Origin of the sequence: Mucilaginibacter sp. NFR10 (assembly GCF_900100445.1) — a bacterium.
In the GTDB taxonomy this organism is placed as follows: domain Bacteria; phylum Bacteroidota; class Bacteroidia; order Sphingobacteriales; family Sphingobacteriaceae; genus Mucilaginibacter; species Mucilaginibacter rubeus.
The window spans coordinates 401,015-458,685 of sequence record NZ_FMTV01000005.1 but is presented as its reverse complement, the minus strand read 5'-3'; the positions used below and the strand labels follow the sequence as shown (position 1 = coordinate 458,685).

The following is a 57,671-nucleotide window of genomic DNA, read 5'->3' as shown; positions in this document are numbered from 1 at the left end:
TTAGCAGGGCTGATTGTTATGACTGGGCAAACTCGCAGTTTTCGAGCGATAAAATGGTGAAGGATTATTGGGAGTTGTATAATAGGGTATTGGATTAAAAGCAAAAACTGCCGCGGCAGACAGGTATAAAAGAACAAAAGCGCCAAATGGCGCTTTTGTTCTTTTATGAAGAATTTATCTTAATTCAATTTATCCAACTCTGCTTTAACAAACTCAGCCAGTTCTTTTACATAGGCCGCGCTGAAGTCAAACTTGATCCCTGCCGTTTCATAAATCTCTTTAATAGTTTTAGTATAACCGAGTTTAAGGGCATCTAAATATTGTTGCAAACCCTTTTCAGGATTTTCTTTGTAGTTTTTCCATATAGCGATAGCGCCTAACTGGGCCATGCCGTATTCGATATAGTAAAATGGCACCTCGAAGATGTGTAGCTGTTTTTGCCAAAGATTTGCTAATGCTTCGCGATGTTCGCTCCAATCGGCAAAACCCGCGCCGAATGGTTCAAAGATCTCGATCCAGGCGGTTGTACGGTCGGCATCGGTATGGTCGGGGTTGGTATAGATCCAGTGCTGAAACTGATCGACAACGGCCACCCAGGGCAGGGTTTTCAATACGTCAACTAACTGATCGCGTTTAGCGCGTTTAAGATCTTCCTCGTTATCAAAATACACATTCCAGTTATCCATCGAGATCAGCTCCATCGACATGGAGGCTAATTCGGCAACTTCGGATGGGCAATGTTTAAAATCATTCAGTTCCAGATCGGCAGTAAGGAAAGTGTGTACCGCGTGACCGCCCTCATGTACCATAGTGGTTAAATCGCGAAAGGTATTGGCCGAATTCATAAAAATGAAAGGTGCGCCGGTTTCGGCCAAGGGATAGTTGTAACCACCCGGGGCTTTGCCTTTACGGCTTTCCACATCAAACAGACCATTATCTTTCATGATCTCCAAACGTTCGCCTAAATAGCGATTGATGTTGCTGAAGCACTGGATAGATTTCTCGATCAGGTCTTCGCCATTTTGGAATGGTTTAAGGGCTGGTTTGCCAGAAATATCCACATCCATATCCCATGGCTTAAGCGTAGGTAAGTGCAAAGCCTCGCGGCGCTTTTCGGCCTGGGTTTTTAGAATAGGTACTATTTCGGTTTCGATAGCTGCATGAAAAGCATAACAATCCTGCGGGGTATAATCAAAACGGCCTAAAGCCTGGAACATATAATCGCGGAAGTTTTCAAAATTGGCGTTTGTTGCCACTGTGTGACGAAGCTTACGCAAATGGTCGAAAAGTTCATCGAGTTTGTCTTTATCCTGTAAACGGCGGCTGGTGATCTTTTCCCAAACTTCCTGGCGTTTAGCACGATCAGTGCCTTTTAAAAATACGGAAGCTTGTTCTAAAGTAAATTCCTTATCATCAACATGAACAGACATGGAACCGGTTATAGATTGGTACTTCTGCTGTTCCACCTGGATTTCGGTTTGTACCGGGATATTTTCCTCGCGGAAAAGTTCCAATGCTTTTTTTACGGCCCGTAAAAAAATAAAATATTTTTCGCCATCCAGTTTATCAACAAACGCGCTGGCAACCAGCTTTTTGTTCAGTTCGTTACTATATGGAGCAATTTTGGGCTCAACTTCGGTAGCAAAGTACTGGAACTTTTGAAGCAAGTCTTCGCTGGTGGTATCGCAGGTCATGCGGATATAGCGCCATGCGAAATCTTCTTCCAAAGCTGCTTCCAGCTCACTTTTATCGCGCAGCCATTTCTCCAGTTCTTCAACTGAGTGGATTGGACGATCTAATAATTCTTTATAAAAAGGCTCAAGGGTTTCCCATTTAATATCAAGGGAAGCCGGGATATATGTTCTTGTTTTTTTGTGGATCATGATTTTTAGATGTGCAGATATGCAAATATGCGTATTTAGTCCGTAAGTCCGCAAGTCGGAAAAGTCCGTAAGTTGGAATTAAAAAGAAGATATTCCTATTAAAAAAGCCCGAAAGTTACATCTTGACTTCGGACTTGCTGACATCGGACTTGCCGACAAAAAAACAACTTTCGGACTTTCGGACTCACCCTTTATGAAGCGTTTTCGATATCTCAGTTATCGCATCCTCGTAGCTTGTTGGTTTAAAGTTGAACGCTTTCTCAAATTTGCTGCTATCGAAAATATAATCGTGATCGTACTGGTAATACATCTCCACTGTACCCATTACCACCTTTTTAAATAAACCGAACAGCCACAGCATAACTTTATTAACGCGTGTATATTTTGGCTCAACTTTATAAACCCCGGCGGCAATATCCAAAAACTGTTTACCGGTGATGGCCGGCGGGGTAGGGAGGTGCCAGATCTGGTTGCCGCTATTGGGGTCTTGACCAAGCAAAAACATGGCTTTACCAGCATCGGGCACATAAATAAAATTGTGTTTACAATCCGGATTGCCTATCCATTGCGCGTTTTGTTTTTTGGCGTAATTGCTAAGCACCATCATATCAATAAAGCTGTTGACCGGGGCGCCATAAAAATCAGGTGCGCGGGCTATGGTTGCGTTGATATTGCCGGCTTTAACTTCATTCATGAGCATTTCGGCGATGCCCGCTCTTATTTCGCCTTTAACGCTGCTTGGTTTATATGGGGTATCTTCGGTCATGGAGCTGTTAACCAGTCCGTACATGTAAACGTTATCAAAAAATATTAAACGGGCACCGGTGGCTTTGGTAACATTGATCACATTTTGCATGATCACCGGCCATTGCGCCCGCCAGATGTCTTTATCATAAACCAGGCCGGCAACGAGATAAATTACTGTCGATCCTTTTGCTGCCGACAGTACTTCATCGTAATTGAGCAAGTCGGCTTTTTGCCAGGTTACTTTATAATTATTATTGGTGTTAACCGGTTTGCGGCTAACTAAACGAATGGTTTCGTTATGGTTGATTAATTCTTTGGTGAGGATGTTTGCTACCGGACCGCCGGCTCCTAATATAGTATGCATGATCTTTTTTCGTTTTGTGTATTACAAAGGTAGGCCGCCTTTGTAAATCAAAACGTTAACAAAAGATAAGGAATTTCACCTCTCCTAAATCCTCTCCAAAGGAGAGGACTTTAAAATGTATGCTTTTTCTCCCTCTCCTTTGGAGAGGGTTGGAGTGAGGTTTAAGCGCTTATCTTCATGATCCTTCTCCTGATCCGCGAGAGCGAAACCGGAGTGATCCCTAAATAGTTGGCAATATAATGCTGGGGGATGCGGTACAAGGCTTCGCCACCTGTTTGTAAAAGATCGGCATAACGTTCTTCGGGCGATTGAGTGATAAAGGAAGTAATACGTTCTTCGTAACAGATGAGATAGTGTTCGGCTGTTAATCTCCCAAAACGCTCCATCTTAAAACCAAGAAGCTCATTCATGCACGCTTGTTGTAAGTTTTTGTGGCTTAAATTTACGATTACCGAATCTTCAAGTGCCTGGATATAGTTTGCAGCCGGGGTGCGGGTAAGGAAACTTTTGTATGAGCTTAGCATTTCATCCTCAAAGCTGAAATAGCCGGTTATTTCCTCGCCGTCTTTAACATGATAATAGCGTACGGATCCTTTTACTACCAGGCCGATGTGATCGCACACTTTACCGGCCTCTACATAAAACCTTTTCTTTTTTAAGGCATCTACCGTTAGGTATTGCGATAAAGCCTGCCACTCGTCGTCGGTAAGCGGAACATATCTCTCAAAATACTCCCGAAACTTGTTAATGGCCTTTAGTGAATCCATATCCTGTCGAGCAAAAACAATACAGCAAATACTACGCTGGCGATGCCATTGGTAGTCATAAAAGCAAAGTTAACGCGGCTCAGGTCGTTTGGTTTTACAAGCAGGTGCTGGTAAACAAGCATGGCGCAAAAGAACGCGATACCAATGTAGTACAGGAAGCCTACCTGAGTTTCAAATGCGGGCATCATGATAAAAACAGCCGAAAGCACATGTAAAAAGGTAGATAGTCTTAAGGCGTTCACTTTACCTAAATACGCCGGGATAGAGTGCAGGTTTTGGCTTCGGTCAAAATCTTCATCCTGCAGGGCGTAAATAATATCAAAGCCGCTTACCCAGCAAAGTACGGATAGTGAAAAGAATATGGGTGTAATAGCAAACTGACCGGTAACCACTAAGTAAGCACCGATAGGAGCAAGCGATAAACCCAATCCTAATACCAGATGGCAGAGCGCGGTAAAACGTTTGGTTGCGCTGTAGCCCATTACCACAAATAAAGCTACCGGCGATAAAAAGAAACAAAGCCTGTTGATGAACCAGGTAGCTGTAATAAACAGCAGGCAGTTGATAATAACAAATGTTAAAGCAGCTTTTGGGCTGATCCGGCCGGCTGGGATATCGCGCTGTTTGGTACGTGGGTTTTGAATGTCAATATCCCTGTCAAGGTAGCGGTTAAAGGCCATTGCCGAATTACGGGCAAATACCATACATAAAACCATCAAAACCAGCTTTAGCCAGTCGAAATGATATTGGGTGGTAGTTACTGCCAAAAAGAAGCCGATAAATGCAAACGGCATGGCAAAAATGGTATGAGCGAATGTTACTAAGGATAAGTATTTTTTCATGATATTCGGCTCCCCTCTTGAAAGGGGTAAGAGGTGTGATCCACTTCGTTGTTTTTAAATTTCTCTATATGTTGCTCAATTGTTCTTAAAACGTTGAACATGTCTTTTCTTACTTCCAGTTATCAAATTTAGTTCGAAACAATAGAAATCTACAATATAATTTAACAGAGGCTTTTGGCGATGGAAATCATATCCATAACCTTGTTTGCCTTTTAACTCTTTCCAGAGTAATATTTCGCCAATTGTACTGTCATTCCTTAATTTCCGGGCCAGCTCTTTTAACCGGGGATTGTATGGAATGATTGTGCGGGGCATATTGCTCAATATTAAAAATAATTAAAAGGCCCTGTGCGATTCCCCTCTTGAGAGGGGTGTAGGGGTGTGTTGCGTCGTATGCTTAGCAGACGTATTGCTTGTCGCTTGTTAACACACCCCTGCCATCGCGCTATTCTTCGCGCCCCCTCTCAAGAGGGGAACCAAGAAATACCGGCACTTCAAAATTTTGATTTACTGCATCGATAAACTCAAGTATCTCTTCGCGGCCTTGCTGTGTTTCTGATGATGTGATGAAAAACTGCGGCATTTCATCAAATGTAGCCAGCAGGGCTTTCCTGAATTTGGCAATGCTTTGGTCTGTTTTAATGCTCGATTGTTTATCGGCCTTGGTAAATACCAGCACAAATGAAAGGCCTTTTTCGCCCAGCCAGTTGCAAAATTCAAGGTCGATTTTTTGCGGCTCGAGGCGACTGTCAATCAGCACCATTACGCATTGCAGGCTTTCGCGTTTGTCCAGGTAAGTATGGATGAACTTATCCCATTTGGCTTTTTCCGTTTTTGATGCGCGGGCATAGCCATAACCGGGTAAATCAACAATGTACCAGCTCTCGTTGATCAGGAAATGATTGATCAGCTGCGTTTTGCCGGGAGTTTGCGACGTTTTGGCAAGACCCTTTTTACCGGTTAATGTATTGATAAGGGATGATTTGCCCACATTTGAGCGCCCGATGAAAGCGTACTCCGCTTTAACGGGTGGAGGTAACTTGCTTACCTGGCTGTTGCTGCAAATAAATTCGGCCGATTTTACGATCATTCTGCAAAGGTAGTATTTTTACTTAATGCGTTCATTGTGGTAATAGTATGGAGTAAATAGCCATTGCTTGTTTATAGGCTTGTTTTACAATAGAAAAACAAAAAGTAGCGCAATAATAATTAAATTTGATGTTTAAACATGTAATTATATGAACGATTATGAAATACCCGCCCAAACCCGCATTGGTCACGTACATTTAAAGGTAAGTGATCTGCAAAAATCTCTTGATTTTTATTGTGGGTTGCTGGGTTTTGAAAAAATGGTAATGTACAGCGACCAGGCCGCCTTTATATCTGCAGGTGGTTATCACCATCATATTGGCTTAAATACCTGGCATAGCAAAGGCGCTTCACCAGCCCCGGAATACGCACCGGGCTTATACCATACTGCCATCTTATATCCCGAAAGAAAAGACCTGGCCATTATACTTAAAAGGTTGATTGATGCCCGTTACAATATTACAGGAGCATCTGACCATGGTGTATCTGAAGCCATCTATCTTAACGATCCCGATCAAAACGGGGTTGAGCTCTACTGGGATCGCCCCAAAGAACAATGGCCTGTAGATCAGGAAGGGAATTTGACCATGTTTACCCGCAGGTTGGATATAGAAAATTTACTGCAACTGGCTAATTAACAGATAAAAAGCAAACAAAAAAACTCATTGTGGGTTATATATTCAACGGGGGGATCAAAAGATAATCAATCTTTCCCGGTCATTGGGAGGCGGAACGGCGAAGCAGTCCTCTGCCGGCGATATTGCATGGTTGCCTGCTGTTAAGGATTGCTTCGTACCCCCAATGAGTTTTTTGATAAAGATAAAACTGTTGCGCGAAGGTACGAAGCAAAAAATTATAAATTTTATAATTCCTTTATTTTAATGCTCCTGAAATAAGCTTTATGCCCGTGGTCCTGCAGTGCAATTAAGCCGGTTTTGGCGTTGCCATAGTCGGGGTAATCTTTCCATTTACCTTCGGCTTTTTTCCTTTTCCAGTCGCTGGTCCATGCTTCAAAAGCTAAAATCTTTTTACCGTTGAGCCAGTGTTCAACATGTCCGTTGTTGAAAATAATTTTACTGGTGTTCCAGGTGCCAACCGGGGCTACTTTTTTTGAGGCGTTTGGCAGGTACATGGCATAATCACAGCCTGTTTTTTGCCAGTCTTCCAGTTTTTCGGGCCAGCCGGCATCGTCAATGATCTGGTATTCGGGGCCGGTTTCATAAGGGCCGTGGTATTTCGGATCTTCAACCACATGGTATATTACACCGCTGTTACTGCCTTTTTCTATCTTCCATTCCCATGAAAGCTCAAAATTGGTATAAGCTTTATCGGTTACTATATCTCCGCCGGTATCACCCTGCGCTGCACCAAGACAAACCAGGGCACCGTCAACAATGGTCCAGTTTTTTACCGGACCCTTTTTGTTGAAGCCATGCCAGCCTTTTAACGTTTTGCCATCAAATAAATTTATCCAGGTACCTTTTGCAGGAGTAGCCTGTTTAGGACGTTTAGCGTTATGAACCGGAATCCCTGACGTTTGTACGCAAACTAAGCCTGCAGCAGCCAGTGCCAAACCCAATTTTTTAAACTGTTGTTTCATAATAAGGTATTTGCTGTGATCTGTTATTTTTTGACAACCTGCATTTTTTCCGGATCCCAGAACATGGGGCTGTTATTGTAATAGCTGTCATTACACAGCAGGGCAGGGGCTGCCGCACGATAGCCAAATATCGCATCTTCAGTTACCTTGCCTTTATTGCGGATAGCCGTAAAAAAGTTCACCATATGATCATATGGCCCACCTTTGTATCCTTTTTCGGCATCATACGTGATCTCTTCGGGCGGTAGCATTTTTTTGCGTTCGGCATAACCGCTGCCTGCTTTTTTGAGTTTATCAAGATAGAATGGATCATCAGAGTCCATCACTTTATTGCGTTTAAGCGTCACTTTATCCCATGTTATATCCATTGAGCCTTCGCTGCCTACCAGTTTAAGATAAGTGGTACCGCTGGTGCCATCCACGAAGTTGCAACGTAAGGAAAGATTAAAGGCTGGATGAGCCTGCGTTTTGCCGTAATCAAAAGTGCCTAAAAGTACATCAGGTACTTCGCGGCCATCATTCCAGAAACGTAAGCCGCCGGATGCATAAATTTTATTAGGGCCAACTGAATCGGTTATAAAATGCAGGCTTGAAAAAAGGTGAACAAAAAGGTCGCCCGCCATGCCGGTGCCATAGTCGGTATAGTTTCTCCAGCGGAAAAAGCGTTTTTCATCAAACGGACGCTTTTTAGTATTGCTGATATAAGTTTCCCAATCAACAGTTTGAGGTGAGGCATCTTCAGGGATCGGGTATTGCCAAACCTCAAGCGGCGCCCGGCGGGCCCAGAAACCTTCGGCATAGTTTAATTCGCCAATAGCGCCGCTTTTTAACAGCTCGTGTGCTTTTTCATTGCCTAATGATGATACCCCCTGGCTGCCTACCTGGAAGATCATTCCTGTTTCTTTTTGCGCTTTGATCACCGCCGGCCCTTCGGTAATAGCATGCACCATTGGTTTTTCGCAATACACATGTTTACCGGCGTGCATCGCATCAACAGAAATTTGCTGGTGCCAGTGATCAGGCGTAGCAATGATTACAGCGTCAATGTCTTTACGGTTCAGGATCTCTTTGTAAACCCGGGTAGTAAAAATGTCGGCTCCCCAGCGGGTTTTAGCATCTTTTAAGCGACCGTCATACAAATCGCATACGGCTACCAGTTTAACACCGGGCACCTGCAGGGCGGTGATGGTATCCTGGGTACCCATACCACCGGCGCCAATGAGGGCGATGTTTACCTGGTCGTTAGGACTGTTGCCGATGAGGCGTTTTTGGATGGAAAAAGATTTGGCCTGGCTTTGGCTGGCTAAGAGGCCCGATCCGGCAGCTACGGCCGCGGTTGCAGTGGTTAGTTTTTTAATAAAACTGCGGCGCGAGGATTCTTGTTCGTCTTTCATAAGGATAAGGAAACAAATTTTAAATGTGATTTGCCGGAGTGTGCCGGCTGAAATTGGTTTTTAAAAATAATGAATTGACTTAACATTTTCATAATTGTAGTAATATAAAATCGGTTTAGTTACAGCGTAACGCATAGGTGGTCCATTTGGCCTGTGCTGCGTTGGGCCACCATCCTCTATCCTTCGGATAAAGAGGGTAAGAAAATATATAAATTAAAATCCCCTCTTTGCGAAGCATAGAGGGGTGGCGAGCGTAGCGAAGTCGGGGTGAGTTAACTTGTCAGCCCTGTTTCAGTATTCGTTTTTCACCCGTGTTAGTGTTAATGCATTCGGTATACAATCATTATCTTTGCCCGCGATGAGCAAAACCATAACACCGTACCATGACGAGCAGGCTACCAAAAAAGAACAGGTGGCAGATATGTTCAACAATATATCAAAAACCTATGATTTCCTTAACCATTTCATGTCGCTTGGTATTGATATCATCTGGCGTAAAAAGGCCATTAACGAATTAAAGAAGGATAAACCCAAACTGATACTTGATGTTGCTACCGGTACCGGCGATTTTGCTTTTGAGGCTTTATCTATCCTGAAACCTGAAAAAATTATTGGTGTAGATATTTCAAGGGGGATGCTTGACATCGCGGAGCAAAAAATAGCAAAACGGGGTTTAAGCGATAAATTTGCTGTAAAACTTGGCGATTCGGAAAAACTGCCGTTTGAGGGCGCGGAGTTTGACGCTGTTACGGTTGCCTACGGTGTACGTAATTTTGAAAACCTGGAAAAAGGCCTTGCTGATATAATCCGGGTGCTAAAACCCGGAGGGAAGGTGGTGGTGCTTGAGTTTTCAAAGCCTAAAGTATTCCCGGTAAAGCAGTTGTATAATTTTTACTTCAGCTATATTACCCCGGGGATTGGTAAATTGTTTAGCAAAGATGCAAGGGCGTACAGCTATTTGCCCGAGTCGGTAGCTGCTTTTCCTGATGGGCGGGCTTTTGTGGGTTTGATGGATAAAGTAGGCTTTAAGAATACCAAATGCCGGCCTTTAACGTTTGGTATCTGTTCAATATACACCGGTATTAAATGATTATAAACCGTTACCTGCTTGTAGTTGTACTTATTTTTAGCAGCAATTTATTGTTTGCTCAGCATGTACCTGCATGGGGTGGCGGTGCCGATCAGCAGGATCTGAGCTTTGGCTTCAGTTTCACGTATGTAAGCACCGATTTTAAGATCGTCAATCAACCCAATTTTCGCAACGCGTTTTTAGATGAGAACGGTGTGCAGGTTAAAGGGCCGCTTAACAGCATCAGCTCAAAAAGTTCACCGGCTTTCGGAGTAGGTTTTTTGACCCGGTACAGGATCACTGAGCACCTTGAGGTACGCACCACACCTTCATTAATTTTTGCCGACAGGGTTTTGCATTATTCTTATGTCGATCCCTCGGAAGATGTGGATAAAAAAATACAAACCACTTCGGTTGACATTCCCCTGCAATTGAAATTAAAATCAGATAGGCTGGGCGATTTCAGGGCTTATGTTGTAGGCGGTCTGAAATATACCCAGGCCATAGGCTCTAAGAAAAACGCGGATGCCAACCTTGACCTTTCGGAGAAGCTGGTTAAAAACGTAGGTGGCTTTGCCTCGTATGAGGCGGGCGTGGGTTGTGATATTTATTTTGAATTTTTTAAGCTTTCGCCCGAGATTAAGATCTCCAATTCGTTAGGCAATGTGCTGATGCGCGAGTATAACCCCTACTCGGCGCCCCTCAGCAGGTTGGGTTTACATACGATTATGTTTAGTTTGATTTTTGAGTAAGGAAGATACTTAAACATATTAAAAAACGGTGTCATGCTGAGTGTTTAAATCCGGTGGCCTCTGAAGGTAAAATGACATCTGCGTCACATGATTGCTGTAAGGAATGAAGCAATCCCCGACAGGCTGGTAACGGGCTTCATTAGTATTTGACTTACATCGTCGCGCTCCTGACCGCGCGGGGCCAGTTACTTTTGTCGCCACAAAAGTAACCAAAAAGGCTTGCAGCAGAGAGGCTTCTTTGCGCACAACCTGGCCCCATAGCCATCGGCGCGGCCTTCACCCTGCAAAACGAACAGAACCACGGCTGCAATTATTTTGCCCCGATTCGTACGCAATGCCTCTGCTTCTGCAAAAACTTGCTATGCCCCTGCAGCCGCACCGCCCAGCATCGTTCTACTCGTTTTCACCCGAAGCTGATCTGCTGCGAAAAACCGCATTTTTTATCTTGTCATGGGTAGTGATTAAATCCATGGACTCTGAAGCTCAGGATGACGGGGCCTCCTAAATCTCGCGCTCATTTATAATGAGTGCGAAAAATGGGTTTGCGTTTTCAACGCAATGATGGGGTGAGTAAAATCCTTCCTTCAAAAACATCCTTACTCCCAACCGACAATATTTTAAACTAAAAAACATAATTTCGCTGTTTATAGTTATCAATACCTATGAGTAAGATTGCCTTAATTACAGGAGCTACCGCCGGCATTGGCGAGGCATGTGCGCACGTTTTTGCCCGTGAGGGATATAATTTGGTATTGACCGGTCGCCGGTTAGAAAGGTTGGAAAAGTTGGCCAAAAACCTGAATGATAAATATAATGTTGAGGTTGCGGTTTCTTCATTTGATGTGCGCAACCGGGAGGATACCATCAACAGCCTGGAAGCTTTGCCGGCCGAATGGAAGAAAGTGACGGTATTGGTTAACAATGCCGGTTTAAGCCAGGGGCTTGACCCCATTCAAAAAGGCAGTATCGATGATTGGGAAACCATGATTGATACCAATATTAAGGGCCTGCTGTATGTAAGCCGGGTGGTATCAAACTGGATGATAGAAAATGGTAAGGGGCACATTATAAACCTTGGGTCGATTGCCGGTAAGGAAGTTTATGCCAACGGAAATGTATATTGCGCTACCAAACATGCAGTTGATGCTTTAAATAAAGGTATGCGGATTGACCTTTTACCCCATGGCATTAAGGTAACGGCGATACATCCGGGGGCTGTGGAAACCGAGTTTTCGGAGGTGCGCTTTAAGGGTGATAAGGAAAGGGCCAAAAAAGTTTATGATGGTTTTAAACCATTGGTGGCCGAAGATGTGGCCGAAACCATCTGGTTCATTGCATCACGACCGGCTCATGTTAATATTAACGACCTCGTGATCATGCCTACAGCACAAGCTAACGCAGGTACGATATTTAGGGGGTAGAGGGGAAGTCTGAAGTCGGAAAGTCAGTAAAGTCCGAAAGTAAGACAAGGCTGCTTTATTAACCAAACAAATCCTTCGGACTTTCGGACATCGGATTTCCGGACTAAAACGAAAAACTTCCGGACTTTCCGACATCGGACTTCCGGACTAACATAAAACATATGTCATTAATTACACAAATAGACCAGGACATTAAACTGGCCATGCTTGCCAAGCAGGCAGATCGTTTACAGGGGTTGCGTGCCATCAAATCGGCATTGCTTTTGGCTAAAACCGAAAAAGGCGCTGCCGATGAACTAACCGAGGATGCTGAAATTAAAGTATTGCAAAAGCTGGTAAAACAGCGTAAGGAATCGGCCGATATTTATAAGGAGCAAAACCGCGACGACCTGTACCAGGTGGAAATAGCCGAAATGCTGGTTATTGAAGAATACCTTCCGCAACAAATGAGCAAGTTTGAAATTGAAGGCTACCTTGAAGAGCTTATTGGCAGGTTAGGTGCTACATCCGTAAAAGATATGGGCCGCGTAATGGGTATGGCCAGTAAAGAGCTTGCAGGCAAGGCCGATGGTAAAACAATATCAGAGGTGGTTAAACAGTTATTGGGTTAAGTTTTTACCATTTAATTAATACAGCGCTTTTTTGCGTAATGTTGTGTTAATGTTAATCTTGTTTAATAAAAGCTTAACATTACTACATTGGTAAATAATTACTATACTTGCTAAATGTCGTTCGTAATAAACTAATTTTACAGCGGAATAACAGGAATTTGTACTGAAAGCGATTTTGGTATAAGATAAGTTTGAAAAATTAATTTTTAATATTTTATATGGAGTTCGTGCTTAAAGAGGAACACGGTTTTAGTTACATCGATGAGGGCGAAGGAGAGGTGCTGTTACTGCTGCATGGTTTAATGGGGGCGTTGAGCAATTGGGATGGTGTTATTAATGAGTTTAAATCAAAATACAGGGTTATTATCCCCATGCTGCCTGTTTATGACATGCCGCTGATCAGTACCGGGGTAAAAAGTTTATCGAAATTTGTACATAAGTTTATAAAGTTTAAAAAGCTTAGCAATATTACCTTATTGGGTAACTCGCTTGGCGGGCATGTGGCATTAGTTTATTTAACCACGCATCCCGAAAACATCAGGGCCCTTGTTTTAACCGGTAGCTCGGGCTTATATGAAAATGCTTTCGGCGGCTCTTTCCCGCGCAGGGAGAGTATAGATTTTGTGCGCGAAAAAGTGCAATTTACATTTTACGATCCGGCTATTGCCACCGATGAGTTGGTGCTTGATGTTTTTCAGACCATTAACGACAGGCATAAGGTGATCCGCTTGCTGGCCATGGCAAAATCAGCCATCAGGCATAATATGAAAAAAGATCTGCATAAGATCACTATCCCGGTATCTTTGATATGGGGACGAAATGACAAGATCACCCCGCCCGAGGTAGCTGTTGAATTTCATGAACTGCTGCCCGATTCGGAACTTCATTGGATTGATAAATGCGGACACGCCCCTATGATGGAGCACCCTGAAGAATTTAATACTTTACTTAAACAGTTTTTAGCTAAATTAGAAACCAAAGTAAATGCATAGATGATAGCACTTGACCTGATAGCTGACTCAATACCGCCGGTACACACTTCTGACACCATTCAGAAAGTGCTTGACCGTATGATTGAGTTTCGCCTCAGGCATTTGCCTATTGTAAATGAAGAGCAGTTTTTAGGTTTGCTTGCCGAGGATGACCTGATAGCCGAAAGTGATTATCAAACACCCATAGGTGCGCTGGCCCTTTCGTTGGTTAATCCCTACGTGCTGGAAGATCAGCATATTTATGATGTTATCCGCCTGTTTTATGAGCAGCAGCTTACCATTGTACCGGTGCTTGACGCAAAAAGCAACTATCTTGGGTTGATATCTATTAACGCCATTACAGAATATTTCGCAAAAATAACTTCAGTATCGCAACCGGGAGGCATTATTGTACTGGAGATCAATAATAAAAATAATTCGCTTGCGCACATGGCGCAGATAGTTGAGTCAGACAACGCGCAGATCCTGAGCTCCTATGTTCAGTCCTTTCCCGATTCAACCCGGATGGAAGTTACCCTTAAGGTTAACAAGCAGGATATTTCGGCCATAACTGCCAGCTTTCTTCGGTATGAGTATGATATCAAAGCTACCTTTAATCATACCGATATCAACGATACCACCCGCGATAGGTATGATTCGCTCATGAATTACCTTAATTTGTAGTCTTAAGTCGGAAGTTTTAAGTCCTGGGCCTAAAGTCTTAAGTCGATATCGTGGATTATTTTACCAAATATTGAGACTTAAAACTTAAGACTACTGACTTAAAACTTAAACCAAATTATAAGCCTGCGCAAACATCACTGCATCATAATTATTTTTCAGGTGCAGTTTGTTCTTGATGTTTTTACGGTGCGTTTCGGCCGTAGCCGGGGCAATGAACAGCTTCGCGCTGATCTCCGCCGAGCTCATTCCCATGGCAATATATTTCAGAATTTCTTTTTCGCGCCGTGTAAGTGTTAAAAATAACAGGTTATTATGGCGTAAAAAAGCGATCTCATTCATAAGCCGATTTACCTTGGTGGTGATATGATGCACAGGATCAAGCCTGCTGGCTATAGTTAGCATGTATGTAGCATCGCCTGCTTCATTGCGTGCAAAAACCTTGGTATTGCTCACAAACAATTGCCACTCCGGGTTATCAGGTACACGTACCTGCTGAAAGTAGGATACCTGCTCCTGTGTTTTGCTTTTTATCAGGTGCAAAATTTTAGGTACGTACTCGTCGCTGTCTTCAGTGTTAAAATATTTCAGGTGATATGTTTCAGGGCCCATGGCCTGCAGTTCGCCGAGCGTGGTACCCAGTATATCGAGGCCTACACTGTTCATATACACTATCTGCAGCGTTTCAACCTCATGAATTATTAATGCAGAAGGAAGGTCATCAGCTATTGACTGTATATCCGATAGTTTTTGGGTAAAAGTTTTATCCATCAATAAAATAACCGTTGTTTAAATATTGGTAAGGTAGGCCAAAATAGTTAAACTTAATTATTTTACTTTGAAGTTATTTATCTGTTAAAGCAATTAAAATGGCTTTATTAGGAAATATAAGCAAACAATAGTGCACAATTTACCATTATAAGAAAAATGTATGATGGATGGATTGTAGGGTTTAGTTTATGCCGGTATTAATTATTTATGCCTTGCTGCAATTAATGTACTTTCAAAGTTCGATATTCGCTTTTTTAAAAAATGAAAATAGCAGTTTACGGCAGGCCGTTTAATGAGCCATCTGTTTTACCTTTTATACAGCAGGTTTTTGATAACCTTGCATTGCATGGCGTTGATATTTATGTACACCAGCAACTCCACGAATATTTGCAGGATAAACTAACCACAGTGCAATATAAAGTGTTGCGCCCCGCTGAAACCTTAAAAGGCTTTATTGATATTTTTATAACGCTTGGAGGCGATGGTACCCTGCTTGATACGGTTACCTTGATTCGCGATTCGGGGATCCCTGTTATTGGTATTAACTTTGGCCGCCTGGGCTTTTTGGCCAGTGTTAATAAAAGTGATATTACGGCAGCCATTCATGCCGTGGTGAACAGGCAGTTTACCTGCGATTGCCGCGAGCTCCTTACTGTTGATTCGAACCCCAATGTTTTTGGAAGCAATAATTTTGCCCTTAATGATGTAACCATCCATAAACGCGATGATGCCGCCATGATCATAACGCACGTGTTTTTGAACGATGAGTTTTTAAATTCATACTGGGGTGATGGTATTATCATCTCAACATCAACCGGCTCAACAGCTTATTCATTAAGCTGCGGAGGGCCTATCATTTTCCCGCAGTCAAACAGCATAGTGGTAACCCCGGTATCACCTCACAACCTTAACGTGCGGCCTATAGTGATCCCTGATACCAGTAAGCTTTGTTTTGAGGTGGAAAGCCGCAGCGCTAATTATATCATCTCCTGCGATTCGCGGACGGAAGTTTTAGATCAAACAGTTAAGTTTCATGTTCAAAAAGCCAGTTTTCAGTTAAATTTAATTCGCCTTAGTAATGAAAGCTATTTAACTACGTTAAGGAATAAACTGCTTTGGGGCCTTGATGCCCGTAATTACTAAATTTGATTAATGCCTAAATTTTTACTTTTTGCCATATTCTTGTTTTTAACTTATCATCTGCAGGCCCAAACCTGGGAAATAGGCGGATCGATAGGCGGTGCGGGGTACATAGGTGATCTTAACCCCAATAACCCTGTTAAAATAAGCGGCGTTTCGGCGGGTATCTTTGGTAAAAGAAATTTTAATGGCTATTTTTCAGCTAAACTGAATATTGGTGTTGGTAATATATCGGCTTATGATAACCGGTCCGGCTACCAGCAGTTTCGTGATCGTAATCTTAACTTTAAAGATCAATTGCGGGAGGTAAGTCTTATTGGCGAGTTTAACTTTATGAACTATATCCCCGATGCCGGACGAAACAAATACACACCTTATATATTTACAGGTATTGGCGTTGCATCTTACGCGCCGCGTGCACAGGATTTTGACGGTCGTGAGATTAGCTTAAGGCAGCTAAAAACCGAAGGCCAGGCTAAGCCTTATGGCAATAACACCGTCGTAATCCCCTATGGTTTAGGTATCAAGTATAATTTATCCGGTAAGTTTACAGTTATGGCCGATATGGGTTACCGCTATGCATTTACAGATTACCTGGATGATGTAAGCGGTGTATATGCTGATAAAAGCAAAATGACCACGACCGGCGCTTTACTCTCTGATCGTTCGGGCGAAAAAACCGGCAATTATATTGGCACCGTTGGTTCTCAGCGCGGCGACTTTAAATCGCATGATACCTACTTCTTCCTTAACTTTACAATCTCATTTACTTTTGTAACAGCAAACTGCTATTTCTAATTACATCAGGCCAGCAATAAGGGTTGTGGGTTTATTGCGTCTCTTTAGATAATAATTCAATATTTAATTCGTTTTAAATTAAAAATACAATATTTAATTCTGTTTTTATATTGTATTTTGAAATTTAGTATTATAATTGATTATTAACCTAAAATCTTTAAAATCATGGCCGAATTAAACTCATCTCCCCAAAATGGCGGCGGAAAGCACAAACGCAAAAAAATAAACGCCCGCGTTGATCTTACTGCAATGGTCGATCTGGCATTCCTGCTTATTACCTTTTTTATCATGACCACCACGCTGGCTAAACCAAAAGCTATGGATTTGGCTATGCCAGATGACGGCGGTGACGGAATGCCGGTTCCGGCAAGCCGAACACTGACTGTTGTTTTGGGCAAAAATAATAAGGCCATGTATTTTCTGGGCGAGCTTAAAAATCCGATCATTGCACCTTCGGTAACCGATTTTTCAGCCAATGGCATTCGCAGGGCCATCATCGAAACCAATAAAAAAGTACACGACGGCTCGGGCAAAAGCATGATAGTATTGGTAAAACCAAGCGATAAATCACAATACAGCAATTTGGTGAGTACGCTTGATGAGCTGGCTATTACCGGCATTCAGCAATACGCTATAGTTGATATTATGCCCGCCGATGTTGACGCGCTTAAACAAAAAGGAATATAAAAGTGTAACGCAATTGTAAGCAAATTTACAGGCGGTTTTTTGAGGCCGGCAGCTTTCATTATCAGGCAGATAATGGCTGCCGGCTTTTTTATTTTTTTGAGCTTTAAACCAAATATTATGAAAAATCATGGTTTTGATGGCTGTTTAGGCAGTTTTAATATATTATTCGCAATAACATTTTCTTTTAACGCGGGATACTAAAAAAATACAAAGTAAGTTTTACCTTTGTACCCTGAAAAATCCGTCAATTTGCGTGACAAAAATGGCAGATGCAGGTAATTAATAATTGATTAGTCTAACAACCGAATATCGCAGACCATAGTATTGATGAAAAATTTTACACAGGTGTGTTTGTACAGGGTGGCTTTTGATAAAGAGTAATATGGATTATTTGGATCAGATTGATTTGTCGAGACTACCACAGCACGTAGCTATTATTATGGATGGCAACGGGCGTTGGGCAAAAGGGAAAGGCAAATTAAGAATATTTGGCCATCACAACGGTGTAACATCTGTTAGGGATGTTGTTGAGGGGGCCGATAAATTAGGTATTAAATATATTACCTTATATACATTTTCGTCCGAAAACTGGAACCGCCCTAAGCTGGAGGTTATGGCTATTATGGAGTTAATGGTAACCACTATTCATAAAGAGGTTCCCGGCTTTATGAAGAACAACATCAGGCTAAATGCCATCGGCGATCTGGACACATTGCCCGAAAAATGCCTTCGCGAACTTAATAACGCTATTGAAACAACAGCCGGTAATACCGGTGTTGTGCTTACGCTTGCTTTAAGCTATAGCTCGCGCCGCGAAATTGTACGGGCCGCAAAAAATATAGCCATAAAGGTAAAAAACGGCGAGTTGAATGCGGAAGATATTAATGAAGAGGTTTTTGAACAAAACCTTTTTACAGGCGATATGCCAAACCCCGAACTGCTGATCAGAACCAGCGGTGAATACCGTATAAGTAATTATTTATTATGGCAGATTGCTTACGCCGAGTTGTATTTTACAACCAAATTATGGCCCGATTTCAGGAAAGAAGACCTGTATGAAGCAGTGATCGATTTCCAGAAACGCGAGCGCCGTTTTGGCTTAACAAGTGAGCAGGTGAACTAAATTTTTACTTTTAACAAATTTTAACAACTGTATAAATTATTTTTAGCCCACTAAAATATTCGAATGTATAAATTTCTTTTTGCTATTCTTTTCTCGGTTTTGGCTACTACGGCTTTCGCCCAGATATCCAATGGGCCGAGGCCTACGCTTACAAAATCGATACCGGCTGATAGTTTAAGTTATCTTAATCCTAAAGATTATATTATTGGTGGCATTTCTGTTAGTGGCGCAAAATATCTTGATAAAGACATCCTGATCCAGTTATCCAAATTAACCAAAGGCGATCGTATCAACCTGCCTGGCGAGCGTAATGCCGAGGTAATTAAAACCTTATATCAACAGGGCTTATTTGATGATGTTCAGTTAAACATCACCAAAATTAATATGGATACGATTTACCTGGAGATTGCCGTATTGGAGCGTCCGCGTTTATCACGCATGCACTTAACCGGCATCCGCAAAGGCGAAATTGAAGATGTTCAGAAAAAATTGAACGACCGTGTAGGCAAGATCGTAAATGAAAACCTCATCAGCACAACAACTGCTATCATTAAAAAGCATTTTAACGAAAAAGGTTTCTTAAACACTACCGTTACCATTACCCAACGCAAGGATCAGGGGGATGTTAACAGTGTTATATTGGATGTTGCCATTGATAAAAAGACCAAGGTTAAAATTAACGACGTTATTTTTGAAGGCAACAAAGCATTTAAAACAGGTACGTTGCGCGGATTTTTAAGTAAAACCCGTAAACGTAAATGGTATAACCTATTTGGTTCAAAGAAATTTAAACAGGATAAATACGAAGAAGATAAACAAAACCTGGTTGAAAAAATGCAGGCCAGGGGATACCGTGATGCCGAGATCCTGAGTGATTCTGTGTGGAAGCATGACGATGAAACCGTAAATGTAAAACTTAAGGTATACGAAGGCCCTAAATATTACTTTGGCAATGTTAGGTTTTCGGGCAATGCCAAATATAATACCGACCTGTTAAACAGGATCCTCCATGTTAAAAAAGGCGATGTGTTTAGCGAAGACGAGCTGAACAAACGTTTAAGCGGCCCAACTCCGGGCAATGATGATATTTCGTCGTTATACCTTAATGACGGTTATCTAACCTTTAATGCGGATCCGGTACAAACAAGGGTTTATAATGACACTGTAGATGTTGATGTGAGGATTTATGAAGGCCCTCAGTATACTATTAACCGCGTTATGTTAAAAGGTAACGACGTTACCAACGATAAGGTGGTAATGCGTGAGATCCAGACTAAGCCCGGTCAAAAATTCAACAAAGACCTGCTGATCCGCAGTGCGCGTGAAATAGGCCAGTTGGGCAACTTCGACGAGCAAAAAACCGAACCTAAACCAACCAATATCAATCCGCAGGATGGTACTGTTGACTTGGTTTATAACGTAGTTGAAAAACCTTCAGACCAGATCGAGCTTTCGGGTGGTTTTGGTGGCGGCCAGTTGGTAGGTACATTGGGTTTAACCTTTAATAACTTCTCTATCCGTAATATCTTCCATCTTAAAGCTTACAAGCCGCTGCCAAAAGGCGATGGTCAGAAACTGAGCTTAAGGGGACAATCAAGCGGTCGTACTTATCAAAACTTCTCTTTCACATTTTCGGAGCCATGGTTAGGCGGTAAGAAGCCAATCTACTTCGCATTGTCGGCTTATACGCAGGGAAGCTCAACTGGTCAGTACTATCCAAAATCAAGTCCTTACTATAATAAGTTGCGTATTAATGGTATTGGGGTTACATTGGGTAAACGTTTAAAATGGCCTGATAACTATTTCCAGTTAAACTATTCACTTAACCTTGACCACTACAACCTTGACAATTATAGTAATTACCTGTTCACTAACGGTACCTCGTATAACATCAAGATAACCCAGGAGCTTACCCGTAACTCTGTTGACGCGCCTATCTTCCCGACACAGGGTTCAAATATTAAATTTACTGTACAGGCTACGCCGCCATACTCGTTGTTTAACAATATAAACTATAAGATAGCTACGCCGGAAGAACGTTACCATTTTGTTGAGTATTATAAATTTAAATATGATGCGCAATGGTTTTCAAAACTGGTAGGTAAGTTTGTATTGATGTCGCAGGTAAGGTTTGGTTTCCTTGGCCAGTACAATCACCAGGTTGGCCCATCACCGTTTGAACGCTTTAAATTAGGTGGCGACGGTATGCAGAGCTATCAGTTTTTACAGGGTAGCGAGATCATCGGTTTACGTGGTTACCAAAACTTCTCGATAGTGCCTGAAGGCTCAAACGAAACTCAAAATAATAATACAGGTAGTGCGATCTACAATAAATACACACTGGAGCTTCGCCACCCGGTTATTGCAAGCCAGTCGGCAACGATTTTCTTGCTGGCCTTTGCCGAAGGCGGTAACGCATGGAACCAGTTTAGCCAGTTTAATCCGTTTAACGTAAGGCGTTCGGTAGGTGTGGGCGCAAGGATATTTTTGCCTATATTTGGCTTACTGGGGTTAGATTATGGTTATGGCTTTGACAAAATACCGGGACAACCGGATGCTAATAAAGGCCAGTTCCATTTTACAATTTCTCAGAGTTTATCCGGCGGATTTAATTAATTTGCGTACCGAATATATGAAGAAGATAATTTTAGTGGCCTTTTTAACGTTAACTGCTTTTGCAGGCGCTTATGCGCAACGTTTTGCTTATGTTGATTCGGAGTATATATTAAAGCACATGCCCGAATATGCCTCATCACAAAAGCAATTAGCTGCATTATCTGATCAGTGGCAGAAGGAAGTTGATGGCCGTTTTCAGGAAATTGACCGCCTGTATAAAGCTTATCAGGCCGACCAGGTGCTGATGACCCCTGATATGAAAAAACGCCGTGAGGCCGAAATTGTTGATAAAGAAAAGGCCGCGAAAGATTTTCAACGCCAGAAGTTTGGTCCGGATGGCGAGCTTTCACAAAGAAGCACAGCGCTGATTAAACCAATTCAGGATAGAGTGTCTAAAGCTGTACAAGCAATTGCCGAAGGCGATAACCTGGATATGATTTTTGATAAAAACAGCGAGGTTATTATGTTATATGCTAACCCGCGGTATGATAAAAGCGCGGATGTTATAACCAGATTAGGACTAAAACCCGGGGTATTTGCTAAATAATTTGAATTAAAATAAATCGAACTATTATTTAAACACAGAAAAAGGAAAATGAAAAAACTATTTAAAGTTGCCTTAGTTGCAGTAGGTTTGTTATTTGCGGGCAGCTTTGCAAATGCTCAGACTAAGATCGGCCACATCAACTTCAATCAGCTGATTGATATGATGCCCGAAACTAAAACTGTAACTGCTTCGATACAGGCTTATCAAAAAACATTTATTGATCAGCTTACTACAATGAATAATGAGTACCAGACAAAAGGCCAGGACTACCAGTCAAAAAGGGCAAGCATGACCGATGCTGTACGTACTGCTAAAGAAAACGAGCTTACCGATATTCAAAAACGTATGAATGATTACCAAAACAATGCCCAGCAACAGGTTGATGCTAAAAGGCAGGAATTAGGTAAACCGCTTATTGATAAAGCTACCCAGGCAGTACAGGCTGTAGCTAAAGAAAAAGGCTATGCTTACGTATTAGATTCATCACAGATCACCTTATTGGTATCTCCTGATGCTGATGACCTGATGGCAGCTGTGAAATTAAAATTAGGTTTGAAATAAGAAATACAAAAGACATAAAAAAAGCGCCCTGATTAAACGGGACGCTTTTTTTATGTTTGCCATTTAAATTACACATTGTTATTTTAGCCGGGTAAGGGTAGCTGTCAAATGTTCCTGTTCATTGTAAGCTCTCCCCAGGTTAGTTCATGAGTAATTTGCTGATACACGTTACAAAAACAAACAGATAATTATTATCCATTATTAAACACAGGACACAAAACAAAATGAAAAAACTATTTAAAGTCGCCTTAGTTGCAGCAGGTATGTTGTTCGTGGGTAGTTTTGCTAAAGCGCAAACAAAAATAGGTTATGTTAATTTTAGCCAGGTTATTGACCAGATGCCTGAAACTAAAACTGTTTCTACAACATTACAGGCCTATCAAAAAACATTCATTGATCAGTTAACTACTATGAACAATGAGTTACAAACCAAGGGTGCCGATTTGGAAAAAAACGGTTCAACTTTGACAGATGCTGCCCGTTCAGCAAAAACTTCTGAATTGCAGGATATTCAGAAACGCATGAACGATTACCAAAACAATGCTCAGCAACAAGTTGATGCTAAAAAACAAGAATTAGGCAAACCCATTATTGATAAAGTTAGCCAGGCTGTACAAGCGGTAGCTAAAGAAAAAGGTTACGCTTATGTATTGGATTCATCACAGGTTAGCATGATCGTATCTCCTGCAGGCGACGATCTGATGGCTGCCGTGAAATTGAAATTGGGTTTAAAATAAAATCACCTTTAAGTAAATTATACAAAAGCGCCCCGTAATTACGGGGCGCTTTTTTTATGTTTGTGTATGTCAAATCAACCCATTGGTATTTTTGATTCGGGTTATGGCGGGCTAACGGTGTTTCGTTCTATTATTGAGCAGCTGCCCGGCTATGATTATATTTATATGGGCGATAATGCCCGTGCACCCTACGGCAACCGCTCATTCAGCACCATACACCAGTATACCTGGGAATGTGTGCAGTGGATGTTTGACCAGGGATGCCCCTTAGTGATCCTGGCGTGTAATACGGCATCGGCCAAGGCATTACGTACCATTCAGCAGCAGGACCTTAAACAGATAGATGATCCGTCGAAAAGGGTATTGGGTGTTATCCGCCCTACGGCCGAGGTTATTGGCGATTATACTAAAACCAAAGAGATTGGAGTGCTTGGTACAAAGGGCACTGTTCAGTCTGGCTCATACCTGCTGGAGATCCAGAATTTTTTCCCCGACATAAAAGTTTACCAGCAGGCCTGTCCGCTTTGGGTGCCGTTAATTGAAAACGGGGAATACGATAAACCCGGTGCGGATTTTTTTGTGCAGCTGTACCTGGACCAAATCATGGCACAATCGCCCAACATCGATACCATTTTGTTGGCTTGCACACATTATCCTATTATCCAGGACAAAATAAAAGCACATTTGCCCGAACGCATTAATGTTATAGGGCAGGGCGATATCGTGGCTAAAAGCCTTGTTAGTTATTTAAACCGCCACCCCGAAATTGAGCAAAAGCTTAGTCGGAACGGCGAAAATAAGTTTTATACCACTACCGATGATACTGCCGATTTTGACCATCATGCTTCGCTGTTCTTCTCGGCCCCGGTAAAATCAACGTTTATATCGGCAAATGATTTGGTGAAGTGTTGAACCGTGATTTCTATGGTTATAGGATGATCATGATACAGAGCTTCAGGCGTTGATATATCAGGCAATCCTTAAATCAGGTAAATCATGGTTCTCCTATCAACTTAATATATAATTTAATCATTCTAAATAACTCAACATTTAGTAAGTTTGCACCCTTAAGCAAATATTCCTGTTGAACTATTATTTTACATATTTTATTGCAGCAATCGGGTTGTTCAGTTTTTCGGCCTTTTTCGCTTTATTCGGTGTATATGCCGAGCGTAAAATATCAGCGTTTATACAAGACAGGCTCGGTCCAACGGAAACAGGAAAATATGGTTCACTGCAAACGCTGGCCGATATTTTAAAAATGCTTCAGAAAGAGCTGATCGTCCCGGCAGCTGCCGATAGATGGTTGTTTATGTTGGCTCCGGCAGTAATATTCATAGCCGTATACCTCGGTTTCGCCGCGCTACCCTGGGCCCCCGGGCTTATCCCTTCAAAGACTAATATCGGCCTGTATTATATCTTCGCCATTATTTCCATCGAAACATTGGGCATCCTGATGGCAGGCTGGGGATCAAATAACAAATACTCTATCCTGGGCGCTATGCGCTCGGCAGCACAGATCATTTCGTATGAGATCCCTGCCGGTTTTGCCATTATAGCTGTTGTGATGATAGCACAAACGCTGGATTTGCAGGTGATTTCGGCCCAGCAGGGGATCCTGGCGACGGAAAAAGTTAAATTCGCTGGTTTTTGGGACGTATCTCAAATAGGCGGTTTTTTTAGCTGGAACATATTCCGTGCACCTCATTTACTCATCGCATTTGTGATCTATTTTATAGCTTCACTGGCTGAAAGTAACCGTGCGCCTTTTGATATTCCGGAGGCGGAGTCTGAATTGGTAGCCGGTTTCCATACCGAGTTTACAGGGATTCGCTTCGCGCTGGTATTTTTGGCCGAATATTCGATGATGTTCCTGGTATCCATGATAGCAGTAATATTGTTTTTAGGTGCCTGGAATACGCCGCTGCCCAACATAGGCGGCGTTAAATTGGCAACATGGACTACCAATGTGCCTTGGGGGATATTATGGGTAGTATTAAAAACATTAGGCCTGGTGGGTGTTCAAATGTGGATCAGGTGGACATTACCCCGCTTGCGGGTTGACCAGCTCATGAACCTTTGCTGGAAAGTATTGACCCCGGTGGCTTTCGCTTGTATGCTGATATCGGGTGTATGGAGGTTGTGGCTGATGTGATTTTTAATTTCGGATGTCGGATGTTCGATTTCGGATTTAAAAGAATTAAGTTTTATAATTAATTGAATAATAAGAAACAAGGATTAGCAGTAGTAAAGGAAATATCCTGAGCATCCTAAAATCCTAAAAATCATGGTTCAGAAAGTAATAAAAGCGTTTACAACGGCGTGGAAAGGTTTAAGCCTTACCATCCGGCATCTCTTTGCGGGTAACGGCAAAAGGGAGATTGTAACCGTGAGCGATAGTAATTACTTTAAGCAACTGGAGCATGGCACAAATACCATCCAATATCCTAAGCAACAACTGCCGGTACCCGAAGTGGGCCGGTATCAGTTGGATGTGGAAATGGATGACTGTATAGTGTGCGATTTGTGCGCCAAGGTTTGCCCGGTTAATTGTATTGATATTGAATCGATCAAGGCTACGGAAGCGATCGGCCAAACATCCGACGGTACAACCAAGCGTTTATATGCTGCCAAGTTTGATATTGATATGGCCAAATGTATGTATTGCGGCTTATGTACCATCGTGTGCCCAACCGAATGCATTACCATGACTAATCAGTATGATAAAACAGTTTTTCAGCTAAGCGATCTGGTTTACCAGTTTTCGGATATGACGCCCGAAGATGCCGCCGAAAAGCGTGCCCTTTTTGACAAACAACAGGCCGAAAAACAGGCTGCCAAATTAGCCGCCATGAAACAAAAGGAGGGTGGGGCATGACGTTGATGCGGGTGTTGTTTTATGTAATGAGCTTTATCGCAATTAGCTCGGCCCTATATGCTGCTTTAAGTAAAAACCTGGTCAGGAGTATTTTTATATTTTTTGTGACCTTGTTTGCATTAGCTGGTTTGTATGTAATTGCCCTTGCCGATTTTGTTGCCGTAACTCAAGTGGTAATTTATGTAGGAGGCATTTTGGTGTTAATCCTTTTTGCATTTATGCTCTCCGGTCGGGAAACATTGAATGTGATCCAACAGCAGAAAGGGAAATTCATTAATATGGCTAAAGTACCGGCGGTCATATTGGCTGTGCTGTTTTTAGCGGTGATTGTAAACATTATTGTTAAAGCCGATGCTGATAACCTGCCATGGGTAAAACAATCCATCGCGCAAAAAAATGAAATAATGCCAACCTCTTCAACTATAGATAATATAGGCGTTAACCTCATGACCACCTATCTGCTGCCTTTTGAGGCCATTTCTGTTTTATTGCTGATGGCTTTGGTAGGTGCGGCACATTTATCACGTAAGGAGGGCAGGGCATGATCACGTTAACCGATTTTTTACTGGTAGGTGCGTTACTGTTTTGTACAGGCATGTACATGATTGTATCCAAACGTAACTCGATACAAGTATTAATAGGTATTGAACTGATGCTGAATGCTGCCATTTTAAACCTGGTAGCTTTTGGTAAATATGATAAGCTGAATAACGGCGGACAGGTGTTCGCCTTGTTTGCAATTGTGCTGGCAGCGGCTACAACAGCGGTTGCGCTGGCCATCGTCCTGAATGTTTACCGGCGATATAAAACCATTGACCCGGATGAGATTAAAAATTTGAGGGATTAAAAAAACGTAGGACGAGCAAACATAATAAGATTTGCATATTCGGAGACGCATGTGATGCGTCTCTACAGAGAAGATAAAAAAACTAATTGGGCACCGCGCTTTTACATACCGATCAAACCATCATCAGCTACACCATTGCAGCTGTGGCTTTACCGTTGGCGGCCTCGATCATCAACTTTTGCCTGCCGGTAAAAAGTAAAGCAGCGGGCTGGATTTCAACACTGGCCATTTTGGTGGGTTGCGTACTATCAGCCATTGTGTTTGCAAGGGTGTGGAACCAGCAACCGCTGCACACCCAAAAACTATGGTTTACCATTGGCAACACCAAAGTTTTCGCGGGCATCCTGCTTAATAATCTGTCAGCGCTGATGCTGCTGTTGGTATCGCTGATTGCCTTGCCTGTTCACATCTATTCCACAGCTTACATGAAGCATGACGACAGGTACAGTCGTTATTTTACCTACTTAAGTTTCTTTTGTTTCAGCATGCTGGGTTTGGTTGTGGTAGATAGCCTGGTGCTGTTCTATGCTTTCTGGGAGCTGGTGGGCTTTTCATCATACCTGCTTATCGGTTTTTGGTTTACCAGGGATAAAGCCGTACAGGCCAATAAAAAAGCCTTTATCATGAACCGTATCGGCGATATCGGTTTGCTAAGTGCTATCATTATCCTATTTGCCCAGTTTCATACGTTTGATATTGATGCCTTATTTGGACAACATGGACTTGTTAAGTTTATGGGGCCTGATAACGGGCAATGGACTTTTGCTCCTAATAGGATGCCTTCTAATTATGGCTCTGTTTGGACCCGGGGGGCAATGGTTACATTACCCGCGATATGGCAGTATATAGCCTGCGCCGGGATCTTCCTTGCTGTTGCTGCAAAATCGGCACAATTCCCTTTGCATACCTGGCTACCTGATGCCATGGAAGGGCCGACGTCTGTTTCGGCGCTGATCCACGCGGCTACTATGGTGGCTGCAGGTGTATTTCTACTGGGGAGGGTTTATCCTTTGTTTACCGATACGGAGCTAACGGTTCTTGCTGTAATAGGTTGCTTTACCGCTTTCATGGCCGCCACTATCGCGCTTACGCAAAACGATTTAAAACGGGTGCTTGCTTACTCAACCATATCGCAACTGGGTTATATGATCCTGGCGATGGGGGTTGGGGCTTATGGCTCTTCACTATTCCATTTGGCTACGCATGCTTTCTTTAAATGTTTACTGTTTTTGGTGGCCGGGGTTGTGATCCACGAAATGCAGCATATCAGGGAGGAAAATAACCTGGATATCGACCCGCAAAATATTCAGTACATGGGTGGCTTGCGTAAAAAGTTGCCATTAACTTTTATTGTGGCAATTGTTGGTTCACTGGCGCTTATAGGTATTCCGCTTACTTCGGGCTATCTGTCAAAAGATGGCATCCTGATCCAGGCGTTTGAATGGAGCGAGGGTAGAAGCGCATGGCTTAAACTGATCCCGGCAGGTGCATTATTTACCAGTTGGCTTACTGCCTTTTACGTATCAAGGTTAATAGTGAAAGTATTTTTCGGAGAGTTTCGCTTGTTAAAACATCATCCGGAAATTAAAATTCATATCGGCGATGGCGGCTGGCAATATCGTATACCATTGATATTACTGGCAATATGCAGTCTGTTCCCACTGTTCTCGCTCAATCCTTTCTTTTATGAAAAAGCCTGGCTATTCGAAAGCTTAAAACCTGCCGAATTCATGGCCCGCGAAAATATCTACCATACCATTATTCCGATAGGAGTGAATATCTTAAGCGTTTTTGTAATGTACGCGGCCTATGCTATCTACGTAAAAAGAAATACGTTCTCGTTTCCGCAAACCGGCTTCTTTTACCGCTTATCCTATAATCAATGGTATCTGGATAAGATCTATAAGAAAGTGATTGTAAAACCAGTACTTGGCCTGGGCAAAGCCTGTTTTTGGTTTGATAGGAATATCATTGACGGGCTGATCCATTTAATTGAAAGGCTGAGCAGGAAGGTGGCAGACCTTACCGCCTGGTGCGATAAATATATTGTCGACGGATTTTTGCATTTAATGGCTGCATTAGTGCAAAGTATTGGCAATTTTGCACGTAAGTTTCAAAACGGCAAGGTGCAGTATTACCTGTATAGTATGCTGCTCATTGTGTTGGTACTCTTTATTTTAAAAATACTGATCTGAATTTAATGAACCTACTAACCCTACTCATATTTATACCTGTACTGTTTGCGTTGGTGATCGTATTGCTGCCATCGTCGGTTCGGGGGAGTTTTAAATATATTACCCTGCTGGCTACGCTTTTGCAGCTGGGTATCAGCATCGCGATCTACCTTAACTTTAAAACAGGTGCGGCAACGGCAGGTATTAACCATGAAGACCAGTTTCAGTTTGTACAGAAACTGCCATGGATTGCCCTTAACCTGGGCAGCATGGGCAAAATGCAGATAGATTATTTTGTAGGGATAGATGGCATTTCGGTAACCCTATTGGTAATGTCGGCACTGGTGATGGTGGTTGCTACGCTGGCCTCCTGGGAAATCAAGAGCAATCTCAAAGGTTTCTTCCTTTTGTTTTTACTGTTGGATATGGCCGTGATGGGTGTATTCTGCGCTTTGGATTTCTTCCTGTTTTACCTGTTTTATGAGCTCATGTTACTGCCGCTCTATTTCCTGATCGGAATGTGGGGCGGTGTACGCCGGGAGTATGCGGCCATCAAGTTTTTCTTGTATACCCTGTTTGGTTCAGTATTTATGTTACTGGTGATGGTAGGTTTATACCTATCAGTAAATGATCCGGCTACAGGTAGCCATACTTTCAATATTATCCAGATGATGAACCCTGCCAATTATACCCAAGGTTCGGTATTTTCAGTGGCGGCACATCAAACTATATTGGGGATGCCTGCGCGTACGGTTGGTTTTGTGGTATTGTTTATTGCATTTGCCATCAAAGTGCCGGTTGTGCCTTTACATACTTGGTTGCCCGATGCGCACGTTGAAGCGCCTACACCGGTATCTATCATTCTTGCCGGTGTGCTCCTTAAAATAGGCGGTTACGGCATCATCCGCATCTGTCTGGGAATTTTCCCGGAGATAGCATCATCCGGCGCTTTTTGGCTTGGGTTGATTGGGGTTGTTTCGATATTATATGGTGCCTGCAACGCGCTGGCCCAGCGCGATCTGAAGCGGATGATCGCTTACTCATCGGTATCGCACATGGGTTTTGTGTTACTGGGCATTGCCTCGCAAACTGCCGAAGGTGTAAGCGGCGCGGTAATGCAAATGGTAAGTCACGGCTTTTTATCATCAATGCTGTTCTTTTTGGTGGGTGTGGTTTATAACCGCGTACACGACAGGGATATTTATCATTTCCGTGGATTGGGCACTCAGATGCCTCAATATACAGCCTTTGTTATGGTGGCTTTCTTTGCCTCACTGGGGCTGCCGGGCTTTTCGGCATTTGTGGCCGAAGCATTTACACTGACGGGTACATTTAAATCGCCAACGGTTAACGGTTTGCTGCCATACTGGATGGCTGTTTGCGGTTCGGTAGGGATCCTGTTGGGAGCGGCTTATTTCCTGTGGACGCTGCAGCGCATGTTCTTCGGAAAAGTATCACTTAAAGGCGGCGAGGTTTGGAAAATAGCACTTACCGATGTAAGCATCCGCGAAAAGCTGGCGCTGATACCACTTGCCGCTGCAGCATTGGCTTTAGGTTTGATGCCGTCGTTGGTGTTTGGAAAAATCAATGATTCGGTATTGGCATTGATACAGTTTTTACAGGCTAAATAAAAAAATAGTGTTTCAACATAAATTCATTTATGGAAAAGTGCATACACCTGCATCTTTTATTTACGCTGCCCCCGGCAACCCGGGCATAAGCGAAATAACAGATGGTATGTATTTAACCGAAAGAATTATGTTTAAAAAATTATCTATCGCAGCAGCATTGCTTTTTATCGCTGCAGCAACAAGGGCCGATGAAGGCCAGAAGGTAGCCTCAAAAGTTCAAAAAGTAACCGTGTTTTTGAACGGAGCACAGGTAAGTCGTACCGCATTGGTCAATATCAGCCCCGGCACATCAACGCTGGTGTTTGAAAACCTGTCGCCTGGAATTGATGTGCAGAGTATCCAGGTAAATGCAGGCGGCGATTTTACGATTCTTTCGGTTAATCACGAACTTGATTTTGCCGATAATGATATCAGGCAAAAAGATATACAGGCTATCGACGCAAAAGTAAAGCTGGTAAGAAACAAAATAGCCTTGCAAAACAACATGCTCTCCATTTACCAGGAAGAAGCTAATACGCTGGCTAAAAACCCGGTGAGCAATGGGACTAATGTTGCGCTGGATCCGATCAGACTGAAACAGACACTCGATTTTCAGACCGCCCGCTTAAACGAGATCAAAAAGAATCAGCAAGCCGTAAATGATCAGATAGAGTTATTTAACGACGAGCTTGAAGGTTATAACAAACAAATTGCTGAGATTAACAAAGCAGGTGTTAAAACAACCAGTAATGTTTTGGTCACTGTATCGGCAAAAGTAGCCTTGCAGGCAAATTTTACTTTAAGTTATCTGGTGCGAAATGCGAGCTGGTTCCCTACCTACGATATCCGTGCTAAAAATGTGAACAGCCCTATAACTATCGTTTACAAAGCCAACGTGTCGCAAAAAACGGGTGAGGACTGGAAAAGCGCTAAGCTTACCTTATCAACCGGTAACCCAAGCGTAAATGGGGCGAAGCCCGAGCTTACGCCTACTTATCTTAACTTTGGTATGTACTATTCAGGTACCGGTGTTCCAATAACTAAAGTAATGGGTAGAGTAGTGAGCAGGGATGATAACAGCTCCATCCCTGGTGTAAGCATCAGGGTAAAAGGTACATCAATAGGGGCCGTAAGTGATGCCGGTGGAAATTACAGCATCCAGATCCCTAACGCCAATGCTGTGCTTACTTATAGTTTTATTGGATATGAAACATTAGAAAGGCAGGCCAATGCGCCAATGATCAACGTGGCGCTAAATCCGTCTTCACGACAGCTTAACGAGGTGGTTGTTGCAGGTTATGGCACGGAATATAAAAGGGATTTGACCGGTGCTGTTGCGAGAATACAAGATAAAAATATAATTAACACGGTTCCTATCGAAGTAAAAAAAGAAGAGAACCAAACCAATATTGAGTTTAACATCGCTAACCCTTATACGGTACCAAGTGATGGCAAACAGTATGCGGTTGAAATTAGCCAATATAATATTGATGCTACTTATCAATATTACGTGGCGCCAAAATTGAGTACCGATGTATTCCTCACCGCGCAGCTTACCAACTGGAATAAATACAGTTTTCTTTCGGGCGAGGCCAACCTGTTTTTTGAAGGAACATACATTGGCAAGTCGCTGATTAATACCGATGCTACTACCGATACACTGAACCTATCGTTAGGTACCGATAAAAATATTGTTGTTACCCGTACGCTGGAGAAAGGTTTGGCCATGCGCCAGTCATCAGGTTCAAACCAAAAGGAAACCCGTAACTGGCTTATCGACGTAAAAAACAGGAAAAGCCAGTCGGTTAATTTATTGGTTGAAGACCAGGTACCTGTTTCGCAAAATAAAGATATCGAAGTAGAGGCGCAGGAAACATCAGGCGCAAAACCTGATGCAACAACAGGTAGGGTTTCATGGAATTTCATGTTAAATTCGCTCGATGAAAAGAAGGTGAAACTAAAATACCAGGTTAAATACCCCAAAAATCAATCAGTAATAGTACAATAAAATATAAATGCACGATCTGCTTCCCCATATATCAGTTCAGTTAACCAATGTTTTTGGCAGCATACCCTATTTTATGCCCGAAATTTATTTAACCGGGCTGTTTTTGGTAGTGCTGATAACCGACCTGATATTTGGGCGCAGATCTGTAAAGCTTTGTAAAATAGTAGCCTGCGCCGGCTTGCTGCTGGTGTTGTTTAAAGACCTGCAGCAGGTAGCCCTGATCCTTGACGGCGATCATGTTATCTTCGGCAGTATGTTACTGCTGCGCCGGTCGGCGGTATTTTTCAAGATCATTATCGATCTGCTTTCATTCATTCTCCTATTAAATTTTACCTGGGATGACAAGCTGAAGGTGCATCCAAAAGGCTTATCAGACCTGTATACCATTTCCATAGCATCTATTTTAGGTCTGCATTTAATGGCTATGGCTATTAACCTGCTCTCGGTTTATCTTGCCATCGAGATGGTATCCATAGCATCATACCTGATGGTGGCTTACCGGTCTGAAACTGCTTTAAGTACCGAAGCCGGTTTAAAGTACGTGCTTTTTGGCGCGGCATCATCGGCTGTTATGCTATACGGGATCTCGTTATTGTACGGCTTCAGCGGCTCGCTGGATCTGCCGGGTATTGTAGCCCAGTTGCCTAATGTAAACCCGGTGAGCGCTTCATTTGCTTTAGTACTGGTGCTGATTGGCATAGGGTTTAAATTATCATTTATGCCAATGCATTTTTGGGTACCCGATGTTTACCAGGGGGCGCCCACGCCGGTTACCGCATATCTTTCAACCGTACCTAAAATAGCAGCTTTTGCGCTGCTTGTAAATGTGATGCCTTTGTTCCTGTTTTCGGCGGATTGGAAGGGGATTGATTTTGGGATAGTTTTATCGGCCATTGGTATTATCACCATGATAGCCGGAAATTTTGCTGCCGTTTTGCAAAGCAATGTAAAAAGGATGCTGGCTTATTCAAGCATTGGCCACACCGGTTTTGCTTTAATGGCAGTAGTTACGTTCAATTTACAGGGCTTATCATCATTAACCTATTACCTGGCCGTTTACGCGTTAGCCAATATCGGGGCGCTGACACTGGCATCGTACTTCAGCAATATTGTGGACGCTGAAGAGGTGGAAGCTTACAAGGGGCAGGGCTTAAAATACCCTGTAGCCTCGGTTTGTTTTGTAATTATCCTTATTTCTTTAACGGGGATCCCGGTTACTGCGGGGTTTACGGGTAAACTGTTTGTGTTTTCGGCGGCTTACAGCGCCTATGAGCAAACACACAGTACCTGGCTGTTGTCGCTGATGATAACGGGCGCCATAACCACGGTAGTATCGTTGTTTTATTACCTTAAAATTCCTTTGTATTTATTTCTGAAAAGGACAGAAAATGCTGAAGTTGCCAGTGAAAGATCTTATAATTTACTTGTTTTAGCTATTGTTATTAGTTTTCTGCTCGTTTTATTGGGGATTTTCCCGAATTCTATCCTGAAATATCTGTAGTTGTTGTTTTTTTTCAACAAAAGCCAATTATTTTCTTTTGTTTTTAGAAAAAATCATACCTTTCGTGCTGATTTAAAACATATTTTTTCTGAATACATGAAGAGGTATTTCCCTTTTTTCCTGATCTTAATTATACTTTCACTTACTTTCATTTTTCCGTCCGTTGATTTTAAGAATTCCGGTCATCCCAATTTTAATACGGGCGATATAGCCTGGATGCTAATGTCGACGGCGCTGGTTTTGATCATGACACCCGGTCTCGCGTTTTTTTACGGTGGAATGGTTAATAAGAAAAATGTGATCTCCACCATGCTGCAAAGCATCATTTGTATGGTGATCATTACAGTAATGTGGGGCATCTTTGGATTTAGCTTAGCCTTCGGCGATAGCTTTTATGGCCTTATCGGTAACCCCGGAACTTATTTCATGATGAAAGGCATGTTAGGTAACGCCACCTGGAAAGCCGCGCCAACCATTCCTTTACTGCTTTTCGCTATGTACCAGTTAAAATTCGCCATTATTACCCCGGCGCTTATCACCGGTGCATTTGCCGAGCGTATCCGTTTTAACTCGTACATTATTTTCCTGGTACTGTTTTCTATTTTCATATTCTCGCCGCTTGCGCATTGCACCTGGCACCCGGATGGCATATTAGCCAAATTTGGTGTGCTTGACTTTGCAGGCGGTACGGTAGTGCACATGTCGGCCGGATGGGCTGCCCTGGCATCGGCTTTATATTTAAAACGCCGTAATGAGGCTAATCATTCTCCTGCGCGGATTACCTACGTAATGATAGGTACGGGCTTGTTGTGGTTTGGTTGGTTTGGTTTCAATGCCGGTTCGGCTTTTGGCGCAAACGCTTTGGCGGTTACCGCTTTGGCTACCAGTACAACTGCTTCGGCTGCTGCCGGTGTTACCTGGATCTTTTTTGATATGCTGCTTGGCCGCAAGCCATCTGCAATGGGTACCTGTATTGGCGCTGTTGTTGGTTTGGTGGCTATTACACCTGCCGCCGGCTTTGTATCGGTGCCGCACTCGCTGGCTATCGGTATCATATCGGCTGTGGTGAGTAACCTGGTTGTGGAATGGCGTACCCGCACTTCTATTGATGACACGCTTGATGTATTCCCTTGTCACGGCGTTGGCGGTATGGTGGGGATGCTGTTAACCGGCGTATTTGCCAGTCAGCATGTAAATGCCAATAATACAACAGGCAACGGTTTGTTTTTTGGCGAGACACACCTGTTTCTCGTACAGTTGGTGGCATTGGTGTGCGTATCGATATTCGCATTCTTTGGTTCATTATTATTGTTAAAGATCACCGACATGATCTCGCCGTTAAGGGTATCGGCCGAAGAAGAAGAACAAGGCCTTGATATCAGCCAGCACGGCGAAAAATTATAATCACGTATTTCCAACCAATCCAATAAATCTAATGAAATTCCCGGCCGCAAGGCCGGGTTTTTTTTGGTTTAAGGGGTAGTAAAAAATATTAACGCGGGTTTAAGCGTGACGCCATTAGAAAAAAAACTCTCAAATCTCCTCTTAAGAAGGGCGGGGAGGGGAGAGTCTTTTTTTACGCCCTGGTATAATAAAGCAAAGCCGCACCACAGGCAAATGGTTTACAACTCACCAATTTTAACTCTAAATCATTTTTTAAAGGGTTAAAGGTTTGTTGTCCGTTACCAATCTCAGCCGGGTTTACAAGCAAACAAAACTCATCAATCAAATCATGTTGAATTAAGGATGATACAAACGAATCTCCTCCATAAACAAGGATGTCTTCACCATTTTTCTTTTTCAATGCTTCTATCGCTGCTTTTATGTCGCCGCCTATAATTTTTGTATTGTCCCATGGGCTTACTTTGAGGGTGTTTGAAAAAACAGCATTTGGAATATCCGCGAAACGCCTTCCAAGCTTATACTCAGCGTCATTAGGGTTGTTTGCTATTGCTGTCCAATAGGGAATAAAGCCTTCAGCTGTTTTTCGTCCATGTAAAATACAGTCCACATTCTTAAGATTGTCGATACTAAAATCAGACATTCCGCTGTCCCATTTATTGTTGAGTGCAAGGTTCATTTGTAATTTTAACTTTCTCATGCCGATCCGTTTTAGGGTAAATTGATATTACAAAGTTACAGGCCCAGCGGCTGCCGAAGGAGGCACGATCACGACATTATACCATTATGATTGCGACATTTTAGAAGTATTCGTCCCGCGCTCGTTTGCAACGAGAGCTTAACCTGCGTTAGCGTTTAAAGCGCGAAGAGCGATGCGATTGTCCGGCCGGAATAAGCACTCGTTGAAAATAAGCGCAAAAGGGAGAAAAATAAAGCCCCGCTTTGCAAAGCAAAGAGGGGCAACACATGTAGTTATGTGGGGGATGTTAATACATAATGGTTAGCCCTACGCAAAAACTTTCTTACCCATACCTTCAACCGCTTTATGCGTAACCGGATCAACCCTTTTTATGTGGATATTATTAACCGGTTTTACCACCAGCGGGATCTTTTCAATGCGTGTTTCACTGGTATCAAGCCCAAAAGCCTTAGCTTCTGACTGGGCCAGTTTTTTAATGGCAAAATAGCTGTTGAGGATAAAGCTCTCCGATACATTGAACACGTTATTGTACGACAGGAATTTCTCCATGATCACAAACCTGAAATCGGCAGCCATATTGTGTTGTTTTAATGATGGGTAATTGCTGGATATATCAATCTCGCCACGTTCAACCATATCTTCAACTACTTTACGGAACAATACGTTTACCCTCGGCTGGATCCTGAAGCCCAAACGGAATTCTACGCGGATGACTTTGCCAGGCTCAATTTGATCAACACTGTACTCCATAGTGTATGGCTCGTCGGTGCGTTCAATGTGCACAAACCAATAGGTGTCGGCACGTTTAGGACGGCGGCTCATGATGGAGTAGATGATCTTTTCTTCAATCTGTTTGCCATTATTGGCTTTGGTAAGATAGATCAGGTGCGTAGCGTATTTGTTTATGGTAGTATCATTGCTCAGTGCGTTTAGTAAAGGCAGTTTCTCCTTGATATCGGTAAAATTAAGGAAGCGGTTGTTGATTTTACGGGCCTTAAACCAGGTGTACATCGTAAAGATCAGGCCAACTTCAAATCCCACAAAAAACAAACGTTTTAGTATTTTAACCGCGTTAGCTACAAAAAAGGAGAATTCGACGGTTACAAATAAGCACAGGATAACAGTAACCAGCCATACCGGCCAGTGCTTTACATAGCGCATAAAGTAATACATTAAAATGGTAGTGCTCAGCATAGCAATGGTGATGCTGAAGCCGTAAGCAGCCGTCATTGCGCTTGAGGTGCGGAAATAGAGCGATACCAGGATACAACCGATACACAGTATCCAGTTAATGCTTGGAATATAGATCTGCCCGCGGATATTTGACGGGTATTTGATGGTGATCCTCGGCCAGAAATTCATGCTCACCGCCTCACTGATAAGCGTAAATGAACCACTGATCAAAGCCTGGCTGGCAATAATGGTTGCCAGTGTAGCCAGACCTATCGCAGGTAGCAGGAAGAAATGGGGAACGATTTCAAAGAAAGGGTTAACGCCGGTAAAGTTCTTATCCGGAGCTTGCGACAGCACCCAGGCGCCCTGTCCCAGGTAGTTTAATATCAGGGTTATTTTCACAAAGATCCAGCTTACCTGGATATTGCGCCTGCCGCAATGGCCAAGGTCGGAATATAGGGCTTCGGCGCCTGTGGTACACAAAAATACCGCGCCTAACAACCAGAAACCTTTAGGGTGGTCCATCAGCAAATGGGCGCCATAATAAGGGTTAAGAGCTTTAAAGATAGAGGGGAAATGCGCTACCTGTATAGTGCCTAATACACCCAGCATAATAAACCACATCAGCATAACCGGCCCGAATGCCGAACCGACCACCTTGGTGCCAAACTGCTGAAAAAAGAACAGCAATAAAATGATGCTAATTACAATAATGAGGATCAGGTTATTGCCGGGAATAATAACGGTTGAAAATGCCGGTACTAAATTTAAACCTTCGATGGCCGATGTTACAGAGATAGGCGGGGTGATGATACCATCGGCAAGCAAAGTACCTGCGCCAATTATAGCTGGGATTGCCAGCCATTTACCGTAACGTCTTACCAGAGCATATAATGAAAAAATACCGCCCTCGCCTTTGTTATCAGCCTGCAGCGTAATAACGATATACTTGAATGTGGTTTGCAGTGTGAGTGTCCAGAAGATACAGGAGATAGAGCCTAATACCAGCGCGGGGTTCACCTTACCGCCTTCAACCAACAGGGTTTGAAAAACATACAGGGGAGAGGTACCAATATCGCCAAAAATAATACCGAGGGTAACGATCATACCCGCGAAAGTGAGTTGCTTAACGTGCGAATTCATGAAGTGTATAAATTGTTAGGGGAAAAGAGGGGATGGTACCAGCTGCAATGAAGAAACTTATTGTCCGTTTTGTAAATTTTGCTGTAGCAGCGATAAACAATGCCATCGTAAATTTATTTTGTATTGTGAAACCGCATGGCCAATAAGCGTGCCATAGCGTTTTTGTTTTATTTAGAGGCTTGTGTTATAGTAGTTTATCAAAATGAGAAAGATTTTCTCAATATGAGGAAAAGCTATCAAAATGATAGGTTTTATCATTCTGATAATAGGGCAGGCTATCGTGTTTTATAGCATGTAATACAGATATTTGAACATGGACCTATTCAATAATGACCAGCTGAACCTGTTTGGCGCTCCAAAAAATTTGTTGCCTTTTGATGGAGAGGTATTGCTTTATCCTCAGTTTTATAAGGAAGATGTATTTACGCGGCTGGTTGAGGAAACACCATGGAAGCAGGATAAAATGAAGATCTACGGCAAGGAAGTGAACTTCCCACGGCTTACGGCATGGTACGGAGAGCGTGATGAAGTATATGTATATTCAGGTGTGGTAAATGTGCCGGTTAAGTTTAGTCCGCTGCTTAATAGCATTAAGCAGGCGGCGGAGCAGCAGTGCGGTCACCGGTTTAATACAGCGCTGCTTAATTATTACCGTGACGGTGGCGATAGTATGGGCTGGCATAGTGATGATGAAAGCGAGCTTGGCGGTAACCCTGTAATCGCTTCGGTATCATTTGGTGCTTCGCGGGTTTTTCAGTTTAAGCATAAGCGGCAAAAAAATGCTAAAGTCTCTGTCGTACTTAACAACGGCGATCTGCTGATTATGCAGGGGCAAACGCAGCATCACTGGCTTCACCAGGTACCCAAAACAAGCAGGATGCTGGGGGCGAGGATTAATATAACGTTTAGAAGTATTGGGTGAAGATTTTTTGCTTTGATGATGTGATTGGTCAGAAAGCGCATTTAAGCGTCCCCGCACAAAAAAACTGTTTTGTAACATCCCAAACAAACCGCTATCTTACATTAACATTACTGACCTTATGAAAACACCTTTATTATTATTTGCCGCCTTTTCGGTCTTAATAACAAACGCCAACGCGCAAACCGATTTGCCAACCGACAGCGGTACCTTTTTTCTGCATAAGTTTGAGCAGCACATTGGTAAGGAAACCTATTATGTGCACAAGTATAAAGATGCCGTTCATTATAACGTCAATTTTAAGTTTGTTGACCGCGGTTCGCCGGTGCCGCTTACTGCCGAGTTGAAGGTGAACCCCGTAGCCGATCCACTGGAATTGACTATAAAAGGCAATACTTCAAGATTTTCGACCATTGATGATAAAATAACCATTCGCGGAGGTGAAGCATCTATCAGGGTTAACGATTCATCATATACACAAAAAGTACTGCCGCTCAGCTTCCCGGTAGCGGGCTATTCGCCGGGCACTGTGCAGCAGGTGCTCATCCAATATTGGAATAAACATAAACAACCTGCAAGTATCCATACACTGCCATTTGGCGCGGTACAGATCAAAAAAGCAGGTATTGATCAGCTTACCTTTAACGGTAAGCCACTTACACTTAACCGGCTCACCATAAGCGGACTGGTTTGGGGTAACGAACTGGTTTGGACTGATAATGAGGGTAAACTCATATGCCTGATCACTAATGACGCCGAAGGTGACAAACTGGAAATGATGCGGGTACCTTACGAAGAACTGTTACCACAGCTCATCAGTAAGGCGGCTACCTACGGTATGGAACTATTTGCGAAAGCGGCCGCACCAACAGGTAAAGCAGACAAGGTAATAGCTATTACCGGCGGAAACCTGGTTGACGTAAATACCGGTATAAGCACACCTAATGTTGTTGTGTTGATTGAAAATGGCATTATCAAACAAACGGGTAAGATTGGTGAGGTTAAAATACCGGCAGGGGCTAAGCTCATCGATGCCAAAGGAAAATCTATTTTACCTGGCCTGTGGGATATGCACTCGCACTTTGAGCAGGCCGAGTGGGGGCCGGCCTATCTTGCAGCAGGTGTAACTACTGTGCGCGATTGTGGTAACGAATTTGGTTACATCAACGCTATAAAAGCCGCTATTGATGGCGGCAAGGGTGTGGGGCCCAATATTATTAAAGCCGGCATTATTGACGGCAAAGGGCCTTATGCATTGGGGATTATCCAGGCTGATACTAAAGAAGAGGCTATAAAGGCAGTAGACCGTTATAAAGAAAATGGCTTTCAGCAGATCAAGATCTACAGTTCGGTAAAACCGGCCATAGTTAAAGTTATTTGTGATGAGGCACACCGGTTGGGTTTAACTGTAACAGGCCATATCCCGCAAGGGATGAGCCTTCAGCAAGGGGTTGATTCGGGGATGAATATGGTTAACCACGTACAGTATGTGTATGCCATCATGAAACGGGATAAGGACAGGTCGGTTATTTTCGATGATTCTGTAAGTATTGCAGCCGTTAAATTTATAAAAGACCATCGTGTGGTGATAGATCCTACGATAGGTGTTTTTGAGCTCGCCTTCCGTAACGTTAAGGATGATATAACCAAACTGGAACCTAATTATTATACCCTGCCGCTGCCGCTTCAGGCACTGTTTAAAAACATGGGCGAAGAACCGGAGAAGGCCGCTAAGCTGAAACCCTTGTATGAAAGCATGAAGAAAACCGTTAAGGTATTGCATGATGCCGGAGTTACTATTGTTGCAGGCACAGATATGGGGTTCCCCGGCTATAGTCTTGACCGCGAACTTGAATTATATGTTGAAGCCGGTCTTACCCCGGCGCAGGCTATCAAAACAGCAACGATAACACCGGCAATGGTAATGGGGCTTGATAAAATAACAGGTTCGGTTGAAGCGGGAAAGCAAGCCGATCTTGTTATTATCGATGGTGATCCGCTGCGTAATATCAGGGAGATCAGGAAAGTATCGGTAGTAATAAAAGAAGGCCGGATCTATGACCCGGTTAAGCTGCACCAGATGGTTGGGTTTAAGAAATAGGTGAATAATGGAAGAATTAACTACGCTTTACAGGCCTGTAGGGCCACGGGAATTAAAGCTCATAGAGGAATCGGGATTTAAACGTTTTCCGAAACGTTTAGCTGAACAACCCATTTTTTATCCGGTGATGAACGAGGAGTATGCCATTCAAATAGCAAGAGATTGGAACGTGCCTGCATCAGGTTCGGGTTTTGTGACTAAATTTAGTTTGCCTGCTGAATATTTGAAACGCTATGATGTGCAAAATGTGGGCGGTATTGTACACGATGAGCTTTGGGTTCCGGCCGAAGAACTTGAAGAGTTCAACGATCATATAGTTGGATATATTGAGGTTACGCGTTCTTTTTACCCCGATAAAGCAGATTAAACAGAGTTGTAAATAAATGCAATGTTATGACAATAGATTTTACCGATACTTCATTTTAAAATGATACCTTTGCAGCCTCATTCCGAATCATGAGCGATCAGATTAAACATGAATGCGGTGTGGCATTTATCCGCTTACTAAAGCCACTATCTTATTATCAGAAAAAGTACGGAACTGCACTGTACGGCCTGAACAAACTTTATCTCTTAATGGAAAAACAACACAACCGCGGCCAGGATGGCGCAGGTGTTGCTACCATTAAACTGGATATTGAACCGGGCAAAAGATACATCAGCCGTCACCGCTCAATGGCCTCAAATGCCGTTGCCGATATTTTTGAATATATCCAAAAGAAATTTGCGGAAATTCAAAAAGAAACCCCGGAAAAGATGGCTGATGCTGAATGGCTTAAAGAACACGTTAGCTTTACCGGCGAGGTTTTGTTAGGGCACCTGCGTTATGGTACCCATGGCAAAAACAGCATTGAAAGCTGCCACCCGTTTTTAAGGCAAAACAACTGGATGACCCGTAACCTGGTTATTGCCGGTAATTTTAACATGACCAATGTTGATGAATTACTGCAACAACTGTATGCGTTAGGCCAGCATCCAAAAGAAAAGGCCGACACAGTTACTGTGCTCGAAAAAATAGGCCACTTTATCGATACCGAAAACCAGGGCTTGTTTGATCAGTACAAACGCGAAGGATTGGACGATAACAGGGAGATCAGTAAGCTTATAGCTAATGATATGGATGTTGCCAAGATCCTCCGTAAATCTGCAAAGAACTGGGATGGTGGCTATACCATTGCCGGAATTCTTGGCCACGGTGATGCTTTTGTAATGCGTGATCCGGTGGGGATTCGCCCGGCATTTTATTATTATAATGATGAGATCGTTGTTGCGGCATCTGAACGCCCTGCTATCCAAACGGCATTTAACGTGCCGATGGAGGAGATTAGGGAAATCCGCCCGGGCCATGCGTTGATCGTTAAAAAGAATGGTAAGATAACTGAGGATATGTTCAGCGAGCCAAAAGAAAAGAAAGCCTGCTCTTTTGAGCGGATCTACTTTTCGCGCGGCAGCGACTCGGCCATTTACCGTGAGCGTAAGCAATTAGGTCGCCTGCTTTGCCCGCAGATATTGGATTTTGTTAATCATGACATTAAAAACACGGTATTCTCTTACATACCAAACACCGCCGAAGTTGCCTTTTATGGTATGGTTGAGGGCATGCACAAGTATGTAAAGAAATATCAGCACGAAAAACTGCTTGAGCTTGGAAGCGACATTACCGAAGAAAAGCTTACCGAAATATTACAGATAGCCCCAAGGGTTGAAAAGATAGCCATTAAGGATGTTAAACTGCGTACTTTCATCACCCAGGACGCGGATCGCAGCGAAATGGTGGCACACGTATACGATACTACTTACGGATTGATCAAAAAAGGCACCGATACCTTAGTGGTATTGGATGACTCTATAGTTCGTGGTACTACGCTGAAACAAAGTATCCTGAAAATCCTTGACAGGCTTGGCCCTAAAAAAGTAGTTGTGGTTTCGTCTGCTCCGCAGATCCGTTACCCCGATTGTTATGGGATCGACATGTCACGTATGGGTGAATTTGTGGCATTTGAAGCAGCAATCAGTTTGTTAAAAGAGATGGGCAGGGAAGATGTGATCCTGGATGTTTATCAAAAATGTAAAGACAGCCAGAAACTGCCGAAGGAGGAAGTTGAAAATTATGTGAAAGAGATTTATGCCTTGTTTACCGATCAGCAGATCTCTGACCGTATTGCGCAGATCATCACACCTAAAAATGTGAATTGCGAGGTACAGGTAATTTATCAAACATTAGATAACCTGCACATCGCTTGTCCTGATAACCTTGGTGATTGGTATTTCAGTGGTGATTACCCAACCCCGGGTGGTAACAAGGTTGTTAACCGCGCCTTTGTTAACTGGATGGAAGGTAAAAACCAAAGAGCTTATATGTAATGCCCCCTAACCCCCTAAAGGGGGAATGATATACGAGGCGATGAGTTTTTCATCGCCTTTTTTGTTTTAAAAAAAATAGCCATTTGCCTAATGAATTTAAAAACGCGTCATTGCGAGGTACCATCAGGGAAGCCTGAAAAAAAAACGTGATGACATGTAAAATATATTTTAGCGGTGTTGCGCGTGGGCCGCGTTAGGGATTGCAGTGTAAAGCCCGGAGCGCGTAAAAGGGTTGCGGGCAGGAAAGGCGAGGACTTGCAACGGAAAGCCCGGGCCGCAGGCAACGCCCATGTTATAAAATTCATCAAAAAAATATACTTAATAATTAATAACTTATGATCACGTCATTATAAGGTACGAAGCAATTCCCTATTAGCAGAGCAGCTATACAAGAGTCTCTGTGCAGTTCGCGATTGCTTCGTACCTCGCAATGACGATATGGAAAATGGAAATTACAGTAGAGAAGATTGCTTGGCTACGATCCTGCCGGCGCTGCAAATACAAAATGCGTAACCAGCTTATCAATCAGTACCAATGAGGCGATAATGAGCGCAATCCCCGCAACCTCATTTAAACGGTGAATAAACTTAACCGAAATGCGTGCCCGGAGCTTATTGGCGTAAAAAGCTTTGAGGGTATCCATACCAAACTGGATGATCAGTATGGTTAAAAACATAACAGCTATATGAAACGACCTGTGCGGGGTGCCCACCAGGAATGTGGTACTGGCCGCACCGATCACTACCGTCCAGTGGAAGAGGAGGGTGGGATTAAATATGCACATCAGGAAGCCTTTAAGTACATAACCAAAACGATCGGCGCCTGATGGTACTTTGTTTTCATAATTGATCTCGCTTTTTTTGAACATGTAATATAGGCCAAGCGCGAATAATATGGCGCTGCCTACAACGCCTGCTATAACTTTGGTATGGTCAGATACATCGATATATTGCGAACCAAACAGGATTGCGCCCACAAAAACCACATCGCTGCAAACCACGCCAAGGGCAAGCGAAACACCGGCATGAAACCCTTTTTCGATACTGGTTTTAATGAGCGCAAAAAAAACCGGGCCGGTAATAAATGTAAGTACTAATCCAAACCCGATACCCGAAACAATGGCTTTTATCATTAAGTTAAGCTTTGTTCTTTTTTGAACATTGCGAATATGCAATTTTATCTCATAAACAACGAAAGTTAAAATTGTGATTTAATTTATTTAAAAAAGACCAGAGAGTTTTACCAAAATTGAATTATGTTTAGAAATTCAAAAATCAAATCTGTACAACCTATTTTAAAATGGAACAAAACAATGCTAAGAACTACGGTACAGCCCTGTATACGCTGATTACCGTGTTTTTCTTTTGGGGCTTTTTAGCCGCCTCCAACGGTATTTTCATACCTTTCTGTAAAGAGCACTTTCACCTTACCCAGTTCGAATCACAACTTATCGACTTTACATTTTACGGTGGATATTTCATCGGTTCGTTGATACTTTATTTTGCATCACAAGCCAGTAAAGTTGATATTATGAACAAGTTAGGTTACAAAAATGGTATCATTTTAGGCCTCGTTGTTTCGGCAGTTGGTGCATTGGCTATGATCCCTGCTGTAGCTTCGGGCGCGTTTGGTTTCATTTTGGCTGTATTCTTTATTATAGCTGTTGGTTTTTCGTTACAGCAAACAGCTGCAAACCCATTTGTTGTTGCATTAGGCCCCCCTGAAACCGGTTCAAATCGTTTAAACTTTGCAGGCAGTATCAACAACATAGGCGCTTTATTAGGCCCGGTAGTAGTAAGTGTGGTATTATTTGGTTCGGCAACCGCAAAAACTGCCGCTGCTGATGTTAAAATATCATCAATCAATAATCTCTATTACCTGTTAGCTGGCTTGTTCATTGCTGTTGCTTTGTTCTTTTGGTTTTCGAACCTGCCAAAGGTTACCAGCGATGAAAAGATCGAATCAAGCTCAAAAGCAAATACACCATTGCTGGTGATGTTTGTAGCGTTTTGTTTGATACTTGCAGCCGATCCTATCAGCAAGGCTATAGGCATACCGAGCCAATATTTTGTATATGCTTCGTTAGCTATAATTGTATTTACACTGATAGGTACCATTTTCGCCGCTAAAAAGAGTAAAGAAGGCTGGGGCGCCATGCAATACCCGCAGTTAATATTGGGTATGCTTGCTATATTTACTTACGTAGGTACTGAGGTTACTATTCAAAGTAATATGGGTTCATTATTAAAGACCCCGGAATTTGGTTCTTTTGCTGAGTCAGACATTGCTCCATATATCTCATTATACTGGGGTAGTTTAATGATCGGTCGTTTTGCGGGATCTATTGATGCGTTTAATCTTTCAAAATCGGTTAAATACGTTTTATATATTTTAATCCCTTTCCTCGCATTTGGCATAGTGCTGCTGGTAAATGTTTTCTCGGGCGCTAACGTAAGCCACCTGTACGCTTATGCAATTTGCGTAGCCATCCTGATCGTTGCTTTCTTTATCGGTCAGCAAAAACCAACCCGTACTTTATCGGTACTTGGTTTACTGGGCGTAGCGTTTATGCTTATCGGTTTATTTACTACAGGTAAGGTGGCTACCTTTGCTTTTATCAGCGGTGGTTTATGCTGCTCTATCATGTGGCCATCAATCTTCTCATTAGCTATTACAGGTTTGGGTAAATACACCAGCCAGGGCTCGGCATTTTTGATCATGATGATCTTAGGGGGCTCTATCATCCCGCCGCTGCAAGGTAAAATTGCCGACGGGGCAGGGAATGTTGTACCGGGGATGAGCGGTATTCACTTCTCGTACATCGTGCCTGTAATTGGTTTCGCATACCTTGCTTATTTTGCATGGAAAGTTAGCCACGAACTCCGTCATCAGGGTATCGACCTTGACCACGTTGAAGTTAAAGGCGGACATTAATCTTTTTAGAGATTAGAGGTTGGAGATTAGAGGTTAGGCCTTTAATTTTCAACCTCTTTCTTTTTATAATAATTTTAACTAATCTCAAATCTCTAACCTCCGATCACCGATGACAAAACCCAGCTTCGATCAAATTTTCATGAACCTGGCCACGGAGTTGGCCGAGCGGTCGCATTGTGTTAAGGCGCATGTGGGAGCGGTTTTAACGCGTGATACGCGGATTATTTCCATAGGCTATAACGGTCCGCCGGCTGGAACACATAATTGTGATGTGGAATGGCCCGAAACAGGTTGTGCGCGCGATTCAAAAGGCAGCTGTTCACTTGCCCTGCATGCCGAAGAAAACGCGATACTTTATGCGGTAAAAAATGGGGCGCGACTTGAAGGCGCTACGTTGTATACCACGCTGTCGCCATGTTTGCCTTGCGCAAGGCTCATCTATTCGGCCGGGATCACCCAGGTTTATTATGATAAATCATATGCCGAATATAAAGGCTTAGCAAGCGACGAGGGAGTGGATTTTTTAAACAGGTTTGGGGTGAAAGCGGAGAAGTTTAACCGTTGATTTTTTGATTACGTTGATTTCGCTGATTTTTTCCGGGATTTCACCGATTGATTTTTGATTACACTGATTAATTGGGGGGCTGATATAATCATCAGTTTCTGAATAAAAAAAGCGTCATAAGGTTTTTGCTTATGGCGCTTTTTATTCAAGGGTTGAATCTAATCTCTGATCTCTGAAAAGAAACTAATCTCCGATCTCCAACCTCTAATCACTAACCGCTACTCCGCAATAAACGGTTCAATATGGCTTATGGCAAACATCAATTGCTCATCCTGGCTCAGGTCGGTGTTGTCTAATATAATGGCATCTTCGGCGCGGGTAAGGGGGCTTTCCTCGCGGGTGGTATCCTGGTAGTCGCGGTGTGCCAGGTTATCAAAAACCTCTTCTAAAGTAATGTTAGGGTTGGTTGGTAATAACTCTTTATAACGGCGTTCGGCACGGATCTTTGGATCGGCAGTCATGAACAGTTTCACCTGGGCATCAGGGAATACTACCGTACCGATATCCCGGCCATCCATAATAATATTTTTGGAGCGGCCTAAACGCTGCTGTTGCCTTACCATGGCTGCGCGCACTTCTTTTATAGCTGCTACCGAGCTTACTTTATCAGCTACGTGCATCTGGCGAATCTCTTCAGACACGTCCTCTTCATTTAAGGTAATAAAGGTTTTATAATTTTGCGTATGAAAATTAAGATGGATATTATGCAAGGCATCCGCTATCTGGGCATGATTTTCAAGATCAATGTTATGCCTTAAAAAGTATAAGGTTACGGCACGGTACATAGCGCCGCTATCAACATAGATAAAATGAAGCTCTTTTGCTAAAGCTTTTGCCAGGGTGCTTTTCCCGCACGAAGAATAACCATCAATGGCTACTACGATATTGTTGTTCATAGAGCTGCTAAAATAGCAAATTATTAGCAAATGGCCTGATAGCGGTAACTCAATAAGGCTTATTTTTGAAGATGAATTTTACAAAAGCCGATCTCCAAAAGGAAACGAGCTACAAAACATCAAGAAGCGGCGGGAAGGGCGGGCAAAACGTAAATAAGGTTTCGAGCAAGGTTGAACTGTTATTTTCAATAGGTTCATCCGCTTTGTTTAACGATGAGGAAAAGCTGCTGCTAACCGAAAAACTGCAGAACAGGCTTAACAAAGATGGTTATGTGCAGGTAATATGCGATGAAGAACGAAGCCAGTATCTTAATAAAGAAAAAGCAATTGAAAGGTTAACATCGCTGCTAACAAAAGCACTACAAAAGCCCAAAGTGCGCAAACCCACCAAAGTAAGCAAAGCCGCCAAAACCGCAAGATTGGACAACAAGAAAATGCAATCGGTAAAGAAGGAGAATAGGAAAAATGATTTTGGGGAATAGTTAAGCGAACTCTCTAAAGCTATGTCATTGCGCAGCGTGGCAATCGCATACTCTACAGAGTGGCAATGCTTCCGTGCGATTGCTTCGTTCCTCGCAATGACATGATGGTTCAGGTAGCGGTTCTTCTAATCACTAACCTCCAACCTCTAATCTCTTTATTTAAACCTGTAAAACCCGGTAATTGATCCCCATTGATGCGAGCGGAACATTTCCTTAGTGTCTTTGGTATGGAATATAGCAGCTATATCAAAAGCGAAACGGCTGGTTGTAAAAGCTACACCTACCTGCTGGCTAAATATAAACGGTTTCTTTTCTGAAACAACTTCCAGGCTGTTTGGGTCGTCATGTTTGCGGAACAGGCTGCCTTGTATGGTTGCATCATAACCAACCAAATTGGCTAAAGGCTTGTAGTAGAAAAAGATCTCGTGCTTGTGCAGTAATTTTTCCTCACCGCTGGTTGATACCGTACTTTGGGTACTGATGGAATTGAACAGCTGGTTGAAATTTCCCAGGCGTACCATACCCCCTGCACCAGCACCGGTAAATCCGTTACCCAGGTTGGCATATGAGCTAAAGCTCAGGTCGACCCATGAGGTACGGGCCAGCAGCTTATTATACTCGGCCGAAAGATTGAGCTCTACATCATTTTTGATCTGGTATTGCCAGCCGTTAAGTTTGTAAAAACCGAAAGTATTGTGAATAAGCTTCTGAACAGGTTCGCCGCCCGCAGCCGGGCCTACCAGGCCTATCTGGGCACCAAGCTTCAGGTTACTTTCGTTTTTGTACAGTAAGTTAAGTGTTGAACCTATATAAGTATATGCAGCAAACGGCCTGTCAATATCAAAGGGACCGCGAACATAGCCCGATTGGGGGTTGAACATTTTTTGCCCTAACTCAAATCCTAAAACTTTGTTTTGAAGATCGTTTTCGGTTGGTTTAACTGTAAGCGCTTTTCGGTAATAAAAGAAAATGCCATTGGTGTAATACCTGTCAGATCCCTGACCAAGGAATGAATCATTGTCAGTTTGGATACCAAATTCATGACCGCGGGTTTGTGCAAATAAACAGGTAGCGCTTAACAGGCATACCAGTGTTAAAAATAGTTTATTAGGCATTGGGGTTTATATAGTATAATAGTATATATGTGCGCTAATATATAAAAAACCCGATGCAAATAAAGCAGTTATAAATTTAGGGAATGTTACAGTTTGAAATTTGGTTGATGAGAAAGAAATGAATTAGGGTTTTACTAAAAATAAAACGAAATTTAAAAGGCAAATCAAACAACCCATAATACCATATTTATATGAACGTGCAGCAGCAAACCGAAGAGTATATTGCCAGCCAACCCGAACCCAAACGTGGTGATATGCAAATTTTACATAAACATATACTTCAAATATTACCGGGATGTAAGCTATGGTTTGAGGATGGCAGAAACGCTGAAGGCCGGATTGTTAGCAACCCTAACGTGGGATATGGATCTTACACCATAAAATATGCTAACGGAACAACCCGCGAGTTTTTTCAGGTTGGTATGAGCGCCAATACTACGGGGATTTCTATCTACATACTTGGTATTAAGGATAAAAAATATTTACCCCAAACATATGGAAAAGAAATAGGCAAAGCGAGCGTGACAGGGTATTGTATTAAGTTCAATAATTTGAACGATATAAACATTGATATACTTGAAGCGGCAATAAGGGATGGGGTTGAGATTACCAATGAAAATTAAACTTCAAGCCGGGGATTCTATTTTAAGTTGGGCGTTATGTTTCGATACCTTGTCATGAAGAACTTCTAAAACAAAAAAGTTTTACAGCGTGTAACTGTAAAACTTTTTTGTTTTATGCCGGGAAATAGCCCCGCTTTAATTAATGGCTGTTTTTTCGTCTTCTTTAACAGTAAGATTTATTGGATTTTTAACCTTTTCGTTAAGCAGGGCTAGGGTTATCACATCTCTCATATCGGTAACGTAATGAAAGCTAAGGTCTTTGATGTAATCTTCCTTAATTTCCAGAATGTCTTTTTGGTTTGATTTGCATAGGATGATCTCTTTTATGTTGGCACGTTTTGCAGCCAGGATCTTTTCTTTGATACCGCCTACAGGCAAAACCCGACCGCGGAGGGTGATTTCGCCCGTCATGGCCAAATTAGGCTTTACTTTACGCTGCGTAAATGCCGAAACCAGTGCTGTAAGCATGGTAACACCCGCCGACGGGCCATCTTTAGGGGTAGCGCCTGCCGGTACGTGTACATGCACATCCCACTGATCAAACAGTTTAGGGTTGATGTCAAAATCGGCAGCATGAGCGCGCAGGTAAGCGAGGGCAATAGTTACCGATTCTTTCATTACATCGCCAAGGCTGCCTGTAAGTGTTAAGCGGCCTTTTCCGGGGCTTAAACTGGCTTCAATAAACAGGATGTCGCCGCCTACAGAAGTCCAGGCCAGGCCTGTTACAACGCCTGCAACGTCATTGCCTTCATAAAGGTCTTTATCAAAAATAGGTGCGCCCAGTATCTTTTCGATATCTTTTTTACTTACAACACTGTTGTAAGGCTCTTCCATAGCTATGTTCTTAGCCACGCCGCGCACAACCGATCCAATCTTTTTCTCCAGTGAACGTACCCCCGATTCGCGGGTGTAATCAACTATCACCTTTTCGATAACATCTGCTTTAAGGCTTACATCTTTTATTTTTAAGCCATGTGCTTCGCGCTGTTTAGGCACCAGGTGTTGCTTGGCTATCTCAATTTTTTCTTCAATGGTATAGCCGTTCACTTCAATGATCTCCATCCTGTCTAACAAAGCAGGCTGGATCGTGCTCAGCGAGTTGGCGGTAGCAATAAACATTACGTTTGAAAGGTCGTAGTCCATTTCAACATAATGATCAGAAAAAGTGCCGTTTTGCTCGGGGTCAAGTACCTCAAGCAGGGCAGATGAAGGATCGCCCCTGAAATCGTTGCCTACTTTATCTATCTCATCCAAAATAAATACCGGGTTTGATGCGCCCGCCTTTTTTATCGACTGGATAATGCGACCCGGCATAGCACCAATATATGTTTTACGGTGACCCCGGATCTCCGCTTCATCGCGGATTCCGCCTAATGCCATGCGCACATATTTACGGCCCAAAGCTTTGGCTATTGATTTACCTAACGATGTTTTACCAACCCCCGGAGGGCCAACCAAACAAAGTATCGGAGCTTTCATGTCGTGCTTTAATTTCAATACGGCCAGGTATTCGATAATACGTTGTTTTACCTTATCTAAACCAAAGTGATCTTTATCAAGGATCCTTTGCGCCCGCTTAAGGTCAAAGTTATCTTTGGTAAACTCGTTCCAAGGTAAATCAAGCAACAGTTCAAGGTAATTGATCTGAACCGAGTAATCGGCGGCTGCGGGATTGGTACGGCTCAGTTTTTCAAGCTCTTTGTTAAAATGATCTTTAACTTCTTTTGCCCATTTCTTTTTGATGCCACGCTGGCGCAGGCTCTCAATTTCCAGGTCGGGCGTATTGCCGCCCAGCTCTTCCTGTATAGTTTTTAGCTGCTGGTTAAGGAAATAATCCCTTTGCTGTTTATCCAAATCGACACGTACTTTGGTCTGGATCTGGTTTTTTAATTCCAGCATTTGCAGGTCGAGCGTTAAATGCTCAAGCACAAGGTTGGCACGTTCGCGCAGGTTGGCAATTTCAAGCAGGTGTTGTTTAGCGGTCATATCAGCGTTCATATTTGATGATATGAAGTTGATCAGGAACGATGTACTTTCGATATTGCGGATTGCGATCCCCGCTTCACTCGGGATGTTTGGCGAAAGCTGGATAATATTCATGGCCATATCCTTAATGGATGATACCATAGCTTTAAACTCTTTATCTTCCTTGATTTTTATCTCATGAAAGGGTTCAACTGTGGCTTTTATATAGGGTTCGCTCTGTACTTCTTCTTTTAAATAAAAACGTTTTTTGCCCTGGATGATAACGGTGGTGTTACCATCAGGCATTTGCAGCATTTTTATAATGAGTGCTATAGTGCCAACTTTGTTAAGCTGGTTAAAAGTAGGGTCTTCAATCCCCACATCCTGTTGCGAAACCACCCCAATCATGCGGCTGCCTTTATTGGCATCGCGGATTAGTTTTATTGATTTATCCCTGCCAACTGTAATTGGGATCACAACACCCGGGAAAAGTACAGTATTGCGCAAGGGTAAAATAGGCATTACATCGGGCAGTTCCTCATTATTCATCTCCTCCTCATCTTCCGATGACATTAGCGGGAAAAATTCTGAATCCTCGTTTATAACCGGTAAAGCATTTTTAAAATCAAACGGATCGAAATTCATTATTATATTTTGTAGAATAAAACGTCATGTTGTCAGCCTGTAAGATAGTATCCACTTCAATTACAGGTTAAATTGCGATTATCAATCGCACATAACAATGGTTCAAGAGCTGTGCCAAGTTACGATAATAAATAACAACAATTAATCTGGTGATTTAACGTACTGGGTATATGTTTGTTACAAATTTGTAAAACGAATTGTAAATAAATAAGATTTTATTGGTAAAGATGAAAAAAAGTCATAGTATCGCTGTGCTTAATTTATTTGTAGGTGTAAAAATTTTTACACAAAACCACAATATGGCATAATAATTTAGGGTATTAATAGTTAATATTATACCATTTTTGTTTTACCAGTAATCCGTTTAATGAAGTTATCAGTTATCCTGCCCCTTCTGATCATGTCTTCGCTCGAGTCGGCTATAGCGCAAAACGCTTATGTGCGGCTCGGCCAGCAGGCGCTTATGGATGGCGATTTCCGTTCGGCGGTGTCACACCTGGAAAAGGCGTGCATAACTGATTCAACAAATGCAAACGCTATGTGGATGCTGGGCTACTCATACTACCACAGCGATAACTACAAAAAATCGATACTGGCATATACCAAGGTAATTGCCGTAAAGCCGGCCGATGCAACAGCTTATTATTACAGGGCAAGGGCAAAAAGCTACCTGGGGAGAGATAGCCAGGCTTCAGCGGCGGATAAGGAATTGTACCTGTTAGGCGCTATTGTGGATCTTACAAAGGCCATTTCTATTAACAGCGATCTCAGGGATAACAAATACTACCAAAACAGGGGCATAGCTTACCGCGACTACGGTATGTTTAAATTGCAGGCGACATCTCGTTTTTATGACAAAGCAAGGGGAATAAACTCGTTAAAGGCTTCAGTTGCCGATCTGGAAAAAGTACTGGCAGATAACCCGGGCCGCATGGACATTTCCGCACTGATCGATCAGTCAAAAGAGAAACTCATCCAGGCTACTACAGGGGTTAATACTTTAGTGAAGCAGCACTAAAATCCGGTTAAACTTTCTCTTTTACCTTTTAGGCAGGGTTCCCTGCACTTTGTAATCGTTCCGACCCATCAATTTCACATGTTGTGTTTTTTGGATCAGGTAAAGCGAATCGGGAAAATAACTCAATTTTTCGTTGGTTTCGTACAGCAGGTTTTTGGTGTGGTTATAGATTAGGATCCACGCCACTTTATCGCCGGCTTTTTTGATGATGATGCGGCGGGTTTTAAGCTCGGGGGTACGGGCCTTATAAATAATAGCGCTATCGCTTGTACTAACTGTATAACTGTTTTTCCAGGCCGGGCGGTTAATGTCCGACTGGATAAACAAATTAAGCTCCTGGTTCCAGTTGCCAATGTGTACTACTTTGGTTTCGGTAACGCCATTGTGGGTAACCGTTTTGTTTACCGCGGGGTTTAACCTGGTAAGCCGTGCCGAATCGGCCCTGAAAAACTCTTTCAGGTCAAAGTAAACCAGTTTGGCACCGCTTTGCCTGTTATCGGGCCGGCAGGAATATAAATTTGCTATTAACAATAAAAAGCCGCCCATCAGGGCGGCTTTGCTTATGTTTTTTGGATTACACCAATACATTACCAGTCATTTCGGGAGGGATGGCAACACCTAATATACTTAATATGGTTGGCGCCACATCGCCCAGTTTTCCGTCTTTTACCTCTTTAACATCCTTGTCAATCACAATACATGGTACCAGGTTGGTGGTATGTGCCGTATTGGGCGACCCATCTTCGTTGATCATGTAGTCGGCATTGCCATGGTCGGCCAGGATAATGAACGAATAGCCATTGGCCAAACCTGCTTCAACAACAGCTTTGGCGCAGCTGTCGGCAGTTTCGGCTGCTTTAACTACGGCGCTAAAAACACCGGTATGGCCAACCATATCGGTATTGGCAAAGTTAAGGCAAACAAAATCAGGCCAGCCGGTTTCCAGTTCCGGGATAATGGCATCACGGATACCGGCAGCACTCATCTCGGGCTGCAAATCGTAGGTGGCAACCTTTGGTGATGGTACTAATAACCTTTTTTCGTTGGCAAACTCTTTTTCCCTGCCGCCCGAAAAGAAGAAGGTTACGTGCGGGTATTTTTCGGTTTCGGCAATCCTGATTTGTGATTTACCTGCATTTTGCAGGATCTCGCCCAAAGTTTTGGTCAGATCTTCTTTATTGAAAACAACCTGGACATTCTTAAACGTTTCATCATATGGTGTCATAGTGATGTAACGGATAGCCAGCGGGTGCATGTTGTATTCGGGGAACGACTTTTGAGTTAACGCGATACTGATCTCGCGGCCCCTGTCGGTCCGGAAGTTAAAGCAGATCACCACGTCGCCATCTTTAATAACGGCTAAAGGTTTTCCTTCGCTATCAACAGCAACTATCGGTTTTACAAATTCGTCGGTAACACCTTCAAGGTAGGAATGTTTGATGAGGTCGGTAACGTTTTGAGTTGGAGTGCCTATACCATTAACCATCAGGTCATAAGCCAGTTTAACACGTTCCCAGCGGTTATCACGGTCCATAGCATAGTAACGGCCGATGGCCGAAGCTATCTTAGCGCCGGTACCTGCAATATGCTCTTCAAGTTCGGTAACAAAGCCCAAGCCCGATTTAGGGTCGGTATCGCGGCCATCTAAAAAGGCATGGATGTATACATTGTTAACATCCAGTTGTTTAGCGGCATCGCAAAGGCCTTTCACATGGCGAATGTGCGAATGTACACCACCGTCAGATACTAAACCGATAAAGTGTACGTCTTTATTGTTTTGTTTCGCGTATTCAAACGCATCTTTCAATACAGGGATAGTTGGCAGCTCATTGTCATCAACTGCCTTGTGAATGCGGCCAAGTTCCTGGTAAACCACGCGGCCTGCACCAAGGTTCATGTGACCAACTTCCGAATTGCCCATTTGCCCGGCAGGTAAGCCTACTGCTGTTCCTGAGGCTTCAAGTTTTGAATTTGGATATTGCTTAAGCAGGCCATCAACAAAAGGAGTATTGGCAGCCAGTATAGCGTTTGATTGATCGTTGCGGCCATAACCCCAGCCATCAAGTATTATTAGTGCGAGTTTCTTTTTGTTTTCCACAATGCAAATATAAAGGCAACTGGGTACTTTATATATAATTTTTTAATTTAGGTTAGCAGCCTGAAATAAAACTTAAATTATACTGTTAGTGTTTATTATACAGTTTTAATGAACACAGCTTTTTAGTTTATTGAAAAACGAGTAAACACTTAACCGCTCTTTGTAACTTTAGCACCCATTAGTACGTTATCATTGTATGAAATTAATATACCTGCCGTCGTTTATTTTTTTACTGCTGCTCCCATATGTCTCATCGGCAGATGCTATAGATAACGTAGCCAATCTTTTAAAAACAGGTAATACCAAAGAGCTTTCCAAACTATTTGCCAATAATGTGGAGATCGCCATTATGGAAGACGAGAATGTTTACTCGCAAAACCAGGCTACAGTTATACTGGATAAGTTCTTCGCAAGGAATAAGCCTAAAGGTATTAAGCTGTTACATAAAATAAATTCGGGGGGTAATTATCATTTCGGTGTTTATATTTTGAATACAGATAAGGGCGAATTTCGGGTCGCCATCACGCTCAAGGATGCAGGCAAAGGCACTAATGTTGTCGAATTAAAAATTGAAGACGAAAAGGTGAAATGACTTAGTTCATGGATCATGGTTAATGGTTCATAGCACCTGTTTGGAGCTGAACCGTTTTCATAGTCAGAGATTTGCCATGAACCATGAACAATGAACCATTATCTTTACCGTAATCAATCCCCTCCATTTAAAAATTGTTGTTACTTTTGACACTCAAAAAGTACACAATTGGATAAAGAACTCATACACCAGTTTATAAATAATGCTTTAAGTGAGGATGTGGGCGATGGCGATCATACCTCGCTTTCAACCATCCCGGCCGACGCTACCGGCAAAGCAAAACTTTTAGTTAAGGACGAAGGAATACTGGCCGGTGTAGAGCTGGCTGCCGAAATATTTCATGTGGTTGATCCAAACCTTAAACTTAACGTGTTTTTGCAGGACGGAGCCCCGGTTAAATATAACGACATAGCTTTTGAGGTTGAGGGCAATTCGCGCAGCATTTTGACCGCCGAGCGTTTGGTACTAAATTGTATGCAGCGTATGTCGGGAATTGCTACAAAAACCAGGCAGATAGTTGATTTGCTAAAAGGGACTAATACTAAAGTTTTAGATACCCGTAAAACTACGCCGGGGCTTCGTTATCTCGAAAAATGGGCGGTGCGCATTGGGGGAGGTGTAAACCACAGGTTTGGTTTGTACGATATGATCCTGATTAAGGATAACCATGTAGACTATGCCGGCGGGATAAGACAAGCTATTGAAAGTGCTAATCAATATTTAACCGATAGTGGAAAAAAACTTGCCA

General features: G+C 42.8%; 54 protein-coding genes (2 of these 54 running past the window's edge). 37 read left to right on the top strand and 17 right to left on the bottom strand.

The window, feature by feature from the left end; all coding sequences use genetic code 11:
* A protein-coding gene (locus BLP33_RS18865; RefSeq protein ID WP_090531956.1) for a glycosyltransferase family 4 protein crosses the window boundary here: on the top strand, positions 1-98 show its 3' portion. Its footprint begins 907 nt before the window's first position; the window shows 98 of its 1,005 coding nt (coding positions 908-1,005); its start codon lies beyond the left edge, outside the window; its stop codon occupies positions 96-98.
* An 81-nt stretch (positions 99-179) separates the two neighbouring features.
* On the opposite strand, the gene BLP33_RS18860 is transcribed toward BLP33_RS18865, so the two are convergent.
* The 6 genes from BLP33_RS18860 to yihA form a co-directional block, all read right to left on the bottom strand.
* On the bottom strand, positions 180-1,883 hold the full coding sequence (locus BLP33_RS18860; RefSeq protein WP_090531954.1) for a M3 family oligoendopeptidase: 1,704 nt from the start codon (positions 1,881-1,883) through the stop codon (positions 180-182).
* A 184-nt stretch (positions 1,884-2,067) separates the two neighbouring features.
* On the bottom strand, positions 2,068-2,994 hold the full coding sequence (locus BLP33_RS18855; protein WP_090531952.1) for an NAD-dependent epimerase/dehydratase family protein: 927 nt from the start codon (positions 2,992-2,994) through the stop codon (positions 2,068-2,070).
* Between the two features lie 161 nt (positions 2,995-3,155).
* Positions 3,156-3,761 carry a Crp/Fnr family transcriptional regulator gene (locus BLP33_RS18850; RefSeq protein ID WP_090531950.1) on the bottom strand — a complete coding sequence of 202 codons (606 nt, stop codon included), beginning with the start codon at positions 3,759-3,761 and terminating at the stop codon, positions 3,156-3,158.
* Positions 3,749-4,603, bottom strand: a complete 855-nt coding sequence (locus BLP33_RS18845; RefSeq protein WP_090531948.1) for a UbiA-like polyprenyltransferase — start codon at positions 4,601-4,603, stop codon at positions 3,749-3,751. Before BLP33_RS18845 ends, BLP33_RS18850 begins: the two co-directional genes overlap by 13 nt.
* Before the next feature lie 75 nt (positions 4,604-4,678).
* Positions 4,679-4,918, bottom strand: a complete 240-nt coding sequence (locus tag BLP33_RS18840) for an endonuclease domain-containing protein (RefSeq protein WP_090531947.1) — start codon at positions 4,916-4,918, stop codon at positions 4,679-4,681.
* A gap of 130 nt (positions 4,919-5,048) precedes the next feature.
* Complete coding sequence (yihA, locus tag BLP33_RS18835) at positions 5,049-5,693, bottom strand: ribosome biogenesis GTP-binding protein YihA/YsxC (RefSeq protein WP_090531945.1); 645 nt, start codon at positions 5,691-5,693, stop codon at positions 5,049-5,051.
* A gap of 148 nt (positions 5,694-5,841) precedes the next feature.
* Here yihA and BLP33_RS18830 point away from each other — a divergent pair, with 148 nt between their 5' ends.
* On the top strand, positions 5,842-6,330 hold the full coding sequence (locus BLP33_RS18830) for a VOC family protein (protein ID WP_090531943.1): 489 nt from the start codon (positions 5,842-5,844) through the stop codon (positions 6,328-6,330).
* A 224-nt stretch (positions 6,331-6,554) separates the two neighbouring features.
* Here BLP33_RS18830 and BLP33_RS18825 read toward each other — a convergent pair whose 3' ends face one another.
* Both BLP33_RS18825 and BLP33_RS18820 read right to left on the bottom strand, forming a co-directional pair.
* Positions 6,555-7,292, bottom strand: coding sequence for a 3-keto-disaccharide hydrolase (locus tag BLP33_RS18825; RefSeq protein WP_090531941.1), 738 nt, complete (start codon positions 7,290-7,292; stop codon positions 6,555-6,557).
* A 23-nt stretch (positions 7,293-7,315) separates the two neighbouring features.
* Positions 7,316-8,686: a Gfo/Idh/MocA family protein gene (locus BLP33_RS18820; RefSeq protein WP_090531940.1), complete on the bottom strand. Its 1,371-nt coding sequence runs from the start codon at positions 8,684-8,686 to the stop codon at positions 7,316-7,318.
* 358 nt (positions 8,687-9,044) lie between these two features.
* Between BLP33_RS18820 and ubiE the strand changes: the two genes are divergently transcribed.
* The 6 genes from ubiE to BLP33_RS18790 all read left to right on the top strand — a co-directional run bounded on the left by ubiE (position 9,045) and on the right by BLP33_RS18790 (position 14,194).
* Positions 9,045-9,776, top strand: a complete 732-nt coding sequence (gene ubiE, locus BLP33_RS18815; protein ID WP_175490059.1) for a bifunctional demethylmenaquinone methyltransferase/2-methoxy-6-polyprenyl-1,4-benzoquinol methylase UbiE — start codon at positions 9,045-9,047, stop codon at positions 9,774-9,776.
* Positions 9,773-10,507 carry a type IX secretion/gliding motility protein PorT/SprT gene (locus tag BLP33_RS18810; protein ID WP_090531938.1) on the top strand — a complete coding sequence of 245 codons (735 nt, stop codon included), beginning with the start codon at positions 9,773-9,775 and terminating at the stop codon, positions 10,505-10,507. The genes ubiE and BLP33_RS18810 overlap by 4 nt, the downstream gene beginning before the upstream one ends.
* A 662-nt stretch (positions 10,508-11,169) precedes the next feature.
* Complete coding sequence (locus tag BLP33_RS18805; RefSeq protein ID WP_090531936.1) at positions 11,170-11,928, top strand: SDR family oxidoreductase; 759 nt, start codon at positions 11,170-11,172, stop codon at positions 11,926-11,928.
* Between the two features lie 161 nt (positions 11,929-12,089).
* Positions 12,090-12,539 carry a GatB/YqeY domain-containing protein gene (locus BLP33_RS18800; RefSeq protein ID WP_090531934.1) on the top strand — a complete coding sequence of 150 codons (450 nt, stop codon included), beginning with the start codon at positions 12,090-12,092 and terminating at the stop codon, positions 12,537-12,539.
* A 218-nt stretch (positions 12,540-12,757) separates the two neighbouring features.
* Positions 12,758-13,531: an alpha/beta fold hydrolase gene (locus tag BLP33_RS18795; protein ID WP_090531932.1), complete on the top strand. Its 774-nt coding sequence runs from the start codon at positions 12,758-12,760 to the stop codon at positions 13,529-13,531.
* The gene (locus BLP33_RS18790) at positions 13,532-14,194 is read left to right on the top strand and encodes a CBS domain-containing protein (RefSeq protein WP_090531930.1); all 663 of its coding nucleotides are present in this window, start codon (positions 13,532-13,534) and stop codon (positions 14,192-14,194) included.
* Between the two features lie 105 nt (positions 14,195-14,299).
* Here the strand turns inward: BLP33_RS18790 and BLP33_RS18785 are convergent, their stop codons facing one another.
* Positions 14,300-14,962 carry a response regulator transcription factor gene (locus tag BLP33_RS18785; protein WP_090531929.1) on the bottom strand — a complete coding sequence of 221 codons (663 nt, stop codon included), beginning with the start codon at positions 14,960-14,962 and terminating at the stop codon, positions 14,300-14,302.
* Between the two features lie 261 nt (positions 14,963-15,223).
* On the opposite strand from BLP33_RS18785, the gene BLP33_RS18780 reads away from it, so the two are divergent.
* The 18 genes from BLP33_RS18780 to BLP33_RS18695 all read left to right on the top strand — a co-directional run bounded on the left by BLP33_RS18780 (position 15,224) and on the right by BLP33_RS18695 (position 35,593).
* Positions 15,224-16,105 carry an NAD kinase gene (locus BLP33_RS18780; protein WP_090531927.1) on the top strand — a complete coding sequence of 294 codons (882 nt, stop codon included), beginning with the start codon at positions 15,224-15,226 and terminating at the stop codon, positions 16,103-16,105.
* Positions 16,106-16,114: 9 nt separating this feature from the next.
* Positions 16,115-16,900 (top strand): type IX secretion system protein PorG, encoded by a 786-nt coding sequence (locus BLP33_RS18775; RefSeq protein ID WP_090531925.1) that lies wholly within the window; start codon positions 16,115-16,117, stop codon positions 16,898-16,900.
* A 165-nt stretch (positions 16,901-17,065) separates the two neighbouring features.
* Positions 17,066-17,587 (top strand): ExbD/TolR family protein, encoded by a 522-nt coding sequence (locus BLP33_RS18770; RefSeq protein ID WP_090531923.1) that lies wholly within the window; start codon positions 17,066-17,068, stop codon positions 17,585-17,587.
* 382 nt (positions 17,588-17,969) lie between these two features.
* Positions 17,970-18,710, top strand: a complete 741-nt coding sequence (locus tag BLP33_RS18765; RefSeq protein ID WP_090531922.1) for an isoprenyl transferase — start codon at positions 17,970-17,972, stop codon at positions 18,708-18,710.
* Between the two features lie 63 nt (positions 18,711-18,773).
* Complete coding sequence (gene bamA, locus BLP33_RS18760) at positions 18,774-21,326, top strand: outer membrane protein assembly factor BamA (RefSeq protein WP_090531920.1); 2,553 nt, start codon at positions 18,774-18,776, stop codon at positions 21,324-21,326.
* A 16-nt stretch (positions 21,327-21,342) separates the two neighbouring features.
* Positions 21,343-21,873 (top strand): OmpH/Skp family outer membrane protein, encoded by a 531-nt coding sequence (locus tag BLP33_RS18755; protein ID WP_090532069.1) that lies wholly within the window; start codon positions 21,343-21,345, stop codon positions 21,871-21,873.
* A gap of 48 nt (positions 21,874-21,921) precedes the next feature.
* On the top strand, positions 21,922-22,434 hold the full coding sequence (locus tag BLP33_RS18750; RefSeq protein ID WP_090531918.1) for an OmpH/Skp family outer membrane protein: 513 nt from the start codon (positions 21,922-21,924) through the stop codon (positions 22,432-22,434).
* Positions 22,435-22,658: 224 nt separating this feature from the next.
* Positions 22,659-23,171, top strand: coding sequence for an OmpH/Skp family outer membrane protein (locus BLP33_RS18745; RefSeq protein WP_090531916.1), 513 nt, complete (start codon positions 22,659-22,661; stop codon positions 23,169-23,171).
* Positions 23,172-23,237: 66 nt separating this feature from the next.
* On the top strand, positions 23,238-24,083 hold the full coding sequence (murI, locus tag BLP33_RS18740) for a glutamate racemase (protein WP_090531914.1): 846 nt from the start codon (positions 23,238-23,240) through the stop codon (positions 24,081-24,083).
* Positions 24,084-24,255: 172 nt separating this feature from the next.
* Complete coding sequence (gene nuoH / locus BLP33_RS18735) at positions 24,256-25,326, top strand: NADH-quinone oxidoreductase subunit NuoH (RefSeq protein ID WP_090531912.1); 1,071 nt, start codon at positions 24,256-24,258, stop codon at positions 25,324-25,326.
* 132 nt (positions 25,327-25,458) lie between these two features.
* Entirely contained in the window at positions 25,459-26,049 is a 591-nt protein-coding gene (locus BLP33_RS18730; RefSeq protein ID WP_090531910.1) for a 4Fe-4S binding protein, read from the top strand.
* A gap of 26 nt (positions 26,050-26,075) precedes the next feature.
* Entirely contained in the window at positions 26,076-26,594 is a 519-nt protein-coding gene (locus BLP33_RS18725; protein WP_254780198.1) for an NADH-quinone oxidoreductase subunit J family protein, read from the top strand.
* Positions 26,591-26,896: an NADH-quinone oxidoreductase subunit NuoK gene (gene nuoK / locus BLP33_RS18720; protein WP_090531905.1), complete on the top strand. Its 306-nt coding sequence runs from the start codon at positions 26,591-26,593 to the stop codon at positions 26,894-26,896. The genes BLP33_RS18725 and nuoK overlap by 4 nt, the downstream gene beginning before the upstream one ends.
* A gap of 86 nt (positions 26,897-26,982) precedes the next feature.
* Positions 26,983-29,091, top strand: a complete 2,109-nt coding sequence (gene nuoL / locus BLP33_RS18715) for an NADH-quinone oxidoreductase subunit L (protein ID WP_090531903.1) — start codon at positions 26,983-26,985, stop codon at positions 29,089-29,091.
* A 5-nt stretch (positions 29,092-29,096) separates the two neighbouring features.
* Positions 29,097-30,701: a complex I subunit 4 family protein gene (locus BLP33_RS18710; RefSeq protein WP_090531901.1), complete on the top strand. Its 1,605-nt coding sequence runs from the start codon at positions 29,097-29,099 to the stop codon at positions 30,699-30,701.
* Between the two features lie 127 nt (positions 30,702-30,828).
* Positions 30,829-32,688, top strand: a complete 1,860-nt coding sequence (locus tag BLP33_RS18705; RefSeq protein ID WP_175490058.1) for a mucoidy inhibitor MuiA family protein — start codon at positions 30,829-30,831, stop codon at positions 32,686-32,688.
* Between the two features lie 7 nt (positions 32,689-32,695).
* A complete protein-coding gene (locus tag BLP33_RS18700; RefSeq protein ID WP_090531897.1) occupies positions 32,696-34,189 on the top strand; it encodes an NADH-quinone oxidoreductase subunit N in 1,494 nt (497 codons plus the stop codon).
* Positions 34,190-34,285: 96 nt separating this feature from the next.
* A complete protein-coding gene (locus BLP33_RS18695) occupies positions 34,286-35,593 on the top strand; it encodes an ammonium transporter (RefSeq protein WP_090532068.1) in 1,308 nt (435 codons plus the stop codon).
* A 172-nt stretch (positions 35,594-35,765) separates the two neighbouring features.
* On the opposite strand, the gene BLP33_RS18690 is transcribed toward BLP33_RS18695, so the two are convergent.
* Positions 35,766-36,290: a dihydrofolate reductase family protein gene (locus BLP33_RS18690; RefSeq protein WP_090531895.1), complete on the bottom strand. Its 525-nt coding sequence runs from the start codon at positions 36,288-36,290 to the stop codon at positions 35,766-35,768.
* Positions 36,291-36,596: 306 nt separating this feature from the next.
* Complete coding sequence (locus tag BLP33_RS18685; protein ID WP_090531893.1) at positions 36,597-38,606, bottom strand: KUP/HAK/KT family potassium transporter; 2,010 nt, start codon at positions 38,604-38,606, stop codon at positions 36,597-36,599.
* A gap of 313 nt (positions 38,607-38,919) precedes the next feature.
* Between BLP33_RS18685 and BLP33_RS18680 the strand changes: the two genes are divergently transcribed.
* From BLP33_RS18680 to BLP33_RS18665, 4 genes are all read left to right on the top strand, one after another.
* Positions 38,920-39,528 (top strand): alpha-ketoglutarate-dependent dioxygenase AlkB family protein, encoded by a 609-nt coding sequence (locus tag BLP33_RS18680; protein ID WP_090531891.1) that lies wholly within the window; start codon positions 38,920-38,922, stop codon positions 39,526-39,528.
* A gap of 118 nt (positions 39,529-39,646) precedes the next feature.
* A complete protein-coding gene (locus BLP33_RS18675) occupies positions 39,647-41,626 on the top strand; it encodes an amidohydrolase family protein (protein ID WP_090531887.1) in 1,980 nt (659 codons plus the stop codon).
* A 7-nt stretch (positions 41,627-41,633) separates the two neighbouring features.
* The gene (locus BLP33_RS18670; RefSeq protein WP_090531885.1) at positions 41,634-41,993 is read left to right on the top strand and encodes a hypothetical protein; all 360 of its coding nucleotides are present in this window, start codon (positions 41,634-41,636) and stop codon (positions 41,991-41,993) included.
* Positions 41,994-42,082: 89 nt separating this feature from the next.
* On the top strand, positions 42,083-43,990 hold the full coding sequence (locus tag BLP33_RS18665) for an amidophosphoribosyltransferase (RefSeq protein WP_090531884.1): 1,908 nt from the start codon (positions 42,083-42,085) through the stop codon (positions 43,988-43,990).
* A gap of 475 nt (positions 43,991-44,465) precedes the next feature.
* Here BLP33_RS18665 and BLP33_RS18660 read toward each other — a convergent pair whose 3' ends face one another.
* Positions 44,466-45,122, bottom strand: a complete 657-nt coding sequence (locus BLP33_RS18660) for a LysE family translocator (protein WP_090531882.1) — start codon at positions 45,120-45,122, stop codon at positions 44,466-44,468.
* Between the two features lie 167 nt (positions 45,123-45,289).
* Here BLP33_RS18660 and BLP33_RS18655 point away from each other — a divergent pair, with 167 nt between their 5' ends.
* Both BLP33_RS18655 and BLP33_RS18650 read left to right on the top strand, forming a co-directional pair.
* Positions 45,290-46,924 (top strand): MFS transporter, encoded by a 1,635-nt coding sequence (locus BLP33_RS18655; protein WP_090531880.1) that lies wholly within the window; start codon positions 45,290-45,292, stop codon positions 46,922-46,924.
* A 109-nt stretch (positions 46,925-47,033) separates the two neighbouring features.
* Positions 47,034-47,489, top strand: coding sequence for a deoxycytidylate deaminase (locus BLP33_RS18650; protein WP_090531878.1), 456 nt, complete (start codon positions 47,034-47,036; stop codon positions 47,487-47,489).
* A 218-nt stretch (positions 47,490-47,707) separates the two neighbouring features.
* On the opposite strand, the gene cmk is transcribed toward BLP33_RS18650, so the two are convergent.
* Complete coding sequence (gene cmk / locus BLP33_RS18645) at positions 47,708-48,385, bottom strand: (d)CMP kinase (RefSeq protein WP_090531876.1); 678 nt, start codon at positions 48,383-48,385, stop codon at positions 47,708-47,710.
* Between the two features lie 71 nt (positions 48,386-48,456).
* On the opposite strand from cmk, the gene arfB reads away from it, so the two are divergent.
* The gene (gene arfB, locus BLP33_RS18640; protein ID WP_090531875.1) at positions 48,457-48,867 is read left to right on the top strand and encodes an alternative ribosome rescue aminoacyl-tRNA hydrolase ArfB; all 411 of its coding nucleotides are present in this window, start codon (positions 48,457-48,459) and stop codon (positions 48,865-48,867) included.
* Positions 48,868-49,022: 155 nt separating this feature from the next.
* Here arfB and BLP33_RS18635 read toward each other — a convergent pair whose 3' ends face one another.
* Positions 49,023-49,982 carry a lipid A deacylase LpxR family protein gene (locus tag BLP33_RS18635; protein ID WP_090531873.1) on the bottom strand — a complete coding sequence of 320 codons (960 nt, stop codon included), beginning with the start codon at positions 49,980-49,982 and terminating at the stop codon, positions 49,023-49,025.
* A 191-nt stretch (positions 49,983-50,173) separates the two neighbouring features.
* On the opposite strand from BLP33_RS18635, the gene BLP33_RS18630 reads away from it, so the two are divergent.
* Positions 50,174-50,605: a DUF1801 domain-containing protein gene (locus BLP33_RS18630; RefSeq protein ID WP_090531871.1), complete on the top strand. Its 432-nt coding sequence runs from the start codon at positions 50,174-50,176 to the stop codon at positions 50,603-50,605.
* Between the two features lie 135 nt (positions 50,606-50,740).
* Here BLP33_RS18630 and lon read toward each other — a convergent pair whose 3' ends face one another.
* A complete protein-coding gene (gene lon / locus BLP33_RS18625; RefSeq protein ID WP_090531869.1) occupies positions 50,741-53,215 on the bottom strand; it encodes an endopeptidase La in 2,475 nt (824 codons plus the stop codon).
* A 367-nt stretch (positions 53,216-53,582) separates the two neighbouring features.
* Here lon and BLP33_RS18620 point away from each other — a divergent pair, with 367 nt between their 5' ends.
* Positions 53,583-54,233, top strand: coding sequence for a tetratricopeptide repeat protein (locus BLP33_RS18620; protein WP_090531867.1), 651 nt, complete (start codon positions 53,583-53,585; stop codon positions 54,231-54,233).
* 21 nt (positions 54,234-54,254) lie between these two features.
* Here BLP33_RS18620 and BLP33_RS18615 read toward each other — a convergent pair whose 3' ends face one another.
* The gene (locus BLP33_RS18615; RefSeq protein ID WP_090531865.1) at positions 54,255-54,821 is read right to left on the bottom strand and encodes a hypothetical protein; all 567 of its coding nucleotides are present in this window, start codon (positions 54,819-54,821) and stop codon (positions 54,255-54,257) included.
* Positions 54,808-56,331 carry a 2,3-bisphosphoglycerate-independent phosphoglycerate mutase gene (gene gpmI / locus BLP33_RS18610; RefSeq protein WP_090531863.1) on the bottom strand — a complete coding sequence of 508 codons (1,524 nt, stop codon included), beginning with the start codon at positions 56,329-56,331 and terminating at the stop codon, positions 54,808-54,810. Before gpmI ends, BLP33_RS18615 begins: the two co-directional genes overlap by 14 nt.
* Before the next feature lie 196 nt (positions 56,332-56,527).
* Here gpmI and BLP33_RS18605 point away from each other — a divergent pair, with 196 nt between their 5' ends.
* Positions 56,528-56,923: a DUF4783 domain-containing protein gene (locus BLP33_RS18605; RefSeq protein ID WP_090531857.1), complete on the top strand. Its 396-nt coding sequence runs from the start codon at positions 56,528-56,530 to the stop codon at positions 56,921-56,923.
* A gap of 168 nt (positions 56,924-57,091) precedes the next feature.
* Positions 57,092-57,671, top strand: partial view of a carboxylating nicotinate-nucleotide diphosphorylase gene (gene nadC / locus BLP33_RS18600; protein ID WP_090531855.1) — the 5' portion only. The gene runs 266 nt beyond the window's last position; 580 of the gene's 846 nt are visible here — the first part of the coding sequence; the start codon lies at positions 57,092-57,094; its stop codon lies beyond the right edge, outside the window.

Bases quoted from the DNA above. Each gene is read 5' to 3' on its own strand.
- BLP33_RS18620 (WP_090531867.1), top strand. From the start codon at position 53,583: ATGAAGTTATCAGTTATCCTGCCCCTTCTGATCATGTCTTCGCTCGAG.
- BLP33_RS18690 (WP_090531895.1), bottom strand. From the start codon at position 36,290: ATGAGAAAGTTAAAATTACAAATGAACCTTGCACTCAACAATAAATGG.
- BLP33_RS18780 (WP_090531927.1), top strand. From the start codon at position 15,224: ATGAAAATAGCAGTTTACGGCAGGCCGTTTAATGAGCCATCTGTTTTA.
- BLP33_RS18635 (WP_090531873.1), bottom strand. From the start codon at position 49,982: ATGCCTAATAAACTATTTTTAACACTGGTATGCCTGTTAAGCGCTACC.
- BLP33_RS18755 (WP_090532069.1), top strand. From the start codon at position 21,343: ATGAAGAAGATAATTTTAGTGGCCTTTTTAACGTTAACTGCTTTTGCA.
- BLP33_RS18725 (WP_254780198.1), top strand. From the start codon at position 26,076: ATGAGCTTTATCGCAATTAGCTCGGCCCTATATGCTGCTTTAAGTAAA.
- BLP33_RS18765 (WP_090531922.1), top strand. From the start codon at position 17,970: ATGGATTATTTGGATCAGATTGATTTGTCGAGACTACCACAGCACGTA.
- BLP33_RS18795 (WP_090531932.1), top strand. From the start codon at position 12,758: ATGGAGTTCGTGCTTAAAGAGGAACACGGTTTTAGTTACATCGATGAG.
- BLP33_RS18825 (WP_090531941.1), bottom strand. From the start codon at position 7,292: ATGAAACAACAGTTTAAAAAATTGGGTTTGGCACTGGCTGCTGCAGGC.
- BLP33_RS18630 (WP_090531871.1), top strand. From the start codon at position 50,174: ATGAACGTGCAGCAGCAAACCGAAGAGTATATTGCCAGCCAACCCGAA.
- BLP33_RS18830 (WP_090531943.1), top strand. From the start codon at position 5,842: ATGAACGATTATGAAATACCCGCCCAAACCCGCATTGGTCACGTACAT.
- BLP33_RS18650 (WP_090531878.1), top strand. From the start codon at position 47,034: ATGACAAAACCCAGCTTCGATCAAATTTTCATGAACCTGGCCACGGAG.
- BLP33_RS18615 (WP_090531865.1), bottom strand. From the start codon at position 54,821: ATGTATTGGTGTAATCCAAAAAACATAAGCAAAGCCGCCCTGATGGGC.
- BLP33_RS18680 (WP_090531891.1), top strand. From the start codon at position 38,920: ATGGACCTATTCAATAATGACCAGCTGAACCTGTTTGGCGCTCCAAAA.
- BLP33_RS18860 (WP_090531954.1), bottom strand. From the start codon at position 1,883: ATGATCCACAAAAAAACAAGAACATATATCCCGGCTTCCCTTGATATT.
- BLP33_RS18670 (WP_090531885.1), top strand. From the start codon at position 41,634: ATGGAAGAATTAACTACGCTTTACAGGCCTGTAGGGCCACGGGAATTA.
- BLP33_RS18710 (WP_090531901.1), top strand. From the start codon at position 29,097: ATGAACCTACTAACCCTACTCATATTTATACCTGTACTGTTTGCGTTG.
- BLP33_RS18705 (WP_175490058.1), top strand. From the start codon at position 30,829: ATGTTTAAAAAATTATCTATCGCAGCAGCATTGCTTTTTATCGCTGCA.
- BLP33_RS18790 (WP_090531930.1), top strand. From the start codon at position 13,532: ATGATAGCACTTGACCTGATAGCTGACTCAATACCGCCGGTACACACT.
- BLP33_RS18695 (WP_090532068.1), top strand. From the start codon at position 34,286: ATGAAGAGGTATTTCCCTTTTTTCCTGATCTTAATTATACTTTCACTT.
- BLP33_RS18840 (WP_090531947.1), bottom strand. From the start codon at position 4,918: ATGCCCCGCACAATCATTCCATACAATCCCCGGTTAAAAGAGCTGGCC.
- BLP33_RS18855 (WP_090531952.1), bottom strand. From the start codon at position 2,994: ATGCATACTATATTAGGAGCCGGCGGTCCGGTAGCAAACATCCTCACC.
- yihA (WP_090531945.1), bottom strand. From the start codon at position 5,693: ATGATCGTAAAATCGGCCGAATTTATTTGCAGCAACAGCCAGGTAAGC.
- BLP33_RS18810 (WP_090531938.1), top strand. From the start codon at position 9,773: ATGATTATAAACCGTTACCTGCTTGTAGTTGTACTTATTTTTAGCAGC.
- murI (WP_090531914.1), top strand. From the start codon at position 23,238: ATGTCAAATCAACCCATTGGTATTTTTGATTCGGGTTATGGCGGGCTA.
- BLP33_RS18845 (WP_090531948.1), bottom strand. From the start codon at position 4,603: ATGAAAAAATACTTATCCTTAGTAACATTCGCTCATACCATTTTTGCC.
- BLP33_RS18700 (WP_090531897.1), top strand. From the start codon at position 32,696: ATGCACGATCTGCTTCCCCATATATCAGTTCAGTTAACCAATGTTTTT.
- BLP33_RS18820 (WP_090531940.1), bottom strand. From the start codon at position 8,686: ATGAAAGACGAACAAGAATCCTCGCGCCGCAGTTTTATTAAAAAACTA.
- BLP33_RS18660 (WP_090531882.1), bottom strand. From the start codon at position 45,122: ATGATAAAAGCCATTGTTTCGGGTATCGGGTTTGGATTAGTACTTACA.
- BLP33_RS18770 (WP_090531923.1), top strand. From the start codon at position 17,066: ATGGCCGAATTAAACTCATCTCCCCAAAATGGCGGCGGAAAGCACAAA.
- BLP33_RS18785 (WP_090531929.1), bottom strand. From the start codon at position 14,962: ATGGATAAAACTTTTACCCAAAAACTATCGGATATACAGTCAATAGCT.
- BLP33_RS18745 (WP_090531916.1), top strand. From the start codon at position 22,659: ATGAAAAAACTATTTAAAGTCGCCTTAGTTGCAGCAGGTATGTTGTTC.
- arfB (WP_090531875.1), top strand. From the start codon at position 48,457: ATGAATTTTACAAAAGCCGATCTCCAAAAGGAAACGAGCTACAAAACA.
- BLP33_RS18750 (WP_090531918.1), top strand. From the start codon at position 21,922: ATGAAAAAACTATTTAAAGTTGCCTTAGTTGCAGTAGGTTTGTTATTT.
- BLP33_RS18685 (WP_090531893.1), bottom strand. From the start codon at position 38,606: ATGAATTCGCACGTTAAGCAACTCACTTTCGCGGGTATGATCGTTACC.
- cmk (WP_090531876.1), bottom strand. From the start codon at position 48,385: ATGAACAACAATATCGTAGTAGCCATTGATGGTTATTCTTCGTGCGGG.
- BLP33_RS18800 (WP_090531934.1), top strand. From the start codon at position 12,090: ATGTCATTAATTACACAAATAGACCAGGACATTAAACTGGCCATGCTT.
- bamA (WP_090531920.1), top strand. From the start codon at position 18,774: ATGTATAAATTTCTTTTTGCTATTCTTTTCTCGGTTTTGGCTACTACG.
- lon (WP_090531869.1), bottom strand. From the start codon at position 53,215: ATGAATTTCGATCCGTTTGATTTTAAAAATGCTTTACCGGTTATAAAC.
- BLP33_RS18655 (WP_090531880.1), top strand. From the start codon at position 45,290: ATGGAACAAAACAATGCTAAGAACTACGGTACAGCCCTGTATACGCTG.
- BLP33_RS18665 (WP_090531884.1), top strand. From the start codon at position 42,083: ATGAGCGATCAGATTAAACATGAATGCGGTGTGGCATTTATCCGCTTA.
- BLP33_RS18805 (WP_090531936.1), top strand. From the start codon at position 11,170: ATGAGTAAGATTGCCTTAATTACAGGAGCTACCGCCGGCATTGGCGAG.
- BLP33_RS18605 (WP_090531857.1), top strand. From the start codon at position 56,528: ATGAAATTAATATACCTGCCGTCGTTTATTTTTTTACTGCTGCTCCCA.
- BLP33_RS18775 (WP_090531925.1), top strand. From the start codon at position 16,115: ATGCCTAAATTTTTACTTTTTGCCATATTCTTGTTTTTAACTTATCAT.
- BLP33_RS18730 (WP_090531910.1), top strand. From the start codon at position 25,459: ATGGTTCAGAAAGTAATAAAAGCGTTTACAACGGCGTGGAAAGGTTTA.
- BLP33_RS18850 (WP_090531950.1), bottom strand. From the start codon at position 3,761: ATGGATTCACTAAAGGCCATTAACAAGTTTCGGGAGTATTTTGAGAGA.
- BLP33_RS18675 (WP_090531887.1), top strand. From the start codon at position 39,647: ATGAAAACACCTTTATTATTATTTGCCGCCTTTTCGGTCTTAATAACA.
- ubiE (WP_175490059.1), top strand. From the start codon at position 9,045: ATGAGCAAAACCATAACACCGTACCATGACGAGCAGGCTACCAAAAAA.
- nuoK (WP_090531905.1), top strand. From the start codon at position 26,591: ATGATCACGTTAACCGATTTTTTACTGGTAGGTGCGTTACTGTTTTGT.